The following is a 57,671-nucleotide window of genomic DNA, read 5'->3' on the forward strand; positions in this document are numbered from 1 at the left end:
TGTCGATTTCCTTTCCAATCAATACGGCGACTTCTTCATCTGGCGTTCACCAACGGAAGTGTACAAACCGTCTCCTTTCACCAACATGGGACGTGAAGAGAATAATTTCCATATCGATCCGTTCATCAACTATGTGAATCCGGAAAACGGTACGTCACATAAGATTAAAGGACGTTTCTATTACAGCGCCGACAATATCGTACGCCCTACCCAAGGAACTTCCATCACTGATATTCTGGGAAATATGGGAACTGATGCCAAAACGATACAGAATATAGCCGGTGGCGATTACAGTTCACTCTATCCTGCATTGGTAGGTATCGGTTCCGGACTTGTCAACGGTAATCTGGAAGATGCCATGAACGGAGTGTTCACCTCATTAGGCAATATTTTCCCGAATGCGACGACTGCCGATTATTGCGATCTGATCTCCTGGGTAATGGACAACGGAGTGCCGAGTGACTTGGGAGGACTTGCGAACGGACAGTTACCGAGTGATCTGATTCCGTGGTTATCAAATGTTATCAATCCGTCACGAAACACTCCCAAAACACAGACTGATAAGAACTTCGATTACTATCTCGACTACCAGTTCAATAAGAAATGGGAAGGTGGTGCACAAATCACTACCGGAGTAACCCTGGAACATATCCGCTATGACTCCGCTGTAATGGATGAGGTATACAAAAGTGATAATGTAGCTGCTTTCCTTCAGTACGATCAGCGCTTTTGGGATCGTTTGAGTGTGTCTGCCGGTGTACGTGCCGAATATTATCGGGTGAATAATCATCACCGTGAAGCCGAAACCAAAATTTTCGGAACCAAGGTTCCGTTCCGTCCGGTCTTCCGTGCAGGGTTAAATTATCAGCTGGCTGATTACAGTTTTATCCGTGCCAGCTTCGGACAGGGTTACCGTAATCCGTCTATCAATGAAAAATACCTGCGCAAGGATATTGGTGGGGTTGGCGTCTATCCTAATCTGGACATCAAACCGGAGAAAGGATTTAATGCGGAATTAGGAATTAAGCAAGGATATAAGGTCGGCAATTTCCAGGGTTTTGTGGATGTTGCAGGATTCTATACACAGTATAAAGACATGGTTGAATTCCAGTTCGGACTGTTCAACAATGCCAATTACACAATGCTTAATAGCATAGGCGATGCATTTCAGATGCTGACAGATGGCAAAGGTTTCGGCATCGGAGCCCAGTTCCACAATGTATCGAAAGCCCAGATTTACGGAGTAGAAATTTCAACGAACGGCGTGTATAATTTCAATAAGAATACGAAGTTGTTCTATAACTTGGGATATGTATACACGGAGCCACGCGATGCTGACTATCAGGAACGTAATGCAGTAGAGGGGCTTTATACCGATCCTCTTCAGATGAAAGAGAAATCGAACACAGGTAAGTACCTTAAATATCGCCCGAAGCACAGTTTTAAAGCTACGGTAGATTTCCAGTGGAAACGTATCAATGTCGGTGCCAATGTAGCATGGAAGAGCAAAATTCTGGCAGTTGACTATCTGATGTTGGACGAACGCGAGAAACAGCAGAAAGACCTGATGGATTATGTACGTGGCATCCTTTTCGGTTATTCAAAAGGAGAGACACTGGCTACTTACTGGAAAAAACATAATACGGACTATGCCACTGTTGACGTGCGCTTCGGAGTAAAAGCCACAAAAGAAGTAGCTTTCCAGTTTATGGTGAATAACCTGTTGAATAAAGAATACAGCAACCGCCCAATGGCAGTTGCCGCTCCACGTACTTTCGTACTGAAAATGGACGTCACTTTCTAACTAACTTTCAAGATTCACAATTACTTAAGAAACGGCTGCTCAATGCAGCCGTTTTCTTTTTTCTCCTCATCTGTCATCATTTATCTATATATTGCGTATCTTTACCCCCCGAAAACGAGAAGAAATAACCGATAAAATGAAAAAACAAATCCTACTTATTGCCATCCTGTTTTGTACGGCCTTTGCACAGGCACAAGAAGTTTTTGTAACTGCTGATTTTGTAAGCAGTTATATTTGGCGCGGTATGGATAGCGGCAATGCAAGTGTGCAGCCTTCACTCGGCCTCAACTGGAAAGGACTGACCGTTTACGCATGGGGTTCTACCGAATTTCGCGAAAAGAACAATGAAATAGATTTATCACTAGAGTACGAATACAAAAACCTGACTCTTTACGCCAATAACTATTTTACCCAGACAGAAGAGGAACCTTTTAAATACTTCAATTACAGTTCGCACTCTACCGGGCACACTTTCGAGGTAGGAGCCGGCTATATGCATAGCGAAAAGTTCCCATTGTCAGTAAGTTGGTACACTACCTTTGCCGGAAACGATTACCGGGAAAACGGGAAACGTGCCTGGTCCAGTTACTGCGAGTTGAGTTACCCGTTCAGCGTGAAGGATGTAAATATGAATATCGAAGCAGGTTTCACTCCTTGGGAAAGTATGTACTCCGACAAATTCAATGTAGTCAATATCGGATTATCTGCAACAAAAGATATTAAAATAACGTCCAATTTCTCTTTACCCATCTTCGGAAAGCTAATAGCCAACCCTTATGAAGAGCAACTTTATTTTGTAGTTGGAATTACATTGTAGATGATTCTTACATTCAATTATTAACTAATAAACACCCCCATGAAAAAACACTTTCTTATCTTCGCAACAGGTCTTTTTCTACTAAGTGCCTGTAATTCGGTAAAAGCACCGGAAGCTATCTTACCCATTCCCGAAGCCAAACAGGTGGAATGGCAAAAAATGGAAACGTATGCGTTTGTACACTTCGGACTTAACACATTCAACGACCGTGAATGGGGATATGGAGACTCCGATCCTAAAACATTCAACCCTACCCGTCTGGACTGTGAGCAATGGGTACAGACATTTGTCAAATCCGGCATGAAAGGAGTGATCCTGACAGCGAAACATCACGATGGATTCTGTCTGTGGCCTACGCAACTGACAGAGTACTGTATCCGCAACACTCCGTACAAAGACGGAAAAGGAGACATTGTCCGCGAACTGTCGGATGCCTGCAAAAAGTATGGCATTAAATTCGCAGTCTATCTCTCGCCCTGGGACAGGCATCAGGCCAATTATGGTTCTCCCGAATATGTAGAATACTTCTATAAACAACTCAACGAACTGCTGAGCAACTACGGTGACGTATTTGAAATCTGGTTTGATGGTGCCAACGGTGGAGACGGCTGGTATGGCGGAGCAAAAGACAGCCGTACAATCGACCGCAAGACTTATTATAACTATCCGCGAGCTTACAAGATGATTGATGAGTTACAGCCACAAGCTGTTATCTTCTCGGATGGAGGTCCGGGCTGTCGTTGGGTAGGCAACGAACACGGATTTGCCGGAGCTACTAACTGGTCTTTTCTTCGTGCAGGAGAAGTTTATCCGGGCTATCCCAAGTATCGTGAACTGCAATATGGTCATGCCGATGGTAACCAATGGGTAGCTGCCGAGTGTGATGTTTCCATCCGTCCGGGATGGTTTTATCATCCGGAAGAAGACGACCGTGTGAAAACAGTAGACGAACTGACTGATTTATATTACCGCAGCGTAGGACATAACGCAACGCTATTATTAAACTTCCCGGTAGACCGTGACGGATTGATTCACCCTACTGACTCTGCCAATGCCGTAAACTTCCACCAGAATGTACAAAAACAACTGGCACACAATCTGCTGGCGGGACTCTCTCCCAAAGCATCGGACGAACGTGGAAGAACATTCTCCGCCAAAGCTGTGACCGACGGTGATTATGATACTTATTGGGCTACCAATGATGATGTCACTTCAGCCACTATCGAATTCGATTTACCTCAGGCAGAGAAGATCAACCGTATGATGTTGCAGGAATATATTCCTCTCGGACAACGTGTCAAATCATTCGTTGTAGAATATAACCAGGCAGGCGAATGGCTCCCAGTAAAGCTCAATGAGGAGACTACCACTATCGGATATAAACGGCTCCTTCGTTTCGAAACAATCACTACGGATAAGATTCGTGTCCGCTTCACGGATTCACGGGCTTGTCTCTGTATTAATAACATTGAAGCATATTATGCAGGAGAGACTTCGGATACATACACAGCGAAAGCTGCAGAACTGAAAAGTTACCCGTTCACTCTTGTTGGAGTAGATGTAGAGGAAGCACAGAAAGGCATGGATAAAAACGACCAGACCACCTGTTTCATCAATGGAAATACACTATTGATTGACTTGGGAGAAGAACGAACGATTACCTCATTCCACTATCTCCCCGACCAAAGTGAATATAATAAAGGGGTGATCGCGGCCTACGAAATATCTGTAGGTACGGACAGTAATGCGGTCAACCAGGTAGTAGCCAAAGATGAATTTTCCAATATAAAGAGCAATCCGATTTTGCAATCGGTTTACTTTACTCCGGTCAAGGCTCGCTACATTCAGTTGAAAGCAACACGGATGATACATGACGGTGAACCGATGGGGTTAGCTGAAATTGGGATACAATAATAGATGATATGGTACAAAAAACAGGAATTATTGTGCAGAAGAAAAACTATACTCTCCGTACCTGGCAAACCGAAGATGCAGCATCATTAGCCCAATATCTCAATAACAAGAATATTTGGGATAACTGTCGTGACGGTCTCCCCTATCCTTATAGTCAGGAAGATGCTAACGTTTTTCTCTCTATGGTACAAGCGAAAGAAAACATTCAAGATTTCTGCATTGAGGTAAACGGAGAAGCAGTTGGAAGTATCGGTTTTGTACCCGCTACGGATGTAGAACGTTTTAGTACAGAAGTAGGCTACTGGATTGGAGAACCTTTCTGGAACCAGGGAATCGTTACTGACGCCCTGAAAGAAGCCATCAACTATTATTTCGAACACACTGATAAGGTACGTGTATTCGCAGTCGTATTTGAGCATAACTCCCCATCCATGCGGGTATTAGAGAAAGTGGGATTCACGAAAGTAGGAATTATGCAAAAGGCTATTTTCAAGAATGATAATTTCACGAATGCACATTATTACGAACTTATCAAATAATCCGGAATTCATCAACAGTCTGCTGGACAATCCGGCAGACTGCCCATAAACGCTTTGTCAACCCTGAATTAAATCTATAAAAACCCTCCTCTTTTGCTCAAAAATCTTAAACCTGTGCATTTTTTACTCGGATTTCTTGTCAGAACCAAGCGTTTGAGTAAATTTGCACGCTGATAGTTAACCGGATAGTTTGGATAGCAAGATATTACTACTTGACTACTGGCTGCTAACTTGTAGAAATACTAATACTAAAATTTATAGCATGAGTTTGAAAATTGTTGTATTGGCAAAACAAGTTCCTGACACACGTAATGTTGGGAAAGATGCCATGAAAGCCGACGGGACGATTAACCGCGCGGCACTTCCCGCTATCTTCAACCCCGAAGACCTGAATGCTCTCGAGCAAGCTCTTCGACTGAAAGATGCTCATCCAGGCTCTACCGTAACCATCCTGACCATGGGACCGGGACGGGCAGCCGACATTATTCGTGAAGGACTTTTCCGTGGCGCAGATAACGGTTACTTGCTGACCGACCGTGCTTTCGCTGGTGCAGATACACTGGCTACGTCTTACGCACTGGCTACTGCCATCCGCAAAATCGGTGATTGCGACATTATCATTGGTGGTCGTCAGGCTATCGACGGTGACACGGCGCAAGTAGGTCCGCAGGTAGCAGAGAAGCTAGGATTGACGCAAATCACATACGCAGAAGAAATTCTGGAAGTGGGCGATGGTAAAATCAAGGTGAAACGTCATATCGACGGTGGTGTAGAAACTGTAGAGGGTCCGCTGCCTATCGTGATTACCGTAAACGGTTCTGCCGCTCCTTGCCGTCCGCGCAATGCGAAACTGGTTCAGAAATACAAACACGCCAAAACAGTTACCGAAAAACAACAAGGTAACCTTGATTATACCGATTTGTATGACAAGCGTGATTATTTGAATCTGGTAGAATGGAGTGTAGCCGACGTAAACGGTGACCTTGCACAATGCGGTCTGTCCGGTTCGCCGACAAAAGTGAAAGCCATCCAGAACATCGTGTTCCAGGCTAAAGAGAGCAAAACCATCAGCGGCAGCGACCGTGACGTGGAAGACCTGATTGTTGAACTATTAGCTAACCACACCATCGGATAATCATGAATAACTTATTTGTATATTGCGAAATAGAAGAAGGTAACGTTGCAGACGTTAGCCTCGAACTTCTGACCAAAGGTCGTTCGTTAGCCAACCAGTTGAACTGTCAGCTCGAAGCTGTAGTTGCCGGAAGCGGCCTCAAAGATATTGAAAAACAAATCCTTCCTTACGGAGTAGATAAACTTCACGTTTTCGACGGTGAAGGCCTTTACCCTTATACATCACTTCCTCACACAGCTATCCTGGTGAACCTCTTCAAAGAAGAGCAACCGCAAATCTGTTTGATGGGTGCTACCGTTATCGGTCGTGACCTCGGTCCGCGCGTTTCTTCTGCTCTGACCAGCGGATTGACTGCCGACTGTACTTCACTTGAAATCGGTGACCACGAAGACAAAAAAGAAGGTAAGACTTATAAGAACCTGTTATATCAAATCCGTCCGGCATTCGGTGGTAACATCGTTGCTACGATTGTGAACCCGGAACACCGCCCGCAGATGGCAACCGTTCGCGAAGGTGTGATGAAGAAAGAAATCCTCTCTCCGACTTATCAGGGAGAAGTAATCCGTCACGACGTGAAAAAGTATGTAGCCGACACGGACTATGTAGTGAAAGTCATCGAACGCCATGTAGAAAAGGCAAAGAACAACCTGAAAGGTTCTCCGATCATCATAGCCGGTGGTTACGGTGTAGGTTCGAAAGAAAACTTCAACCTATTGTTCGACCTCGCTAAAGAACTTCACGCAGAAGTAGGTGCCAGCCGTGCTGCTGTTGACGCTGGTTTCGCAGACCATGATCGTCAGATCGGTCAGACTGGTGTCACGGTTCGTCCAAAACTCTACATCGCTTGCGGTATCTCCGGACAGATTCAGCATATCGCCGGTATGCAGGAAAGTGGTATCATCATCTCCATTAACAACGATCCGGATGCTCCGATCAATACGATTGCCGATTACGTAATCAACGGAAGTATCGAAGAAGTTGTGCCGAAGATGATTAAGTATTATAAACAAAATAGCAAGTAAGGAAAGATGGCTAATTATTATACAGACATACCGGAACTCAAGTTTCACTTGAACAATCCGATGATGAAACGTATTTGCGAACTCAAAGAACGCAATTACAGAGATAAAGATGAATTCGACTACGCTCCGCTGGACTTCGAAGATGCTGTAGACTCTTACGACAAAGTATTGGAGATTACAGGAGAAATCACAGGAGAAATCATTGCTGCTAACGCAGAAGGTGTAGACGAAGAAGGTCCTCACTGTGCTAACGGTCGCGTAGAATATGCTTCCGGAACCAAACAGAACCTAGACGCTATGGTGAAAGCCGGCCTGAACGGTATGACCATGCCACGCAGATTCGGCGGTTTGAACTTCCCGATCACTCCGTACACCATGTGTGCAGAAATCGTGGCTGCTGCCGACGCCGGTTTCGGAAATATCTGGTCTTTGCAGGACTGTATTGAAACACTGTATGAATTCGGTAACGCTGACCAACACAGCCGTTTCATTCCTCGCGTATGCCAAGGTGAAACGATGTCTATGGACTTGACCGAACCGGATGCAGGTTCCGACTTACAGGCAGTTATGCTGAAAGCAACTTATAGCGAAAAAGACGGTTGCTGGTTGCTGAACGGTGTAAAACGTTTTATTACAAACGGTGATGCTAATCTTCACTTGGTATTGGCTCGTTCGGAAGAAGGTACAAGAGACGGTCGTGGTCTTTCTATGTTCATCTATGACAAGAATGAGGGTGGTGTGAACGTACGTCGTATCGAAAACAAACTCGGTATCCACGGTTCTCCTACTTGCGAACTGGTGTACAAGAATGCAAAAGCTGAACTTTGCGGTGACCGCAAACTCGGTTTGATTAAATACGTTATGGCTTTAATGAACGGTGCCCGTCTGGGTATTGCTGCGCAGTCTGTAGGATTGAGCCAAGCTGCTTACAATGAGGGATTGGCTTATGCTAAAGACCGTAAGCAATTCGGTAAAGCAATCATCGAATTCCCGGCAGTATACGATATGCTAGCTATCATGAAAGGTAAGTTGGATGCCGGACGTGCTTTGCTGTATCAAACAGCTCGCTACGTAGACATTTACAAAGCATTGGATGATATTTCCCGCGAACGTAAACTGACTCCGGAAGAACGTCAGGAACAGAAAAAATACGCCAAACTAGCAGACAGCTTTACTCCGCTGGCTAAGGGTATGAACTCTGAATATGCTAACCAGAACGCTTATGACTGTATCCAGATTCACGGTGGTTCAGGATTCATGATGGAATATGCTTGCCAACGCATCTATCGCGACGCACGTATCACCAGCATCTACGAAGGAACTACCCAGTTGCAGACTGTAGCCGCTATCCGTTACGTGACTAATGGTTCTTACATCGCTACTATCCGCGAGTTTGAGGCCATTCCTTGTTCACCGGAAATGGAACCGCTGATGTCTCGCCTGAAGAAGATGGCTGACAAATTTGAAGCAAGTACCAACGCTGTGAAAGAAGTACAGGATCAGGAATTGCTTGACTTCACCGCTCGCAAACTGGTGGAAATGGCTGCTGATATTATCATGTGTCACTTACTAATTCAAGATGCCAGCAAGTCTTCTGAACTGTTCTCCAAATCTGCACACGTATATTTGAACTATGCAGAAGCGGAAGTAGAAAAGCATACAAATTTCATCGAAAACTTCGACAAAGAAGATTTGGCGTTCTACAAAAAGTAACAAATAATCGACTAAATCTGATAAAAGCATCCTTTCTTACGAAATGGATGCTTTTTTTATTTGTCATATTCTATTATTTTCCATTATTATTCTATACATTTGTCAGTGAGATAAGTAATTTTTTAATTGATGAATGTAGATAGAGATAGAAATATGGCACTCAAACCTTCATATAATGACAAACTGTATTTGCCAGGTTTATCAAACACGGAAATCCTTATATTGGCTCTCGAAGCCTCTCAAAAACTTGAGTGGAATATCGAGGAAGTAACTCCGGAAGGAATCCGGTTTGAAGTCCCGTTCAGTATACGCTCCCATGGAGAGGCAATAACCTTTACCATAGAAAAGGGAAGTGACGGGGAAGTATCCGTTCGCAGTCAGTCTTCTTCCGTACAATTTGTTGATTATGGAAAGAACAGAAAAAATATCCAGAAGTTACGGGAAACAATGGAAGAAATAAAAGCCTCACTCACTCCGGAAGAACTAGCCCAAAGGGCCAAAGATTTCGAAGAAGAGTTCAACCGCCCGCTCACAGAAGAAGAAAAAGCCTACATAGAGGAAGAAAAGAAGAGGAACTCTTTCCTGTCTTTCTTCATTCCCCGCAAAGGATTTATAGCAACTCCCATCCTGATAGACATCAATATTCTTGTATTCATTGTAATGATTGCTTCCGGAGTGGGTATTATGTCTCCTTCCACTCTGTCACTACTGAAATGGGGAGCTGACTTCGGACCGCTGACTCTGACCGGTGACTGGTGGCGCACAGTGACTTGCAACTTCATACATATCGGAGCTTTCCATCTCCTGATGAACATGTATGCTTTCATGTATGTAGGACTTCTGTTGGAAGAACTGATAGGAGGACGCCGTATGTTCGTTTCATACCTGCTAACCGGATTATGTTCGGCTGCATTCAGCCTGTATATGCACGGTGAGACAATCAGCACCGGAGCTTCCGGATCTATCTTCGGACTTTACGGTATATTCCTTGCATTCCTCCTCTTTCATCGCATCGCCAAAGAACAACGAAAGGCATTGTTAACCAGCATCCTCATTTTTGTGGGGTATAATCTGGTTTACGGGATGAAAGCCGGCATTGATAATGCCGCCCATATTGGCGGGTTGTTAAGCGGGTTTGTTCTGGGAATTATATATGTGGTCGGCTACAAGTTCGAGAAACCCGATGCACAGCGGACTGTCTCCATCATCGGGGAGCTTGGTATATTCTGTATATTCCTGTTCAGCTTCATGATCCTGTGCAAAAACGTTCCTCCTCTTTACCCGGAGATACGCAAAGAATGGGAAAGCGGCATTGTGGAAGCCTATCTGAATGGTGAACTGGAAGAGGAAAACGAGAACAGTAATCATTCCGCTGTGAATGCTACGGACAATCTTTCCAGCAGGAAAGTTCCGGCATATACGCCTGTCGGCAATGACGATACGTGGCTATCTTATTATGATGCAGCCACCAAATTCAGTTGCCAGTATCCTACCAACTGGATAAAAATAGCAGGAGCAAAAGGAATTATTGATGGTGCGGAACCTCCATTACTCATGCTGGTCAACGGAGGGAATCAATTAACGATTACCGCCCTCACCTACGACACGCAGAAGGAGTTTGAACACATGAAAGAGTTATCACTCACTCTCCCAAGAAATGCACAAGGGGAACCGTCAGAAGATTACCAACTAAGCAATGTCAACATCAACGGACTCCCCATGACAAAGATCACGAATCCCCTGCACATCGGGGCTCCTGATGAACCGGGAGAGGATGTAAAACAAATAGCGTTGCATTACTTTCAAGAGAGCAAGAAACGATCTTTTGCTATTGTCATGCTTGTCTATGACGAAGAAGCTGAAACCGATCTGAATGCCATTACATCAAGTATCCAGATCACCCAATAAAGAGAATATGAGAGTATATATCCAAATCAAACAGTTAGGAAAGCGAAAGTGCAGTATCGAAAAGATTCCTATCGATTTTCCTGTTCCGCCTGTCAATGTACAGGGGTTGATCGAAGCCATCGTCAGTTGGCAAGTCTGCGAATACAATGAACGCTTGCAACAGAGCGAAGTGCTGAAATACCTCACACAGGAAGAAGTGGAAAATAAAACAGCTTCCGGCAAAGTAGGGTTTGCAGTAAACTATAATGGCAAACCTGCCGCAGAAGTCGAAGCCATCACCAATGCTTTGCAATCCTATGAGGACGGAATTTTCCGTATCTTCATGGATGATACGGAAACCGGAGACCTATCCTCTCCCATCCAACTCAAAGAAGAATCTACCATCACCTTCATCCGATTGGCTATGCTGTCGGGAAGACTTTGGTAATCATTTTCTTATAAACACACTTAAAACGAAAATAATCATGAGACTCATTTATAATGACGCATTAAACAAACGGATTGCTCCGTACCTGGAAAGGTTAACGAAAAAGAGAACCAGTTTAGACAAAGAGACAATGACACTGTTGGATGTATTTATGCAATACTTCAACATGGATACCCGGTATGGCACATACAGCGATAAACTAGAGCCTTGCATCATACATATTATTCAGGAAGAGAAGATAAAGAGTGTTGCCAATCTTTTCGACGGAAAGTTGAACAAAGTGCTCCGTTATCTATTGGGAGACGAATATGCCAACCTGTTCCACACCTATCTGAAGCTCAAAGCACGGTGTCCGTACACTCATGGATATTCGCGCCGGTCACAGCGGTCGGCGAATCCCCTTCTGCATTTCAGTCACATCATAGATGCGCTGACGGAATTTCTAAAACTACGTGCCACCGGATTCAGCGAACAAGCCATACTGAACGGAGGAAACACTCCGGAAGAAATAGAGACATACAAGGATGCGATGAACTGCCAAAACTGGATGGCCGCCCAAATAGCAGAAGGCAACCAGACTGTCATTGAATACCTCAACAACGTATTGACCAGCGAGAATAATGCCAACCGCCTCAACCAGGGACATCTCCAGGCTATCGCCGTGAGCGGTTACCGCCCGTTGCTGGAACTGGAAGGGAAGTTACTGCTGGCAGCCAAACTGCAGGAAGGTCTCCGTCAAGCTATCGTGGAAACGATGGACGAAGGATGCCCCGAAAGTTATCTCCATCTGTTCTCGGTGATCTGCGACAACGGCCTGCAACGATTTGCCTCCGTGAAACGCGGCATTGCAGTCTGTACGGGTATTGGAGAACAAGACAGCAGCGAGCGTATCACCAACAAATATGTGGAACTGATCCGCCGTTTTCTGAACGACCGGGAAGAAGCACGCAAAGCCCTCCAAAGCAAAGATACGGTCGAACTTTATCTGGCTCTATGGAGTATCGGATTCTACAATACGGAAGAAATCCAGGCACTTGTTCCGGGAATAATTAAAGACGGTGCCAAATATCAGGTGCAGACCTTACTTTACTTTTTACGCTGTACGCAATACTCCGGCATGAACCACCGCATCAGTAAAGATGCTTTTGAAAAATGGTATAACGAACCGTCGGTAGTGGCGGCTATCCTGCCACTGTATCTGTCCGGACTCTATCTTAGCCGGTACGGAGGACATAAGGACGCCCCGTCGCTCCATGATTATTTTGATAGCAAAGAAGAAGCGATCCGTCATTATGACTATCTGAAGAACGTCTATCAGTCCATCTCTGCCAAAGAGATTTATTCTCCATACGTATTCCCATGGGAAAGTACAGAGCTCACCCGTTCGGAAATCGTTCTCAAGATGGCGTATATCACCTGGATGACCAACGATTCTGCATTAAAAGACGATCTTTGCACCTGTCTGCCTTCTTTGGATACCTATATGCGGGCAGGCTATATCGGCGTCGTATTAAATCCCCCGACCAGCCATTTACAGGAAGAATATGTGCTGCAATCACTGGGCGACCGTTCGCAGGACGTTCGTGACGAAGCCTACAAAGTATTGTCCGAGATGACTTTGTCGCCCGAACAGAATCAGAAAGTAGAAGAGTTGCTGCGCTTCAAATATAGTGAGATGCGTATCAACGCCATCAATCTATTGATGAAACAGCCGAAAGAACAATTGTCCGGCAGTATCCGCCGCTTACTAACAGACAAGGTGGCCGAACGCCGCCTAGCCGGATTGGATATGATGAAGACTATCCACAACATAGAATTTCTGCAAGATACCTATCAGGAACTGATCCCCACCGTCAAAGAAATTCAGAAACCGAACGCGAAAGAAAAAGTGTTGATAGAATCTCTGATTGGAGACGGAACGGAAGAAAACACCGCACAGCACTATACCAAAGATAACGGCTTCGGTCTGTACGACCCGGCTCTTGAAGTCAATCTGCCGGAAATTACCCAGGACAAAGGATTCAACGTTAAAAAAGCATTCGAATTCATCTGCTTTGGAAGGGCCAAACTCGTTTTCAAAAAACTAAGCAAATACATCGAAACCTACAAGAATGAAGAATTCAAAAATGGTTACGGAGAAGCACGTCTGGTAGGTAACAGTGTCCTGATAAACTGGAGCAACTACGGAGGATTGAGCGGACTCGGATTCCCGGAATTGTGGAAAGCCTTCTACGAAGAAGAAATAGGAAGCTACGACAAATTGCTGATGATGAGTTTCATGCTTGCATCGACAGGTACCGCTAAAGACGAAGACGACTCCGACGAGGAAGATGAAGAAGACATCAAGGCAGACCAGAAATCAAGTAATACTTTTGAGCCGCTTGTCAACCGGATGTATGCCGGCATCACTTACCGCGGATTGCAAAAAGACCTCCGCAAGATGCCGTACTATGAACAGATGAGTGACATCATCGAAGCACTGGCATACGAATACAAAGATGAAGCCGTCTATCAACGACTGGCCGTCAATATGCTGCTCCAACTATTGCCTTTGCTAAATACCAAAAACATCTTCCGCCAGTACACCAGTAAGCATGCATGGCTTCGGGACAAACTGGAATACGGAGAAAAACAGGTCGTTTATCCGATACATAACAACAAATTCGTGAACTTCTGGCTCGAAATGCCTCAAAAGCCCATGAATGATGATCTATTTATCCGTTACTTCACAGTGCGCTATCAGCTTTATAAGCTCACCAACTACATGGAGCACACCCCCGAACTAGAGGAAACAGACTCTTATCTTCATGCCACAGACTTCGCCCGTGCCTGGATGATGGGAATCATCCCGACAGAGGAAGTATACCGTGAAATGATGGGACGCATCAGCTCTCCCAGCCAGATCAAAGCAATCACTATGGTATTGAACGACAACGTTCGTTTCAACAAGGAAAAAGAAAGATACGCCGATATCAAAAACATCGACTTCTCCCTCTTCCGTTCCCTCGTCCAAAAGGTGGTAGACCGGATTCTTGAAATTGAATTAAAACGTGGAGACTCCGAGACACAAGTCACCTCCCTTGCAGAAGAACTAAGCTACGTCTATGGAGCTGAAACATTTATCCGTATTCTGCAAGCATTCGGCAAAGATACTTTCATACGTGACAGTTACAACTGGGGCAGCACCAAACGGGGTGTATTGAGCAGTCTGCTCCATGCTTGTCATCCCCTGCCTACGGACACCAGCGAGAATCTGAAGAAACTGGCGAAACAAGCCGAAATCAGCGACGAGCGACTGGTAGAAGCCGCCATGTTCGCCCCACAATGGATTGAACTGACTGAAAAGGCAATAGGCTGGAAAGGACTGACAAGTGCAGCCTATTATTTCCACGCCCACACCAATGAAACGTGTGACGACAAGAAGAAAGCGATTATCGCCCGCTACACCCCCATCGACGTAGATGACCTGCGGGAAGGTGCTTTTGACATCGACTGGTTCAAAGATGCATTTAAGACAATTGGCAAGCAACGCTTCGAAGTGGTCTACAATGCCGCCAAATATATTTCATGCAGCAACAGCCATACCCGTGCCCGTAAGTTTGCCGATGCTACCAACGGTGCAGTGAAGGCGGCAGATATAAAGAAAGAAATAATAGCCAAGCGCAACAAAGACTTATTGATGAGCTACGGCCTCATCCCATTGGGACGGAAGCCGGATAAAGAACTGCTGGATCGTTATCAATACCTGCAAAAGTTCCTGAAAGAGAGCAAGGAATTCGGTGCTCAAAGACAGGAAAGCGAAAAGAAAGCGGTAAACATCGCTCTGCAAAACCTGGCACGCAACTCCGGTTACGGAGACGTTACCCGCCTGACCTGGAGCATGGAAACCGAACTGATTAAAGAACTTCTTCCCTACCTGTCCCCCAAAGAGATAGACGGCGTAGAAGTGTATGTACAAATCAACGAGGAAGGTAAATCGGAGATTAAGCAAATCAAAGACGGCAAAGAGCTCAACAGCATGCCTGCCAAGCTGAAAAAGCATCCGTATATAGAAGAACTGAAAGCAGTACACAAAAAGCTGAAAGACCAGTACACCCGTTCGCGCATCATGCTGGAACAGGCGATGGAAGACTGCACTCATTTTGAAGAAAACGAATTGCGCAAGCTGATGCAGAATCCTGTTATCTGGCCATTACTGAAACATCTCGTCTTCATCTGCAACGGACAGACGGGCTTCTACACCGATGGATTGCTGATTACAGTAAATGCCGTTTGCCTCCCGTTAAAACCGAAAGACGAGTTACGCATCGCGCACCCCACAGACCTGTATACAAGCGGAGACTGGCATGCTTATCAAAAATTCCTGTTCGATAAATCAATCCGCCAACCTTTCAAACAGGTATTCCGCGAACTTTACGTTCCGACTCCGGAAGAAATAGAAGCCACTCAATCCCGCCGCTATGCCGGCAACCAGATCCAACCGCAGAAAACGGTTGCCGTACTGAAAGGCCGTCGCTGGGTAGCCGACTATGAAGACGGTCTCCAAAAGATCTATTACAAAGAGAACATCATCGCCACCATCTATGCGATGGCAGACTGGTTCTCTCCTGCCGACATCGAAGCTCCGACATTAGAATATGTCTGCTTCCACAACCGCAAAGACTACAAGTTAATGAAAATCTCGGAGATTCCTCCTGTCATCTTCTCCGAAGTAATGAGAGACGTAGACCTGGCAGTAAGCGTAGCCCATGCCGGAAGCGTTGACCCGGAAACCAGCCACTCTACCATCGAGATGCGCAGCGTACTGGTGGAACTGACGATGCCGTTGTTTCATTTCAAGAACGTGACAATAAAAGGAAGTTTTGCTCACATCGAAGGTAAACTGGGTAAGTACAATATTCATCTGGGCAGCGGTGTGATCCATCAGGAAGGTGGTGCACAGATAGCCGTTCTTCCGGTACATTCGCAAAATCGCGGACGCCTGTTCCTGCCTTTCGTAGATGAAGATCCGAAGACTGCCGAGATACTGACTAAGATTATCTTCTTTGCAGAAGACGATAAGATAAAAGATCCGAGCATTCTGAACCAAATCAAATAGTAAAGAGATGGCAGAAAATTTAATCATCCACACAGGAAGCAAGGAAGAAAAGTATCGGGAGTTACTTCCGCAACTGCATGCTTTGGTAAGTACGGAAGCAGATCTCATTGCCAATCTTGCCAACATGGCAGCAGCCTTAAAGCAGACTTTCGGTTTCTTCTGGGTAGGCTTTTACCTTGTGAAAGAGGAAGAACTCGTACTGGGTCCGTTTCAAGGCCCCATTGCCTGCACTCGCATCCGCTTTGGCAGAGGAGTTTGCGGAACCGCTTGGAAAGAAGCCCGTACACTGATTGTTCCTGATGTAGAGCAGTTTCCCGGACACATAGCCTGTAGTTCGGACTCGAAATCGGAAATAGTAGTACCGATCCTCAAGCAGGGGAAAGTTGCCGGGGTGCTGGATATCGACAGTGATACATTGGATAGCTTCGACACTATCGACGCACGCTATCTGGAAGAGATTTGCACGTATATTGTATTATAAAATAACGGCATAAACATCCTGAAAAAACGGAGGCTCTGATTGAATGAATCAGAGCCTCCGTTTACTATAAATAGAGCCTCTGTTCGAATCAAACAGAGGCTCTATTTTTTTACCAGTCCATATCTTCTATTTCCCGTTCCCGGTACAGCAAAAGTTGTTTGCGAAGCGAACGCATTTCGTGCCTCATATCTTCCATCCTTTCCAGCAAATGATGAATGGCATCGATACCTTCCATGTTGATGGATAAGTCATAGTACATTCTGCTATAACGTTCCACGTTCGGGAGTTCCGACAAAAGCAGATAATGTTCACCGCCTTCGGTATGCACGTTAATCAAACCGCCCTCTTCCAACATTTCGATGAATGAAGGCTCAATATGACATTTGTGACAGTATTCACTGACAATTATTAATTCGGTCTGCATAGTACTCATTCATTTTAGTTCATACTCTGTAATTGACGGAACAACTCTTTCTGTTTGTCGGTCAAGTTCGTAGGAATCTTGACAGAATAGGTCACAATCAAGTCACCGAATTGTCCTTCCTTCTTATAAACCGGGAATCCTTTACCTTTCAGACGGACTTTCGTACCGTTCTGCGTTTCCGGTTTTATCTTCAGTTTCACTTTACCGTCCAGCGTGTCGACTACTTTCTCGCCTCCCAATACGGCAGAGTAAAGATCTACCTCCACATCTATGTACAGATCGTCGCCCAGGCGTTTGAACACCGGGTCTTCGGCTATAACGAACGTAATGTACAAGTCGCCCGCAGGTCCTCCGTTGACACCTTCGGCTCCGTAGCCTTTCAGTTTAATAACCTGTCCGTCGGCTACACCGGCAGGGATAGTGATACGTACCTGTTTACCATTTACAGTCAATATCTGCTTATGCGTTTGAGCAGCATCACGAAGGGAAAGATGAAGTTCGGCATTAAAGTCCTGTCCGCGGAATCCCGCAGAACCTTGTCCTCTTCCTCCCCGATGTCCGAACATTGATTCGAAGAAATCGGAAAATCCACTAGCGTTGCCACCGGAAAATCCTTCTCCATCGGAACTATACCAATAGGTTCCGTTACCGTCGGAGAAACCCTGACCCGCACCGCCGAATCCGCCGAAACCTCCTGCACCGCCAAAGCCTCCGGCTTGTTGCTGTGCACGTTTCTGCGCTTCGAATTCATCGGCATGCTTCCAATGTTCTCCGTACTCATCATACTTTTTACGTTTCTCGGGGTCACTCAGTACTTCATTGGCTTCGTTGATTTCCTGAAATTTATCCTTTGCACTAGGGTCATTAGGATTCAAATCAGGGTGATATTTCCGGGCCAACTTACGAAAAGCCTTTTTGATATCATCCTGAGAAGCACTTTTGTCTACTCCAAGAATCTTGTAATAATCTATATAGGCCATGTTTTATGAATTTAATCGTTCATACATCATACAGCAAATAACACGCCAATCCCATTTTTGGATGCAAAAATTAACAAGGATTAATACCTAATACTTAATACTTGATATTCCTCTTTTCCAGCATCTGGAAGTCTTGCTTCTTCATGCCCAAATCATCCAACGGACGGGGATCATTGTGATCGTTCAGATAAACCCTCGGTTTCAGGACGTAGTACGAAGCCGTCACAGCCTGAGAATCATCCCGGTAAGGAGTTTCTATTCCGCCTAAAGACAGCATGGTCGGGAAGAAAGAGCTGCTGGAAGAAACATTCTTATCCTTATTTTCAATAGCGGTATTCCAACGTTCGGGATACGTTTCGCGGTAGTCATCGGACATCCAAATCAGGAATGGCACATGAAGCTGATAATAAGAAGGTACGGGAGAAGCGTGGAGGAACAGATGACGGGAATCGTCGAAAATGTCCTCTCCATGATCGGAAGTGTAGAGCATGGCGGCATCTACCTGCTGTTTTTCCAACATACGGATAAGTCGTGACAGAAAATCATCCGTGTAACGAATAGAGTTGTCATAGGCATTCACCAGGTTATCCCGGTATTTTCTCTCTGCTTCCATCGGATAATCGGGCGTAAAGAAAGCATCTTCCGACGGGTAACGTTCGCGATAGTTAAAGTGGGAACCGTAGGTGTGAAGTACGATGAATTGTTTCGTTGCACCTTTCGCCAGTTCCTCCTCCACCAATTTCAGAAGTTCGTCGTCAGAAGGATTATAGGTAGAACTGACCGAATCTTCTTTTATAAAATCATACGTATCGGCTTCCATTCCGAAGAAGTCGATAAATGAATGGTTGTAACGTTGGTTGGAGAAAAAAGCCGTCCGGAATCCTGCCTCTTTGAAAGCGGTGATGATTCCTTTTTGATGGTAGATAGAGTCGTAGTTGCAGGCAGTAGCACCCGACATCAGCATGGGGACACTTTTATGTGTCGTATTCGACTCTGTCAACACTTTTGGGAAAGCAATCAGACCCGTTTGCCGGGATAAGAGCGGGTTCGTTTCACGTTCGTAACCATACAATTGCCAGTTTAGGGCACGAGAGGTTTCTCCTATGACCATTACATATACTTCCCGTTTTCCCTCCGGATGAGTAGGCCGGGCATGGAAAGTAAAGTCTTTGGATGTACGGTGGTAATCCTGTGTCAGAGCTGTTCTTTGAAAGGCAAGACCTACGTTGTAGCATACGTTTAGCGGGTATAAATCAGATTTCAACTCATATCCCGAATCCTGCACATAGGCTCCGACAAGACTAAGGAGGGAGATTCCAAAGACCAGGAAGGCTCTCTTCCGTTCCCTGCGAATGAACTCTACCGTAAGTTTCCGTTTACGTATAATTGAAATCGTCCCTAATATCAGGGCAGGTACATAGAGTATGATTACAGCAATAATGGCAGGTGTGAGATTATCGAGCAGTTCCAATGCCTCACTCGAATTGGTGGTGACCAGATTCAGAAACATATCGACAGCGATAATGGACTGGCCGAATAAATAAAGCAACACGATCTGAAAGGCTCCGAAGAACAGGAACAGGAATAAAATCCACAGCATCTTGCCGCAATTCCTCGACAAAGTCATCAACAGGTAATAGCAACCGAAAGGTAACAACACATTGGCGACTTTTGCCATAAATGGTAAAGGTTCTGTAAAACAGAGTACCATATTAGGTACTATCAAGATAAACAGGAACAGATAAAACAGATGTTCCTGATTTTCCAACCAATTCTTTATATTTTTAAAAAGCTTCATTGATGTTAAAAATAAATCCGGTCTGGTGTTTGCCAAACCCTAAATCCAAACGTACATTTACTCTCTTCTTAAATTCCCAACGATACCCGAAGCCATAATTAGGCAGAATGTGTTTCGGGGTGAACTCGGAAAGTCGTGGAAAAATCGTTCCCGCTCCTACCCATACAGCTACTCCATTCCGTTTCCAGACGTGTTGCCGGAGTTCTATTTGCGCGTCCATTGCTCCCTTGTCCCGATAGCGTCCTTCGTAATATCCGCGCATGGAGTAAGAACTTCCCAATGTTGCCATCAATCCCCAAGGGGTATCGCCATAGGTAAGCAATGTGTGGAATTGCCCTGCCAGCACTCCACCTTTCCATACCGGCTGATAATAACTGGTAGTCAGTTCTGTACTGCTAAACGCATATTTATTGCCGAGAAAAGCCGGACTGAACCGCTGGTCTATCCGCAAATAATAGCCATGATATGCATTTGTCAGGAAATCACGTGAATCGTAAAGGAGGGAAAGTCCCAGGCTGGTATTAGTGGTTCGCGCGGCCATTCCTTCCCATAGTTCCGGTTTCTCAAAGTTCCGTCCGTCGATATAATCGAATACGGCCATCGGGCCGATGTAGAAGTTCTTTGCCAGCCGAAACATAAAATCGACTTTCACCTGTGCCTGAAAACGTTTATAATCGCTTTCGTTATCAGAGTTCGCTCCATTGTCATATCCCCGTCCCCAATACAGACTGGGAAAAGAATAGAAATAGAGATTGTAATTCAAGCGGTATTTATCTTTTGGAAACAGATGATTTCCGCGGACTCCCAACAGATAGAAGCCGACAGTCGACACATCTCCGTAAAGAGAGACATTGGAGGGAGGAAGAAGCGTATCAATCCGATCGGTTCGATATAGTCCGGCTGCCACCAGTCCGAGTCCGAACTTGGTGTCACTGGAATAATGTGGGCCGCCTATCACACTGAAATCAAACTTTTTATTCTTTTTTTCCTTATTGGCGTCATTGAAGTAATCAAGAAACTTTTTAAAGAAACTGCGCTTTGCCGGAATGGAATCTTCCATGGTTGCAGATATAGAATCCTCCGGCAGTTCAATTTTAGTAGAATGCAGCTGTGCGCCCAACGGGGTTTGTGTCAACAACAAAAGCGCGAATATGATTAGCCTGTTCTGTCTAGTATTCATAATCATAAGAAGTAGAAAACTTTGCGGACAAAGTTAGTTTCAAACTTCCTATAAAAACAGATATTCAGGCGCTTTTGTTGTTCCGGATTTCCTTTTTAACGTTTTAAAAGTCTTATAAACTCGTCTACATCTTCTTCTGTCGTATCAAAAGAAGTTACCAGACGGATTTCATTCCTCTCTTCGTTCCAGAAATAAAAGAAATAAGACTCCAGCATGCGGTCGATAACCGGGCGGGGCATGGTGAGGAATAACTGGTTACTTTCGGCTTTTTGAGTGAAAGTTACTTCGGGCAGTTTCTTCAATTCAGTGTAAAGTTTGGCAGCCATTGCATTGGCATGGTTGGCATTCTTCAGCCAGAGGTTATCTGTGAGGTATGCCGTAAACTGGCAAGAGAGGTAACGCATCTTCGAAGCGAGCTGGGCGGATTGCTTACGGATGAAGCGGGCTTCCGGTTGCAGGTCTTTATTAAATACAATCACGCACTCTCCCATCATCAGTCCGTTCTTCGTTCCGCCAAAACTAAGAATATCGACTCCGCAGTCTACTGTCAGTTCCTTTAAGGAAAGATTCAAAGCGGCACAGGCATTGGCTATTCTGGCTCCGTCCATGTGTACATACATACCATTCAGATGGGCAAAGTCAGTCAGACGTTTTAACTCTTCGAGAGTATAGATGGTGCCAAGTTCGGTACATTGGGAGATGTAGAGGGCTCTGGGTTGTGAATGGTGCTGATCGCCGAAACCATGCAGATAAGGTTGCATCAATTCCGGGGTAAGTTTACCGTCAGGAGTGGCAATCGGGTGAATCTGACAACCTGTCATTTTCACAGGAGAGCCGCATTCATCTACATAGATATGAGCCGTTTCCGCACAAAAGATGGAATGATACGGACGGGTCATCAGCTGCAATGCTACCACGTTGCTACCTGTTCCGTTAAATACAAACAAGGGGACACAGTTGGGCGTAAAGGTTTCCTTTATTTTCGCTACGGCTTCTTCTGTCCATTTATCATCGCCATATCCTAAAGAATGGTCTATATTAGCCCGGTTCAATGCTTCCATTACCAACGGATGCACACCGGAATTATTGTCGGAGGCAAAACTTCTCATTGTTTCTTACATTTTAATTCGTGATGCAAAGTAACAGAATTATTTCCGGAAATCCATTGAAAGGAAGAAACATAAAGCAGAAAAAGGATAAAAAAACAAGAATCTCCGAAGTGCTGACTATGCTGTCATTCCTCTGGAGATTCTTCTGTTCTCGTTAAAGCGTCAAACTCTTTCAGCCAATATAAACATTCACACAGAGATATACATAAAGCTCTTCATCGCACTGATCGAACTCTATTTTGCTCTCTCTTGACAACCACCCCAAAGCGGCACCCAGCTCTTTATCTTTCAGCCCGGATTTTCTCTTCAAAAGTCCATAGCTCCACTTCTCATTATTACTAAGCAGTTGCCAAACCTTACCGGCATTCACACCGATTTCATTTCTGTTCATTTTTCTAGAGTAATTAAGAGGTTTAATACATTAGGTTAAGATTTCGCCTATAAAGATAACAAAAGGATATTGCAATTGTTTATACATCTTTACTAAAAAGTTGTTACAGAATTAATTTTAACATAAAAGTGGTGATGTGTCCCGACACAAAGGCGTTATTAGCATATGTTAAATCAGAACTTTTCTTTGCAGCCATCTGTTATTACATAAAAATCAATCCTAAACCAATTACAGCTATGGCAAAAAAAATAGCAGAACAGTTGATAGATACTCTGGTAAAATCCGGAGTTGAACGCATCTACGCCGTAACAGGCGACAGTCTGAATGAAGTAAACGAAGCAGTCAGAAAAAACGATCAAATAAAATGGATACATGTGCGCCACGAAGAAACAGGGGCGTATGCCGCTGCGGCAGAAGCACAACTGACCGGTCGCCCGGGATGCTGCGCGGGAAGTAGCGGGCCGGGACATGTTCATCTGATTAACGGCTTGTATGACGCACACCGGTCCGGCGCACCGGTAATCGCCATCGCTTCTACGATTCCTACCGGAGAGTTCGGTACGGAATATTTTCAGGAGACGAATACCATCAAACTTTTTAACGATTGCAGTTATTATAATGAAGTAGCCACTACTCCCACACAATTTCCACGTATGCTCCAGTCGGCCATACAAACGGCTGTCACCCGCAAAGGGGTGTCCGTTATCGGGCTTCCGGGTGACTTGGCAAAGGCTTCTGCCGTTGCTGTCGACTCGTCGGTTATCAACTATCCTGCCCCACCGGAAGTTTGTCCGTCGGAAGAAGATCTGGCTCAATTAGCTGACATGTTAAACAAACATACGCGTATCACTCTTTTCTGCGGCATCGGTTGCCGGGGAGCTCACGAGGAAGTGATTGCTCTTTCCGAGAAGCTGAATGCTCCGGTGGTATATACTTTCAAAGGAAAGATGGAGGTGCAATATGAAAATCCGTATGAAGTGGGTATGACCGGATTGTTGGGAATGCCGTCGGGCTATTACAGTATGCATGAAGCCGAAGTGCTTCTCATGCTCGGCACCGACTTTCCTTATTCCGCTTTCCTGCCGGATGACATCAAGATAGCACAGATTGATATAAAGCCCGAACGTCTGGGACGTCGTGCAAAGGTGGATATCGGACTTTGCGGTGATGTTAAACTGAGCATCCAAAGTCTATTGCGTATGCTGAATCCGAAGACAGATGATTCGTTCCTGTTGAAACAACTCAAAAGATATGAAGGCGTAAAGAAGGATCTGGCTGCTTACACGGAAGATAAAGGCGACGTAAATAAGATTCATCCCGAATATGTGATGTCCGAAATAGACAAACTAAGTTCGGACGATGCTGTGTTCACAGTAGATACGGGAATGACTTGTGTGTGGGGAGCACGTTATCTGCAAGCGACAGGCAAACGCCACATGCTGGGTTCTTTCAATCATGGTTCTATGGCAAATGCTTTGCCGCAAGCCATCGGTGCCGCACTAGCTTATCCGGATCGCCAGGTAGTGGCGCTTTGCGGAGATGGTGGCTTGTCTATGACTTTAGGAGACTTGGAAACCGTTGTACAATATAAGTTACCAATTAAAATTATCGTATTCAACAACCGTTCATTGGGAATGGTGAAGTTGGAAATGGAAGTGGACGGATTGCCGGACTGGCAGACAAATATGTTGAATCCAGACTTTGCTCAAGTGGCCGAAGCAATGGGAATGACCGGATTTAATGTCAGTGATCCGGAAGAAGTGTTGACTACCTTACTGAATGCATTTGAGTTGGACGGTCCGGTACTTGTTAATATCATGACTGATCCGAACGCACTGGCCATGCCTCCCAAAATTGAATTCGGTCAAATGGTGGGCTTTGCACAATCAATGTATAAGTTGTTAATCAACGGTCGTTCACAAGAAGTAATTGATACGATCAATTCTAACTTTAAGCATATACGGGAGGTATTTTAAGTTATTCTATTTTGAATATTTTCATAACCTCTCTCAAGGTATGACCTACTATTATTGTCAATTTTAATAAGGTAAGTCATACCTTTTTATAGTCTATCTTGAGGTGATAATCATTTTATTTTCTTATGTTTGTAATCATCAAAAAGCAAAAACACATGGAAAAGACCGACTCTTCGCCTTTATCCCGACAAGCGCTGTACGCAGATAAAAAACAATGGAATCAATTCCTTTCTATTTTTTTATTGGCAGTGGGCGTTGGTTTTACAGTGGCAGGAATTATCTTCTTCTTTGCCTACAACTGGGAGGAATTACCCAAATTTGCAAAGTTAGGAATAGTAGAAGTGTTATTAGTAGCTTCTGTCCTGCTCGCTACATTCACGCATTGGAATAAGCTCGTCAAACAAATTCTCCTGACCGAAGCTACATTCCTGATAGGCACGCTTTTCGCTGTCTTCGGACAAATCTACCAAACGGGAGCCGATGCTTACGATCTTTTCCTGGGATGGACTCTCTTCACTATTCTCTGGGCGGTTGCTATCCGTTTCGCTCCGTTATGGCTGACGTTCATCGGATTACTTTGTACTACGATATGGTTGTACAATATACAGATTGCCAGTGCCAACTCCTGGGAAATGACTTTGCTGGCCAATGCAGTAACCTGGATATGTGCCTTAACAACGATCATCACGGAATGGATGAGTGTAAAAGGTCATTTGGACAGAAACAATCGCTGGTTTGTCAGTCTTCTTTCACTGGCTACTATTATACATACCAGTTTTCTGTTAATGATGGCAATCTGCGAAGAGAATGCCATATTGTCTGTTCCTCTCATAAGCACCCTCCTTTTATTCTCTGCGGGACTTTGGTATGGATGGAAAGTAAAAAGCCTGTTCTATCTGGCTATCATTCCGTTTGCTGCGTTAATGATTCTATTGACTACATTCATATCACAAAGCGGTCTTAGGGATGTTCAGATATTCTTCTACGGAGGGGTTATTGTCATCACCGGAACAACTTTACTCATTTACATCATTCTTCATCTAAAAAAGCAATGGTATGGCACAGAAGCATAACCTCACCATTCAAGCCGTATCTATTATCGGAGGAATCCTGACGGCTATTTTCTTTCTGGGATTTCTGGCACTTGCCAGAATCCTCCGCTCCGATATTTCTTGCCTGATTGTAGGAAGTATATTAATTCTCACTACCCTAACAATCAGCCGCATGGTGATTCGGTCTTTTCTGGATGCAATGAACATCACTTTATACATAGCCGGGTGTGTATTGATTGGTTTTGGTATAAATGCCAGCATTAATATCCTCTTCACTACACTTATGGGAATCAGTATTCTCACATTCTTGTTATCAAGAGGGTTTATCCTCCCCTTTCTTTCAGTCATTCTGTTTAATATATCTTTCTTCGGAGAAGCCGCCCATGTCTTTTCTTCGTTTTATCCCTTGCAAATAGCTGTAGTTCCTATCCTTGCACTATTTTTATTTGCCAACATCTTTGAAACTAAGTTGTTTGAATGTATAGGAACAGAGAATTACTTTTCCAAATACAAACCATTTCATTTCGGATTATTCATATCCGGTATCGTCTCACTGGGAGGATTATCAATCAATTATCTGATATCAGAAACAAATAGCTGGCTTGTATCCTGCATACTGTCTGTTTGTATATGGATCGGTATTCTTATAATGGTTCAACGAATCATGCAGGTCATGAAAGTGGATCATCCGGTGAACCAGATTGGTATCTATATTCTTTGTATTGTTATCTGTCTGCCTACCGTGTTTGCTCCTTATTTATCCGGCAGTTTGTTGCTGATTCTAATATGTTTCCATTATGGCTACAAAGCGGAGTGTGCTGCCTCGCTTCTTCTTTTTATCTATGCCGTTTCCAAATACTATTATGATCTGAATTTAAGCCTGCTCACCAAATCCATGACACTTTTCTTCATCGGAATTGCATGTATTACAGCCTGGTATTTCTTCACTCAAAAAAGAACAAGACATGAAAAAGTATAGCCGAATATTGATTATTGCAAACCTGATACTGCTACTGGGATATTTCAACTGGTCGGTTTATAAAAAAGAGCAAACTTTGAAAGACGGACAGTTGATTTTGTTACAGCTAGCTCCCGTCGATCCCCGCTCTCTTATGCAAGGAGACTATATGAGGCTTAGCTACAAAGAAGCTTCATCAGATCTGCTAGACCAACAAACTGCCATACGCGGTTATGCCATACTTCAAATTGACAGTAATCAAGTAGGAAAAATAGTGCGGCTGCAAAACGCTTTAGAGCCTGTAAACGACAATGAGCTAGTCATCAAATATAAAATAGTACGTCACCGGATCTTCCTCGGTGCCGAGTCTTTCTTCTTTGAAGAGGGACAAGATACTCTTTATCAAAAAGCCGTATATGGCGGGCTGAAAGTGGATGGTAAAGGCCAAAGCCTGCTCGTAGGACTGTATGACGAGAACTTCCATTATATTCAATCCGATAAATAAATAATAATGAAAAAGCCCGTACTTTCGCAAGCCCGGGCTTTCTATATTCTCAAAACATCTCCTTAATCTATAGGGAAATAAGGGACTAGCAAATTGGTTTCTAGTGCAAATAAGGAGATGTTATGAAATAAAAAAAAGGGATACCTGTGGGAAATAAGGGAGGTATCCCTTTCTATAAGAAGAACAGAATTGGAAGGATTGACTTTCACAAGCCAAATCCTTCACTCTGTTTCTTCTCGGCGTATTCTTCACACAAGGTGAAGAAGGGTTTTATTATTCTGAATTTGGAGTAGTTTCAACTGTAATACAATCCTTTGCTTATATAAAGCATTAAGAGGTTTGAAGCAACTCTCCAATTTTTCTTCTTATTCTGCCGGAATAGTTACTGTAATTGTATTCTTTCCTTCATAATTCTTAATTGTACCCCACTTAGATGTAGCTTTTACTTCTACAGTATAAGTTACAGCTTCGTAGAAATGGTGAGATTTACCTTCTGCTGTAAAGGTCACCTTTCCTGTAGCATCATCAAGAGACAGATAAGTTGACGCAGCTGCTTCTTTGAATTCAAAAACAGGAGCTGCCAGACCATAGATATCAAGAGGATTAGTAACTGAATTTGCAAATCCATTGCTTCCTGTTCCTGCTACCACAGCACCATCCTTCCACATAGTCTTACCTGCCAAATCATTCCAAGCAAAACCTGTTGAAACATTATATTCTACAGACTTATCAGATAAAGAAAGAGTCGTTGCAGTCGGAGCAACCCAAGTTCCACTAATATCTTTCACTTCAACAATACCTTCAATCGTATCCTCAACTTTACCATTATAGCTAGCTTTAATAGTAAACTTAACTACAGCAGGTACAGTCTTACCACCAACAGTCATCTTACCAGTATAGAGATCTTTATCAAACGTAAACTTAGCCTCGTTTTCATCATAGCTAACGCCAGCAATGCTATTTTCCGTAATGTTAGTAGTAATTACGAAAGTACCACCTTTAGCCAAAACAGCAGCTTTAACAGCATCAAAGTTGGAGAATATAGTAGCAAGCTTAAATTCGGAAGTAATAGCAGTAGCCGCTGTCTCAGAATCTTTTGTCGGAGTAAAGCCTGTACGAGTTTGATCTGAAGACCACATTTCCGACACTCTAGCCAATTTAGCCAAAGTGATAGGCTTAATCTTAACTGGAACATTTACAACAAGCGTATAGCCATCTCCTTCGAACTTAGCTGTTGCGGTATAATCACCAGCAGCTGTATTTTTAGGAATGATTAAAGTCAAGGCATTATTTGCACCATTTTCTAAGCGTATACCTATTGTAGGAAGAAGTTCAACCAAACTCAAACTTTCATAAGCTGATGGGCGGATATTCACAGCCGGATCGTTATAAATGTCAGCAACATTTAGAACTACTCTCTCCTCTGCAGCAACTACTGTTTCATTAGTCCAGTCACGTTCTACCAAAGCATACGCATGTATAAGTTCATCAATAGTACGTGTTACTTTTACAGTTCCTAACTTTTTAGGATTATCAGAACTAGTTTCCAAATAGAAACCTGGAGCCGTTACTTTAGCCATAACATTAGCAGTTTTATCCAAAGAAGCAATCAGACCGGATGTTTTTAGACTAACGCTACCTGCAGTAGAAACTTCAAATAGATTTGCATCTGTTCCAGTCAAGCTATAAGTCGTCGCAAAGATATTCTCTACATTCAGTTCTTCTAATGTTTTTGTAAATGCTGTGCTTCCACTTGCAGTTGTTGTATATGAAACCGTCAAAGTTCCAACTCCTGAATAATCAACCGGTTGGGGAGCATCATAGATAATCTCGCCTGCTTTCTCTGTTACTACCTCATAATAAGCAGTCTTCAGATAATAACTAGACTGTATCACTGCGATATAATCAGAATTAACATTTGTCGGAGTCAATCCTTCTTTACCTTCCGCATCTTTTGTGCTTACAATATTCAAAGATATCGCATGGCTCTTTTCGCTTGAAGTTGTTAATGATACTGTAAGAACACCAGCTTCACAGTTCTTCACTTCTACGGCAAACGGTTCAGCAGCACGAGTCCAGTTACGTTCTTCAGCATTTAACTTGATTTCGTAGTTTTTATTGAAATCCTCCAATGTCATAGCAGCAGAAGCCGGAGAAATACGGAATTGCAATTCTTTTGCATCTGCACTCTTCGCTGCAACAACATAAGAAGATGAGGTTGAAGTTTTCTTAGCATACAAAGTATAGAAATCTACGCTACGATCTATGCTTGTAGGAATATATACTACACTCTGAATCATACCTTTAATAGCAACACCCAGTTTTGCAAGGTCATCTTCTAACGTATCTATACGGCTATTTACAGTCGTCAGTTCTGCTGAAACAATCGCCTTGACTTTTTCACTGAATTCTGCGCTTGCATAAAGACCGGAAAGAGTCGTTTTAAGAGATTTCACCTCTGCAATAACGGCTTCTACACTCTCGAAACCATTTTCTACCGCTTTATCTTCCAATGCTGTTTGATAGTCTTCCAGCGCAGTCAGTTTAGCAAGGATACCAGTTTTATCAGCATTAATAGCAGCATACAATTCTTTAATAACATCTGCTACAGTTGCATCCTCTCCGGCAAGAGCAGCAACTTCCTTCATACTGCCAAAGTCTGCAAGAACCTTTGTTTGAATAGCATCATTTATTGCAGCGGCAATCTCCCCATCTTCTCCCAAAGCTGTGGCAATTTCATCACTGATAAGTCCTGACAGTTTTGCAGATTCAACGTAGTTCTTCAGCTCTTCTTTTGTAGCGAAATTGACTTTTAAACCATCCAATTCCTCTTTAAGGGCTTCCAGCTTTACAATTCTTGCTGTCAAACCATCAATATCAGACTTTTGAAGTTTCTTCAGTGCTTCTAAATCATTCTTAGCTGTTGCCAAGTCTTTTGTCAGCTGGTCGACCGTTGCCTTATCAGCAGTCTTTGACAATTTGTCCTCCAAATCAGTAATTTTCAGACCCAAATCTTTAATTTGAGAATCCTTATTCTCCAATTTTGTCTTTAAATCAGCCAACTGACTTTCCAAGGCACTTTTAGCCGCATTAATGGCAGTTTGCATGTCTCCCACGCTTACAGGATTGTTTGACTTGATCTGGTCAATTTGTTCCTGTACACTTTTTATGTCATCATCATAGTCCTTACAACCTACATAGGTGACAGTAGAAAGCGCCAACGCCCCGAAGAACATCACTTTTACAAATTTTCTTTTCATAACTACTTAAAAATTACATTAATAATATATTATTAAACACTAAGTTTCAATAATAGCACAACCCGTTACTCTGTAGGTAACAGAGAAACCTTTGTGCCTGCTCTTCTGGAGTAGTCGATACTGAAAAATGATACCAAATGTGATGAAATTTTTTTACCCCTGCTTCTGAAAGGCAGTAGAGGGGAAGGAAATCTTTTGCAAAATTTAGAAGTTAACAAAGCCCTAATACAAAGAATCCGCGTGTTTTATTTGTCCTAGTTCTACTTTTGAATGCTTTATTAGAAAAAATGTGTGATTTCGTTTGGTTGTTTTAAGAAATATGCTCATATTTGCACCGATATTCATTCCCGTTACCTACAGAGTAACAGAATAATTTTCAAGCACTTACACCTGTCACTGAACGCTTTACAAAATCGAGAACTTGCTTATTTGCTTCATCAATTTTCTTATTCCTGAAAGGCTTCAGATAAGTTTCAGTGACGGTGATAGACGAATGTCCCATCGCTTCGGAAATAATACCCGGATGGATTTCACAATAATAAGCCGTCGTAGCCCAGGTATGACGGGCAGTGTATGAACTAAGTTTATCTCCCAATCCGAGCAATTCACCCAATAACATCAGCTGTTGGTTAAAACTACGTAATGCAAGCTGATATTCGCGATAGGCTTCTTTAGTTCCTTCCCGACTTCTCAACAATGGAAATAAATAAGGAGAAGAAGAATCACGATTCATGTATTTCTTTACCAAAGCCATTGCTTCCGGAGTCAATGTCACCGACAATGGTCGCCCGGTTTTACGTCTGCGATACGTTATTACATTACCGCGCAAATCACTCTTACGCAAATAAGCAAGATCGACAAACGGCATACCACGAAGCGAAAACATCAGGATGAATAGCTCCTGCGCCTGATATACCGCTAATGGTACACCCGATGCACGAGATAATTTAGTAAACACCTTCTTCATATCGTCATCACCCAACGCACGTTTATGGTCAGCCCGCGTTCCGGTATAAACAGAACGAAATAAATGAGGAACATAAGGAGCCTTCTGAAGATCGACCGCACGATTGTAAACCGCACGAAAGGTCCGTAAATAGGTGGAAACGGTGTTCCAACTACATCCACGACTGCGAAGATATACTTCGAACCCTTTCAACCACTCCGAAGTCACCTCACTAAAAACAAAATCATTTTTCCCACGATAAGCAATGATGGCATTCAGACTACTACGATAGACATGTGCAGTCCCAAAGTTTCCCTCCATCTGTAACCCAGTGGCTACCTGCTTCATAAATGCTAGTACTTTCAACATCTCATAATTTATTAATAATTTAGACGATAAATATACGAGTATTATCCCATCAATGGAAATACCCCGCATGAACAAACAAAGGAAATAGCTAAGATGTTCCAAAGACAAAAGAGCACGAAAAGCCCGGACTTTCACAAGCCCGGGCTTTCTATACTCTCAAAACATCTCCTTAATCTATAGGGAAATAAGGGACTAGCAAATTGGTTCTAGTGCAAATAAGAAGATGTAATGAGACAAAAAAAGGGATACCTGTGGGAAATAAGGGAGGTATCCCTTCCAAGAGACAAACATTTGAGAAAACATACTTTCACAAGCATAATTTTCAGTCTATCTCTTAGCATATTTCTTTTTAAAGGATTTATTATCCTATATTACAACTTGTAAAGAGAAGGCATCTTAAGTCTAAGAAGAATTAGGATGCCCTCAATTACAAATCCTTTAATCCTGATTACTTATTTACTTTTACGTAGATTGATACAGATTTAGTTCTGCCCCACTTATCAAGAATATTAACATTTACTTTACAAGTAGGAGGAGTTAGGATTACGGCACCCTCCTTCTTAGATATAACAACTTTCTTTGGATCATCAGTAAGATTACCATCGTTCTTCGCCAAATAAGTTGTAGCGTCATCATCTGCTAATACAACTGAAACAGACTCTATTCTGTTATCGCTGAATTCATAGGAATTACCACGAGCATCTATTCTCTTGAAATCTTTAGCTGATATTTCTACAGTATTTCCTTCGATTATGAACGGATTTGCTTCTGTTCCTATAATTTTCTTATCTACTTCTTTGGTATATTCGAAAGTACCTTCAAAGATTTCTGATAGTATTGTCAAATTGAATCTATCAGTAATAGCTTTCAAACGAGAATTTCCGAATGGTGCATAAGACACAGTAATATAACGACCAGTATAAGCACCACCCCAATTTTCATCAGTTGCTGGCTTAGAAACATAAGGGAAAACTTTAATTTTTGAATTCTTTGTTGGTTGTGGGAGAGTCTCATCCAACCATGCAGGAGCAAACTGCTTTTTACCACTTACCACTCTAGAAGGTTTCTCTTCAGTGAATGTAATAGTATTCTGTTTATCCGCTGATATAGAACCTTCTTTATATAGGGTGTAAAGATCGAAGCCAATCTTTGTATCAGCAGTAGCAGCAAGAACTGCAGTAGTCGGTACTGTACCATAAGCCTTGGCATTATCACCATCAAAGTAAGCAGTTGCACGTTTAAATGTGAACAATTTATCATTCTGCTGATCTACAGTAATCTTGAATGTAGTTTCATACAAAAAGTCATTACCCAAACCTGCTTGGGAATCCTTATTTTTGAATTTAACTGTAGCAGTATGAGATACGGCAGCCACATTTTCTTCGTCAAATGTAGCTTGGATTACAAATTTAGTAATTTTAGCTATATCAGCTTCACTTGTTCCTGATACAGGCTTTCCGTCTTTATCCAGACCTACCAATTTTAACTGAATACTACCATCCATATAAGACTGAACCACCTTTCCATTGATCATTGCCTTATCATCAGTATAAGCAATAGTCGCAACTATTGGGTCTGACAGTTTAATTTGTCCTTTAATCTCATCTACTGAAGGACCTACTATTTCAGAAGTAGCTGTCTTATTGCTAGCATCTACGACCCAAGTCATATCTTTGATTTCAGCTTTCTTAGACACATAAGTAAACGTCAATTCAACTTCAGGATCTTGAGTACTTCCATCAACAAGAAGACAGTGAATCTTAACTTTCACCTGACCCTCCTTATTTGCTAGAATTGTATTCTTCTCTTTATCAAATTTTGCATCAGCTTTTTTAGCTTCTTCATCAGTTACCTCATAATAATAAGCTACCACCTTATCCAATTCACTACCAAACAATTCATCCAAATTATAGGTAGTTTGGTAAGGCATAGGTTCAGGAGCAGTAAAATTAACATCCGGTATATTTTGGCTGCTAGCCTTAATTTTCACACCATACTGGGAAATGATTTCATTACCCCATGCATCTTTTGTTGTAAGCGCATAAGCAGTTTCAGCACTTTCCAAAGCTGTCAATTCGTCCTTAGTCAATCCGTCTACAAACTTCAGAGTCAAATCGTATACACCTTTATTTGCTGTAGGCTCTTTTTCCGGATCCGCTGCACGAGTCAAAGCATCTATACTAAAATTATCTGCTATATTTGCAACAGCAAAATTAGTATTACCCTTAGAGTCCGTCAAGCCTATTTCATAAGCTTGAATATCTGCTGCTTTCAAGTTTACAGGATTAATCAATGCATGAATCTTGCTGCCACCTCTAGCAACAAGCAAATCCCCTTTCTTCTTGAAAGTTTTGTTTCCATTAAACACAATATCTTTGCCAGCTATGCTATAATATAAAGTAGTTTCAGCCTCTGTAGAACCAACATCAACAGAACCATCGCCTTTTATACCAAGCACACTCATACTAGTGATACGAGCCGATTTCGGCATAGAAACCGTTTCCCATTCTTTAGTCTCCTTATTGAAAATATTCAATATCCAAACCAATGGATTACTAGCATCAGCAGCTACATAAATATCAGTAGCAGCTTTAATTTTTGTCTCTACAGTTTTTTTAGTTTCAGCATCCCAAACCATCCAGAATCCATTTTCTGAAATTTGAGGTGCATATCCGTCTTCTCCTTTACCACCCGGAGATCCTGCAGCGCCCGGTTTGCCATCAGCACCTTTCTTTCCTTCTGCACAAATACCAAGATCATTATCATTGACAATCCAGTTCTTTGTTACCGGATCAATCTTAATAGTCGTTGGTGTAGCATCCTTACCGCTTGTAATAGAATAACTTTTATTATCATTAAAAGTTATCTTAAATCCATCGGTAATTTGTTCAACATTGGTAACCCATTTACCTTCTTTCACAAAATTCTGCAACTCGGCTATACTAGCTTTGTTTGCGTCAATCTGTGTTTGCAGATTGTCGATGTCATCATCGTAGTCTTTACAGCCTACATAGGTGACAGTAGAAAGTGCCAGCGCCCCGAAGAACATCACTTTTACAAATTTTCTTTTCATAACTACTTAAAAATTACATTAATAATATATTATTAAACACTAAGTTTCAATAATAGACTGCCCGTTACTTTGTAGGTAACGGAGAAACCTTTGCGCCTGCTCTTCGGGAGTAGTCAATACTGAAAAATAATACGATATGCAATGAAACTTTTTTACCCCTGCTTCTGAAAGGCAGTAGAGGGAAGGAGATCTTTTGCAAAAATTTAGAAGTTAACAAAGCCCTAATACAAAGAATCCGCGTGTTTTATTTGGTTAATTCCTGTTTTGAGTAGTTTATTAGAAAAAATGTATGATTTCGTTTGGTTGTTTTAAGAAATATGCTCATATTTGCACCGATATTCATTCCCGTTACCTACAAAGTAACAGAATAATTTTCAAGCGCTTACACCTACAACAGAGCGTTTCACGAAGTCAAGAACTTGTTTATTTGCTTCATCAATTTTCTTACTTCGGAAAGGTTTCAGATAGGTTTCAGTGACGGTGATAGACGAATGTCCCATCGCTTCGGAGATAATGCCCGGATGGATTTCACAATAATAAGCTGTCGTAGCCCAGGTATGGCGGGCGGTGTACGAGCTCAACTTATCGGATAATCCCAATAATTCACCTAGCAACATCAACTGTTGGTTAAAGCTGCGCAATGCCAACTGATATTCGCGATACGCCTCTTTGGTTCCTTCACGGCTTTTCAACAATGGAAACAAATAAGGAGAAGAAGGATCACGATTCATATACTTCTTCACCAGGATCATCGCTTCGGGAGTCAATGTCACTGACAATGGCCGTCCTGTCTTACGTCTGCGATACGTTATTACGTTATCACGCAAATCACTCTTACGCAAATAAGCGAGATCCACAAATGGCATACCACGAAGCGAAAACATCAGAATAAATAACTCTTGCGCCTGATATACCGCTAATGGCACACCGGACGTACGAGACAATTTTGCAAATACCTTTTTCATATCTTCATCGCCCAATGCACGTTTATGGTCGGCACGAGTACCGGTATAAACAGAACGGAACAGATGAGGTACATAAGAAGCTTTCCGAAGATCAACGGCACGATTGTAAACCGCACGAAACGTGCGCAAATAAGTGGAAACGGTGTTCCAACTGCAACCACGACTGCGAAGATATACTTCAAATCCCTTTAACCACTCCGGACTCACTTCATCAAAGGTGAAGTCCACTTTCCCACTATAAGCAATGATGGCATTCAGACTGCTACGATAGACGTGCGCAGTACCGAAGTTTCCCTCCACCTGTAGCCCGTTAGCTACCTGCTTCATAAATGTTAATACTTTCAACATCTCACTTTTATTAATAAATTTGATTCTAAATATACGAAGTATTCTCATTACTAAGAATACGTTGACCAAACAAAATATAAAGCAAGGATGTTTTGAAAAGATCAATTTGCAGAATAGATTGATAATAAAAAGAACGAGGGTACCCTTTTCGGACACCCTCGTTTTCATATTCATTCAGCGAAAGCCGGAATTACATCATTCCGCCCATGCCTCCCATTCCGGGAGCGCCCATCGGCATTTCTGGCTTATCTTCCTTCTTTTCTACAATTACACATTCAGTAGTCAGGAACATACCAGCGATAGAAGCTGCATTTTCCAAAGCTACACGAGCAACCTTAGCAGGATCTACTACACCGGCAGCGTGCAAGTTTTCGTAAACATCCGTGCGGGCATTGTAACCGAAATCACCTTTACCTTCACGTACTTTCTGAACAACTACTGCACCTTCTTTACCAGCGTTAGCAACAATCTCGCGAAGCGGTTCTTCGATGGCGCGTTTGATGATACCAATACCAGTTGTTTCATCGGCATTATCCCCCTTCATTCCTTCCAAAGAATCAATAGCACGGATATAAGCTACACCACCACCCGGGATGATACCTTCTTCGATAGCAGCACGAGTTGCACGCAAAGCATCGTCCACACGGTCTTTCTTTTCTTTCATTTCTACTTCAGAAGCAGCACCTACATAGAGAACAGCTACACCACCTGACAATTTAGCCAGACGTTCCTGCAATTTCTCACGGTCATAGTCAGACTTAGTTGCTACAATTTGTGCTTTGATCTGTTCGCAACGTTCCTTGATGCTGTCTTTGTTACCTGCACCGTTTACAACAGTTGTATAGTCTTTAGTAACTGTAACTTTGTCAGCAGTACCCAACATTTCGATGGTAGCCTGTTCCAGTTTCAAACCTTTTTCTTCGCTGATAACAACACCACCTGTCAGGATAGCGATATCTTCCAGCATTTCTTTACGACGGTCACCGAAGCCCGGAGCTTTCACAGCACAGATCTTCAATTGAGAACGCAGACGGTTTACTACCAATGTAGTCAACGCTTCGCTATCTACATCTTCTGCAATTACCAACAGAGGACGACCAGTCTGTACAGCAGGTTCGAGGATAGGCAAGAAATCTTTCAGGTTAGAAATCTTCTTGTCATAGATCAGGATGTAAGGTTTCTCCATCTCACATTCCATCTTTTCCGTATTTGTCACGAAGTAAGCAGACAAATAACCACGGTCGAACTGCATACCTTCTACTACACCGATAGTAGTGTCTGTTCCTTTTGCTTCTTCGATAGTAATCACACCGTCTTTAGAAACTTTACGCATAGCGTCAGCAATCAATTTACCGATTACCGGATCATTGTTTGCAGATACAGTGGCAACCTGTTCAATCTTGTCATAGTTGTCACCTACAGTTTCAGCCTGATCCCTGATTGATTCTACCACTTTGGCAACGGCCTTGTCGATACCACGTTTGATATCCATCGGGCTAGCACCGGCAGTTACGTTCTTCAAACCTTCAGCTACGATAGCTTGTGCAAGAACGGTTGCAGTAGTTGTACCGTCACCGGCATCGTCACCTGTCTTAGAAGCAACTTCTTTTACCAACTGTGCACCAGTGTTCTGGTAAGCATCTGCCAATTCGATTTCTTTTGCTACTGTCACACCGTCTTTTGTGATGTGCGGAGCACCGAATTTCTTCTCAATGATAACGTTACGTCCTTTCGGGCCCAGAGTTACTTTTACTGCATTTGCCAAAGCATCGACACCTTTTTTCAATTGGTCACGGGCATCGATATTGAATAATATTTCTTTTGCCATCTCTTTATTTACTATTTAAAGATTTACTATTTACTATTATTAATTAACCCAAAACAGCGAGAACATCGCTCTGACGCATAATCAGATATTTAGTACCTTCAACGTCAAGTTCTGTTCCGGCATATTTACCATAAAGAACTGTATCGCCTACTTTCAATACCATTTCTTCGTCTTTCGTACCGTGACCTATTGCCACAACTTCACCCTTCAAAGGTTTTTCTTTTGCTGTATCAGGGATAATGATACCACCAATTGTTTTTTCTTCTGCAGGTGCAGGGAGGATAAGCACTCTGTCTGCTAATGGTTTAATGTTCATAGTTACTTGTTATATTTTAGTTATACATTTAATAGTAGATGTTACCCGCCATTTTTCAGGCGGAACGCTAAAGTTATTGCGAAAAGCGTGCCAAAGTAAATAAATGATTCTTTGTCAGAAATAGACTGACAAAATGACTGACAACTTGCATTGTATGGCAAAAAAGTATATTTGTCACCTACTTTTTAAACAAAACAAAAGGATTATTCCTTATAATGACGTATATTCGTAAACGAACCATCAAATGCACTGTATAAATAATATGAATGGAATAGCATCCGGCCTCATCATCGCCTCTTGCGTCTTCTACTCCTGCACTTCGCGTACAGGAGAGATTTCTCCTGTACACGAACAACAAACAGACTCGCTGTCACAGGATACAATAGTTCAACCCGAGGTTAAACCTGTTAATAAAAAACTCACGGCAGAGCAGATAGAAATCTCCAAAGATTTATTGTATGACCAATACACATTGGAAGATACCTATCCTTATAAAGACACTACCCGGCAGTTTCAGTGGGATAAAATCAAAGAACGGCTGGCATTACTCGAAAATATACAGTTGCAGCCTTCCACCTGGGCCATTCTCCAGAATTACAAAAACAGAAATGGAGAAGCACCACTTGTGAGAAGTTTCAAAAGAAACGCTTACGGACGAGTGGCAGATACTCTTGGCATAGAACGTTACCAATCCGTTCCGCTTTATCTATTGACTGACACATTAGTACCCGAACGTTACGGACAGGATGGGGAATTAACCCGTTTTATCGAAGATGGAGAGAAATTCATAAAAGCAGAGCCAATGTTTACCGGAGATGAATGGATGATTCCTAAAAAATATGTCAAAGTAATCGGAGATACGATTGTTTTTAACAAAGCTGTTTTCGTAGACCGCCACAATCAGAATATCGCTTCTCTTGAACGTAGCGGAAAAGGGCAATGGGTGGTTCGCAGTATGAATCCTTCCACTACGGGACGTCATCTGCCCCCGTATGCACAGGAAACTCCTTCAGGAATGTTTGTTTTACAAGAAAAGAAAGTGAAAATGGTATTTCTAAAAGACGGCTCGAAAGAAACGGGAGGTTATGCTCCTTATGCGAGTCGTTTCACGGACGGGGCCTATATTCACGGAGTACCGGTCAATGCTCCCCGCAAGACGCAGATAGAATATAGTCCGTCGTTGGGAACTACTCCACGCTCACACATGTGCGTGCGGAATGCAACTTCCCATGCCAAGTTTATCTATGACTGGGCCCCCGTAAATGAAACTATTATTTTTGTATTGGAATAACCGTTGAACAAATCAGCATCGCCATTCCCTGATTCTTATTATCTATCTTATGAAATATGGTTAGAAAACATATTCTCTATAAGGAGGAAACTTACTTTCTTCCTTGGGAAAAGTTGCTTTTCCCTTATCCCAAACTATAACTGCAAGTTCCGGTTATAAAACTGCAACTTTCAGTTATGTAATCAAAAGTTTCAGTTATATAATCAGAACTTGTGGTTATAGTTTATCTTATACTCTAAACAAGTTTTCTCCCTATGCAAAAGAAGTTGGCATAGGATGAAAAGAAACTTACCTATACGTACTTGAGAGAGAAAACAAAGAGGTCCGAACTCTTCAGTCCAGACCTCCAATTATAAAAAGGGATTTCTTTATCCCAGATGATCTCTTATCAATCAAATATCTTCTTTCTTTTATTTTCTCCGGTTTCACTCAACCCATACTTTGCCCTCGTTATATTCTGAATTATCTCTCTCTGTACACTTTCCAATGCACTTATTTCTTTTTGTAATAACTCCAAGGCAGAACCTTTCTGCAATAAATAAGACCGTTCAGTATATTTTATATAAGAAGTCGGAATCTCCTGCTTCTTTTCTTTATAATAGGCAATCGCATATCGCAAAGCTTCCGATCTATATTTGCAGACAGCCTTTCGTTCGGCATAGTACAAATCTTTATAAGCATTCTCTTCACTTCTCAACTTTTTCCAGAATGCAGAAAAGGCTGTTGATACAGCATCTTTCTCTTCCTTGGTTACCGCTTCTTTTTGCTTCTTCACCAGATCTTTATATTCTTTGTATGTATTTAAAAACTTATCCAGTTCCTCTTTATTGGCTTTATGTTCCAGACGATAAGTCTCCAAAGAAGCAGGACGCTCATATTCGACAACCTGTTGCAGATAAGGCAAATCATTCCAACTTATATATTTATTGTTTGCTTCACAATAATCTGCGTAAGCAGCTGCAAGCTGCCAACTATATTCTTTTGTCTTTTGACTCAATTCCTCGTTGATGGCGGACAAGTTCTTTTCCATCTCTTTCAAGTCCTGTGCTAATACCGCTTGCATACTTCCCCATCCGGAGAGAAACAAACAAAGCATACTCCATAAAACTGTTTTCATAATAAGATGATTTAAATTTTCTCCAAAGTTATTGTTTCTCTACAGAATTCCAAACACAATTACAGATTTGCGATATATTTCCATAATGGAGCAGCATTCAGCGCTTGCATAATTTCGTTCTTATCGAGCAGACTTCTCACCTCTTCCAATGTGAGCAGATGGACGGTGATATCTTCAGTAGCTTCCAGATGCTGATGGTCTATCAGTTCCACGTCTGTGGCAAGAAAACAGTAAGTCAGATTGGTATGAGTGCTCGGATTAGCGGAAATCACCATATACTCTTGCCAGTTTCCTTTTCCGTAGCCTGTTTCCTCCCACAATTCACGCTGGGCGGACACTAACGGTGAAGCGTCTTCCTTCTCACAGACACCGGCACAAAGTTCATAACAAGTTCGTTCAATTCCCGGACGGTACTGACGGACAAAAACAAATTTACCATCTTTTGTAATGGCAATCGTATTTACCCAGTCGGGATACTCAAGAATATAATATTCGGGGATATGGTTACCGTTGGGAAGCAACATATCTTCGCAACGCACAGTCAGCCATGGACGGCGAAATAGATATTTGCTACTTACCGTTTTCCAGGCTTTATTCTTCTCTTCCATAAGATTTGTTTTTCTCCCGGCAAAAATACGAATTCCTCCGGATTATCCTACCTTTCGGTTGCTTGTTTTTATTCGTCTGTGTCGATACAAGTGATCTCTATCCCTTGTATCTGCTCCAGATATTTTTTGGTAGAGCTTACCAAAGAACTTCCCATGTAGAATAAAAACAGCAGACTGATAATAACCATCAATGCGCCAATCATGGCAAAACGACTACGTTGTTCGAAAATACTGCTATTCATAACTCTGCCTCCTCTTAGTTTTTTTGTCCACTACAAAGATAACACGCGAGGGCTACAAAAAAGTTACAAGAATGTTTCAAAAAACTTAAATATTGAAATTCTGTTCGTATCTTTGCACCAACTAACTAACAACCTCTTTATTACAATATGGCATTTACGAATAATATTATGATTGTCCGGCATAAATTGCTGGCAGACCTCGTTAAACTCTGGAAAAACGACGAATTAGTGGAAAAGATAGACCGGCTCCCGATTGAGTTGAGTCCACGCAAATCAAAACCCCTAGGACGGTGTTGCGTACATAAAGAACGCGCAGTGTGGAGGTACAAGACTTTTCCTCTGATGGGACTGGATATGACAGACGAACACGACGAAGTTACCCCGCTTTCCGAATATGCACGATTGGCATTGAGCCGCCCCGAACCGGACAAGGAAAATATCATGTGCGTCATCGACGAGGCCTGTTCTTCCTGTGTACAGATCAATTATGAAATAACCAACCTTTGTCGCGGATGCGTGGCTCGTAGCTGTTACATGAATTGCCCCAAAGATGCGATACGTTTCAAGAAAAACGGTCAGGCAATGATTGACCATGACACATGTGTCAGTTGTGGTATTTGTCACAAGAGTTGTCCTTATCACGCTATCGTATATATTCCCGTGCCTTGTGAAGAGGCTTGCCCGGTAAAAGCTATCAGCAAAGATGAACACGGCATAGAACACATTGATGAGAGCAAGTGTATCTACTGCGGAAAATGCATGAATGCATGTCCGTTCGGTGCTATCTTCGAAATCTCGCAAACATTCGATGTATTGCAACGCATCCGTAAAGGAGAAAAGATGGTTGCCATCGTTGCTCCGTCTATTCTGGGACAGTTTAAGACTTCTATCGGACAGGTGTACGGTGCTTTCAAAGAAATAGGATTTACGGATGTGATCGAAGTGGCCGAAGGTGCTATGGCAACCACCAGCAATGAAGCACACGAGTTACTGGAGAAATTGGAAGAGGGACAGAAGTTTATGACTACTTCCTGTTGCCCTTCTTATATCGAACTGGTTGAGAAACATATTCCGGATATGAAACCATACGTTTCTACCACCGGATCACCGATGTACTACGCCGCACGGATTGCCAAAGAGAAGCATCCGGATGCTAAGGTTGTGTTTGTCGGCCCTTGTGTGGCTAAACGCAAAGAAGTACGTCGCGACGAAGCAGTGGATTATATTCTGACGTTTGAAGAAATCGGTTCGATTCTCGACGGACTGGGTATTGAACTGGAACAGGTACAGGAGTTCTCTGTATTACATACGTCTGTTCGCGAAGCACATGGATTTGCACAGGCAGGTGGTGTGATGGGAGCTGTCAAAGCTTATCTGAAAGAGGAAGCGGATAAAATCAATGCAATACAAGTGTCGGACATCAATAAAAAGAATATCGCTCTGTTGCGTGCCTGCGCCAAGACAGGAAAGGCTGCGGGGCAGTTTATTGAAGTAATGGCATGCGAAGGTGGATGTATCACCGGACCAAGTACGCATAATGATATTGTTTCGGGACGTCGCCAATTGGCACAAGAGCTGCTCAAACGAAAAGAGAGCTATGAAACAATGGATCGATAAACTACGGCAGGAAAGAACACTTAGCCCGGAAGAGCTCCGGCAACTGTTGACCGGATGTGACGCAGAAACCCTGCGTTACATCAATAAACAGGCGCAGGAAGTTGCTCTCCGCCACTTCGGAAATAAGATTTATATCCGTGGACTGATTGAAGTCAGCAATTGCTGCCGGAACAACTGTTATTACTGTGGTATCCGAAAAGGAAATCCCAATATCGAACGTTACCGATTGAACCTGGAAAGTATACTGGATTGTTGCCGGCAAGGATATAAATTAGGTTTCCGCACTTTCGTGCTGCAAGGAGGAGAAGATCCCGCACTAACAGACGATCGGATAGAAATGACTGTTGCCCGTATCAGGCAGAATTATCCGGATTGTGCCATTACACTGTCGCTCGGAGAAAAGTCGCGTGATGCATACGAACGTTTCTTCCGTGCCGGAGCCAACCGTTATCTGTTACGTCACGAAACATATAATGAGTCGCATTACCGGCAACTGCATCCGGCAGAAATGTCCGGCAAACAGCGCCTGCAATGTTTAGCGGATTTAAAAGACATCGGCTATCAGACAGGAACCGGAATTATGGTCGGCAGCCCAGGGCAAACAGTAGAACATATCATCGAGGATATCTTGTTCATTGAAAAGCTACAGCCGGAAATGATTGGCATCGGTCCTTTCCTACCCCATCATGATACGCCTTTTGCCCAATATCCCAGCGGAACGGTGGAACGGACGATTCTTCTATTATCGATCTTCCGTTTGATGCATCCATCCGCATTGATTCCGGCAACAACGGCTCTCGCCACTCTTATTCCTGATGGTAGGGAGCGGGGTATATTGGCAGGTGCAAATGTGGTTATGCCCAACCTGTCTCCCCGGGAGGAACGGAGAAAATATGAATTATACAATGACAAAGCTTCACTCGGAGCAGAATCCGCCGAAGGACTGGCTACCTTACAAAAGCAGTTGAATACCATCGGTTATGAGATATCTACCGAAAGAGGCGACTTTAAGTGCACCACAGATTACACGGATTCACACAGATTTATTTCAAATTAAATTTTAATCTGTGTGAATCCGTGTAATCTGTGGTGAAAAAACAAAGAATATTATGATATACCAAAAAGATTCATCCAAAGCAGAAGAGTTTATCCATCACGAAGAAATTTTGGATACGCTGGAATATGCACAGAACAATAAGGATAATCGTGTCCTGATTGAACAACTGATTGAAAAGGCAGCGTTGTGCAAGGGACTGACACACCGGGAAGCGGCTATTCTGCTGGAGTGTAACCAACCTGACCTGATAGAACGTATCTTTCATCTCGCTAAAGAAATCAAACAGAAGTTTTACGGCAACCGTATCGTCATGTTCGCACCGCTTTATTTATCTAATCATTGCGTAAACGGTTGCGTATATTGTCCGTATCATGCCAAAAACAAAACTATTGCACGCAAGAAACTGACACAGGAAGAAATCCGCCGGGAAGTAATTGCTTTGCAGGATATGGGACATAAGCGACTGGCTCTTGAAGCCGGTGAGCATCCGTCACTGAACCCGATAGAATATATTCTGGAATCTATTCAGACGATTTATAGTATCAAGCATAAAAACGGAGCTATCCGCCGGGTAAACGTAAATATCGCAGCCACTACAGTAGAAAATTATCGCCGATTGAAAGAAGCGGGTATCGGCACGTATATCTTATTCCAAGAGACTTATCACAAAGATAACTACGAAGTTCTCCATCCCACCGGACCTAAAAGCAATTACGCTTATCACACCGAAGCGATGGACCGCGCGATGGAAGGAGGAATCGATGATGTAGGCATTGGCGTCCTTTTCGGTTTGAATACTTATCGGTATGATTTTATCGGATTATTAATGCATGCCGAACATTTGGAAGCCAAATTCGGTGTAGGGCCGCATACAATCAGTGTGCCGCGCATCTGTTCGGCAGATGACATCGATGCGGAAGATTTCCCGAACGCTATTTCGGATGAGATATTCAGCAAGATTGTAGCTGTTATCCGAATTGCCGTTCCTTATACAGGAATGATTATTTCTACACGTGAATCGCAAGAATCACGCAAGAAAGTGCTCGAATTGGGTATTTCACAAATCAGTGGCGGTTCGCGTACCAGTGTAGGCGGATATGCTGAAACGGAATTACCCGATCATAATTCTGCCCAATTTGATGTGAGCGACACCCGGACATTAGACGAAGTGGTCAACTGGTTGCTCGAACTCGGATATATCCCCAGCTTCTGTACAGCCTGTTACCGGGAAGGACGAACGGGAGACCGTTTCATGTCATTAGTGAAATCCGGTCAGATAGCAAACTGTTGCGGACCGAATGCCCTGATGACTCTGAAAGAGTATCTGGAAGATTATGCTTCAGAAGATACGCGACAGAAAGGATTGGAACTGATTCTAAAAGAAACGGAACGAATCCCCAATCCCAAAATCAGGGAAATAGCTATCCGGAATCTCAAAGCAATAGCTGCAGGACAAAGAGACTTTAGATTTTAAATAATACGTTTATGAGCTTAACAGATACTCCAAATGCCAACAGACTTCATATCACCCTTTTCGGTAGACGGAATAGCGGTAAATCTTCCCTTATCAATGCATTGACAGGACAGGACACCGCGCTCGTTTCAAATACTCCCGGAACGACTACCGACCTTGTGTCTAAGGCAATGGAGATTCAAGGTATTGGTCCTTGTCTTTTTATAGATACTCCGGGATTCGATGACGAAGGAGAGCTTGGAGAACTGCGTATCAGCCGGACTTTAAAGGCTATTGAGAAAACGGATATTGCATTGTTATTATGTGAAGACACTACCTTTTCTCATGAAAAAGAAATACTGACACTGTTGAAAGAGAAGAATATCCCTGTCATTCCGGTATTGAATAAAATAGATATACGAGAGAATAGCGATCATTTAGCTACATATATCGAGGAACAATGTAAAATACACCCCTTGCTTATCAGTGCCAAAGAAAAGATAGGAATCGAACTGATCCGGCAAGCCATCCTCGAAAAATTACCTTCGGACTTCGGTCAACAAAGTATCACTGGGGAACTTGTTGCAGAGAATGACCTTGTACTTTTAGTAATGCCGCAGGATATCCAAGCTCCCAAAGGCAGACTGATCTTACCGCAAGTGCAGACTATCCGTGAATTGCTGGATAAAAAATGCCTCGTAATGACTTGCACCACTGATAAGTTTTCTGCAACCCTGCAAGCCCTTGCCCGTCCTCCGAAGTTAATCATCACCGATTCACAAGTTTTCAAAGCGATTTATGAACAGAAACCGGCGGAAAGTGAGCTGACTTCTTTCTCGGTGCTTTTCGCAGGTTATAAGGGTGATATTCACTATTATGTAGAAAGTGCAGCTGTCATCGAAAGACTGACGGAATCGTCACGTGTACTGATAGCGGAAGCTTGTACGCACGCTCCCCTTTCAGAAGATATAGGAAGAGTGAAACTTCCTCGTTTGTTACGGAAACGGATTGGAGAGAATCTGCAAATTGATATGGTAGCAGGAACCGACTTTCCACAAGATCTGACTCCTTACTCTTTAGTTATCCATTGCGGAGCATGTATGTTTAACCGTAAATACGTACTTAGTCGCATCGAACGTGCGCGGGAGCAGCACATTCCTATGACGAACTATGGAGTAGCCATCGCTTATCTCAATGGAATACTTAATCAAATAGAATACTAAAAAGGAAGCTATTTAGTTGTATGCTAAAATCAGAGTCATTACATTTATCCGAATCTATTATGCCCCTCTTCATTAATTTACAACACATGAAAAAGAAAGGAATGCTCTTTACCATTTTATTGATAACTTGGGTTGCTTTCCAAGCATGGACACAAGAGAAACTTACGTACTACAAAGCAAAAAATGCTATCGAAGTACGCAAGCCTTTATCATGGACTTGGCTACACGCAAAATCCGATCGATAACCAAAGATTTCAATCCTACCGTCAGCCCTTTGCAATGAAACCGCGAAGACAGTTGTATTTACTTCAACACTGACGACAGCGACAACAAGAAAATCTACTGTCATTCTCCCCAAAACGGTAATTTCGAAAAGTTGAACCTCGAAACAGATGTTGTCGGCAATTTCACATTGCCTGAATAAAATCCGGCTATTGCCGCCTATATTGGTCAATCGGATAGCACTTCGGGAATTGCCTACCTCTACAATATGAAAAAAAACTTCCCGCCTGCTTGCCGACGCGATGAAACCGATTCTTGACAAAATAGAATTAGGTAAAACAGCCCCTTGGAACTTTACGGCTTCGGACGGAACAGTTATCACCGGAAAGATGTGTCTCTCACCCGACTTCGACCCCAACAAGAAGTATCCGCTAATCGTTTACTACTACGGCGGTACGACTCCTACAACACGCGGTATCGGCATCCCATACTGCGCCCAACTGTTCGCATCACGTGATTACGTAGTATATGTCATCCAGCCCAGCGGCACTATCGCCTTCGGTCAGGAGTTTTCCGCACACCACGTCAATGCTTGGAGAAAACGGACTACGAATGATATTATAGAAGGAACGAAACTGTTCTGCAAAGCACACTCGTTTGTGAATACGAAACAAATTGGATGTATCGGTGCTTCTTACGGTGGATTCATGACTCAATACTTGCAGACTCAAAACGATATTTTCGCTGCCGCCGTATCTCATGCGAGTATCAGTGATGTAACCAGTTATTGTGAAGAAGGTTACTGGGGATATTCATACAACGCGATTGCGGCTGCTGACAGCTATTTCTGGAAGAATCCGAAACTGTTCACCAAACAAGGTTCCCTGTTCAATATTGACAAAATTAACACTCCGTTACTATTGCTACATGGCACAGTGGATACGTATGTCCCTATCGGAGAAAGTATCCAACTTTTCAATGCGCTGAAGATATAAGGCAAGACCGTAGAGTTTATTACCGTGAATGGCGAAAACCATTTCATTTCAAATTACGATAAGCGTATCAAATGGCACAACTCTATCATGGCTTGGTTTGCACGTTGGTTGCAAGACCGTCCGAAATGTTAGAATGAGTTATATCCGGAACGTCATTTGTAATGCACTAGTGAACTAACAAGAATGTCCGGTGGTATACTTTTAATGTATTGACCAGACATTCTTATTTTTTCATCGTTATATAGGATTTTATTACATCAATGCTCCAAGCATAATTCAAATTTGCCTGTGAACCATCGTAAAACGAGCCGGATGTAATGCCTATCACTTCTCCATATTCATTTATCAACGCCCCGCCACTGCTGCCATGATCAATCAGCGCACTGATTTGCATCAGATTTTTATCTCTCCATTGCGACACTTCTCCCGATGAAAAAGTATTTTCCAGCCCGCGAGGACTACCTATAGCATATACCTTATCGCCTACAGAGGGTGATGCAGAGGCAATGGGTATATAATTGAACCGTTGATTCCCTTTTACCTCAACTTTGAAAATGATAAAATCACTCTCTTCACTTTTGGCTATAACATCCTCTATGCTCAACTGTTCTCCGGATGATAGTTTTATGGTTTCAAGCCCGATAGATGTTCCTTTGAACACATGATAATTGCTCACGGCAATCCCATCGGAAGAGATGAAGAATCCCGAACCTTGAAAAGCATTATAGCCATCTGAAGTATAGACCATGAACACAGCACTATTATATCGCTTAAATATTTCCGTTCCTGACATCATTTTGGTATTAGACGACAACTTCAAGTCAATATCTACCTTTCTATTTTTAGCTCCAACGCTTGTCCTTACTGCCGTTCTTTCATTCTTGTGTTTCCTGCCGGAATTGCCACAAGAAGAAAAGAATATAACAAAAAACACTGTTAAGATACAAAGCACGCTACTTTTCATCACTCTTTAGTTTTATTTGTTCAATAATGCCAGGCTTGGGTATGATATGAATAAGAAAACGTTGATTGGCACTGTTACCTCTTGTATCCGGTTCCACACGCAGACTGCCAGACTGACCGCTGCCTGAAATGATAAGTTCACATTCGTCCTTATTAAAATCCAAGTGATATTGCATCCAATATTTGACTAATGCCAACGCACGCTCATAGCTCAATTCATAATTCCTTTGATAATCATCTTTGGACGCTTGTCCCTCTATCACCAATAAATACTTTACACCATATTTATGCGATGCCTCCGTGATGAATCTTTTGATTGTCTTACCGGCTTCAAGCAGTTTTAATCTGGTTTGGGGAGGTATATTATCAATATCCGAACTATTTACAGCAAACGAAACATCTATTTTCAGAATATGCTTTTTATGTTCGTTATTGTAGGCAAAATAGGTCGTATCAATTTCATTGACAGCATTTTCTATCTCCTTGATTTTCTCCATCTGTTCTTCAGTAGCTTCTTTGATTTTCTCTATTTCACCCACCTGTCTTTTCAGCATCACAGTAGTCAAGATGAACAGAACAAGCATAATGAAAAACAAGCTAGTCATCAAGTCAGCATAACTTGCCCAAAAGAAAGATTTGTGTTTCATCGTTTATGTATATTATTAAGCCTTAAGACCGTATGTAATAAACAGAATGCTTCCTATGATAAACAAAACGGATGCCAGAAACAGCATGATCCCCAATATACCCCAAGCCACAGTCTTCAGTTTATTCTTTTTAACCAGTTTCAAAGGCTCTTCATACGTAAAGGGGCTACCAACAGAAGCCATATTTTCTATGGCGCGGCACAATTGGTCGATTCTATCATTTTGTTTTTGCATCATAGTATATTGCTGCTTCATCAAATCATCATCGGTTCTGTCATCACGCCGCATTTCCAGTAAATGTTCGATATTAACTATACTCGCTTTGATGGCGGCAAACTCTTTGATCTCATCAATGACAACACCTAATTGAATCGCCTTTTCTTTAAATGCCTCTTCCTGGCTTTCAATGCGCTGCGCCATTATCTGACGTTGTTCAGTCAGCCATTGTTGATTTTGCTCATCTACATTCTGAAGCTGTGCTTTAAACTTGTCCTGCTGTTCTGTAAGGAATTGAGTCAAGCTATTGATTTCCTGTTCCGCATTGTCTTGTAATGCCCGGAAAGATTTCTTCAATATATCGTCCACCTTCACAACAGCTTGATTGACTTCCGAGCGTCTCGACTGAAAATAGTCATTTTCTTCCTGAAAATAGTTGGAAAGATTGGTCAGTGCAGATGTCTGACTCACATATTCACCAACTTTATCATTCAGCTGCTTCACTGCTTGAAGATAGGTAGATGTCTGTGAAATATAGGAGACAAATTGCTGGAAATTGGCAGTACTCTTCTCAAATTGCTGAAGGACTGTGACATTGGCGGTAGCCATTCTTTTTATATCCAAATTCTTAAGAAGTTCCAATATTTTCAATTGGTCGTCAAATGAACCGCTCATATCTTTCAGTGCATTCTCCATCCTGCCAATATTAGAAGAAAACGAATCATTGAAAGAGGAGAGATTCTGCTGCAACAACTGCAACGTATTGACCATATTACCCGACAAAACCGGAAGGAGCTGCGCTTGTATCCAAGAATAAAATTCATTTTTACCTGCTTCCAACTTACTTTTTGATGTTTTAGACATCAAAGAAGAAACAGTGGTAAGAATAATACCGACCAAACTAGCAATCATAGCTATGGCCACTCCTCCCATCAATTCACCGATGGCTTGCTCCGGATTATTTATAAATGTAGAAAATCCACCGCCCAATACGGCCGTGCGACCAATACCAATAATAATTCCGGTCATGGTACCCATTAAGCCTATATACAACGGTATAGGAGTTTGTGTATTAATCTCCTCCTCTTTAGAGTCACAGTTTCTTTCCACAATGTCCCTTATCAGCATAAAGTCGCTGGCAGCCCCCTTATTCTTATACAAGTAGTTGTTTATTGAACACAGAATATTTTGAAACGTCTCACGGTCCTTACAGTTATCAACAGATACGATTTGAGAAATCTTTATACCATCTTTATCACTCTCTACTTCCGAATTACCGTCCTTCATTGCCATTGAGGTTTGTGAGACAAACAACTGTCTTGAAACCGGAAACAGATTCTGTACCTCTTTTATCAATTTCCAATTGGCAAAAAAATATTTCAGCTGAAAACATATCAATACTATTACTACCGCGCCAACAATAACATAGCCTATTAAGTCGTTCGATTCCATTATTTTATTTCAATTATTGCTTTGTTTATAATCCGCCATTTACCATTCTCATCTTGTTGCACTTTGCCCGGAGTGATAGAAACGGTTTTCCCCGTTTCGTAGCTGCCTCTAACTTCACAAGCGTTTGTTACTCCCGAGCTGCTGGCTCTAGATAGTTTGGCTTCATAAGAATCATTTATAAGAGTAAAACTTTGCTTACGCACATTTATCTCATATACCGATTTTCTCGTGCTCTTGTCATTGACACGCACAAAGCAATCATCACTTACATCCACATCGGCATAATAAGTAGTAGTACCTACTTCCACCGCAGTCTGTTCGGGAATGACTTCATCGGCAGTGTTCTTTTGAATATCATTTGTTATTTCAAAGAATACCTCATTTGTCTCATTAGTATCTTCAGCTTCTTTATTCTTATCAGCTTCACTTTGCTTCCTTTGAACTTCATCCCGTTTTCTATTTGCGAGTCTAAGCTGTTCATCTTTATTTCTTATTTCTTCATCATAACTATCTATTTCCCAAGCTAATCTTCGATTTTTTCTCATCATCCGAACTATTACCACCAAGCATACAATAGAAAATCCAATCGATAGCCATAAGTACCAAATAGAGAATCCCATTTCATTCTGTGGCACAGGTAAAGGATTCACGTCGTCATTTCTAGTAGTTCTATTTTCACGAGGAGATTCCACTTTACTATGTCGCGATATATACCATTGTAGAATCTTATCTGCAAGTTTTGATTTATCTTCTTCAGTAAATTTAAAATTCGAAAAATCATCTGTATCTGTTATCTTATTAATATAATCAACAATATAGAAAGAATCAGTAACGCTACTGTTTCTATCATTCAATTTCTTCGTCAATCTATCGGCTGTATAATCTAGAACTCCGCTTTCTTTTAGATATCCATATAAAGTGTCATACTCGTATGCATCTTCAACAGAATCTACATTTATCTTATACTTTTCTATAGCTTTATTTTCTTGTTTATAATCAGGGTTGTTCAAAATATACCTTGCCGTATAATAACAATTGACATAGTTGACAATCTTCTGTCTTTCTTCGGCTTTAAATCCTTGCGCTTTGGCAATATATTCAATACTACTGACTGTCGTCAGTAGTATTATAAGTAGTATTTTTTTCATTCTGTTTCTATTCATCTTCCGGTTCCAACATCTTGTTATTTCCACCTATGGCACACAGAATTTCACGAATGGGATAGAAGAATAATGTTTCTTCCACTTTGTCTTTCAGATTCTTATCGCTCATGCCGTCCCTTACCGACTTGGCAATGTCGCGAGTAAATAATGGTCTCAAATCTTCCAAGTCTTCCGTATTCATCGCACCAAATTTCTTATAAAAAGAAAATTCCTCGTCAAGTTTGTAGAACAAATCGGTAAACACATTCATTTCCTTTACCACTCCATCTATCATTTTCGAGTCAATATCCGAATATTTAAAAGACGAAGAAGCAAAAACGTCATCGGATGTACCTAACAGACAGATTTTCATATCTTCAATATCGGCAACGCTCATCGTTTTCATTTCCAGCAGTCCTCCCTTACAAGTCACCTCCTTAGGATTACTAGTGTTAATCAGAATATCCAGCCCGTCCTTATCATACTCAGTGCCATACACCTTTTCAAAGATAAGCTTTGTATATTTCTCCAAAACCTCTTTTTCACTGACATCAATTAATATTTGAAGCAGTTTAGACCCCGTTCCGCTAAATGTAAGATGCCTTGGAAAATCCAGCGACTTGCATTTCATGGTTCGGGCGATATGGTATATCAATGCCGTGTAGAAAAGGATGAACAATGTCTTTAGTTTGGAATCGGAAAACAACATAGAACTATAGTTCACTTTGCTTGTTATTTTCTTTCCAACCACATCCCTATTTCCCACCAAAGAGAATAGGAGCATGACAATGTCCGAAGCCGGCTTTCCATCCTCCATCCAGCCGTCTGCCAATTCTATGATTTCGCTCAATCCTTGTGCATTGAGTACACTACGGAAATAATCGAGATACTTGATTATAAAGGGACTACTATGGCATGGCTGACAGTCGAAAATAGCATTAGCTGCAAAACGGCAAGACGACAAATAGAGAGGATTGCCATCTTTCACTATCAGAATGTCCGAAGTTCCCCCCCCTATATCAACGGATACCACATTGGTTGTCGCTTTACTATTTTTCTTATAATAATAGTAAGGCACGACAGATTCAGACATCGTGATGATTTGCGTGTCACTGTCACCTCCAAAATAGATACCATAAAGCATCTTCCATGTATCTCGGATTTTCGTCACACGTTTGGAAGACATACTTGCCGGATAGAACCAAGCTATTTTAGTGGCAGACAAATCCCCCCCATTCATCAACACCTTGTTCCGCATCAACATCATCAGATTTTCAAAATAAGAACAAATACGATTCTGACTTTCCACCTCTGCGGCCCACTTTAAATCAACGTGCGACTTATTGTAAGGCGGTAAATCCATTGTTTCAAAAACAAAAGGCAAGTTGGTTTCTGCCATTGGAACGACTTCTGTGCCAATCCAGTCAAGTCCGGCTTTCTCCGAAAGGACCGTACGGGTGGGAAACTTAAAGTATTCGCCAATCACGCTTGGCATAAAGTCTGCCATTATCACATCGTCTGGATCTTTACCGTAGCCTATATTCATAGGCTGGATCAGACTTTCATTTTTCTTAATGGTGAACGGCTCTATCTTTCCACCATCCATCCGGTATTCGATATGCGTGTTTGAAGTACCAAAATCAATAGCAAATTCAAATGAACGGGCACCCACCTTTCCCTGAAATTCGGGAATAATGATATTATCCACTCCTTCTACATTGAAAACGAGATAGGAAAAAACGGATTTGAATACAAATGTCTGTGGAGAAAGCACTGTACGTCCGGCTACTATTACATCGCCATCACTCGTATTGTTTCTTCTTAAACAACATTCTTTTTCAAATACGCCTTGGTCATTACCAAACGACAGATTGTATTTATCATCCCCCTCAAAGTCCATCACATTGACACGATAATCTGCCATCACGTTTTGTTTCACTTTCAAGAATGGGAAGATGTGCAAGGCAAAGTCTTTCACGATGATACGTCCACTGCTCTCGTCGGAATTTCCGGCTAAGTTCTCATAATAGAAACGTTCGTAAGTAATGAAATTTACTTGTCCGTTTTCTGCCTTGACCGGAATATCGAGCGTCACTTTCACTACCTTATCAGACACCACTTCAAGCCTTTCCATACGGAAGTGCTTTTTGAGATCTTCTATCGTAAAATACAGGAAATAGGCTTTCTTGATGGGAAGCAAATAGCTGAATCCACCATCTTCGCCGCATTGCTTGTCGCCGCCATTGTAGAAACAGTCCACATTCAACGGATAGCTGTTGCAAATGAGGGTATCTTCCAAAAAGTCACCCATGGTTAAATAAGGATATGTGCGACCGTCAACAGGCAGTTTCCGCTTATCGAGCGGAGCATCGTCGTGAATCGGTACGACTGTTTTTTCATCCCACACGTCTTGAGTATATATCAGTGACTTTCGGAAAGTATCTACAGGAAGAACCAAAGGCTTTTTGCCTCCAACCGTAAAATCACTGTCTATGACAAAATCTGTATGAAACGAACTGTCTACATTGAGACATTTCAACTCACAACCCAAAACTTCCACAAGATCGGTATTGGTGGTAATGGAAATAGAGACATATTTATCAATATCCGCTTTTGTCATCTTATTTATCAGATCTTTCTGTTCTTGCGTCAAATATTTGAAAGTCAGCTCCAAATATTCATCAACTTCCTTAAACAGATTAGAGAAAGAACGTGCAGTCTTGTCCTGCAACTGATTCCAAAAGTTCTTTAGTCCAAACCAATACAAGATAAATTGCGTGTCACGCCTGTATAACGGTTGAAAATTGGAATCGAAAGGTTTGTCGTTGCCAAAACAGACATTGGCAGACACATAATTCAAGTTGTTGGCAGATGTAAAGAATAAAGTTGCCGGAGAAGTGGCACCCACGATATTCATCTGCGAAGGAGCATCCGGGCCTTTATAATTCAGCAAGTAAATATTCTGGAGCAAATCAAAATTGTACGTACTCGCATCTTGATTCAGATACATATTCAAGGTCTCTCCCAATTGTTTGTGTGCGAAACTACTTTTTTTATCAAGAAGCAGACCAAGAGCTTCTTTCTTATTCCATCGAATGATGTCGAACTTGTCTCGCAACTTCTCTATATTGAAAAATATTTCCGCCACATCCAAACAGTCTGAAACCAGTTTATGATAAACTGTCAACTGATTATCCAAATCCTTGCTCTCTACCACTTGTCTAAAAGCATTCTTCATCAAGTCCATACGGGCAAAAGGACTGGGAATAGAGGTTATTTCCCTTTTACAAGTTGCCCCCTCCGGATCACTGATACTACCGATAGCTTTTGTTCCGTACTCAATGGAATCAGCCCAGCCGTCGATGTTGTCACTACCACCGGCTGTATATAAACGAAAAATATGTGCCATACTACAATCTGATTTTATCATTAATAAGTTCGTCGGTCACTACAGCAAACAACTCCATAAAACGCTGTTCCAACGACAATCCTTCTTTGAATTTCTTTTCTCTCTTGTTCAAATAGCCATCAAACAGAGCATAGTTTGAATCTACATGAAACAGCACTTTTTTCGTTTCGCATCCTTTGACAAGATTGAACACAGCATTCTTATTCTCTTCCAACTCAAAAGGTACAAATCCACGTCTGTTTTTTCCCATTTCATTGAGCCATATCATATATTCGGCTACGAACTTATTGATATAGCTCTTCACATAACGGTCGGCAAACCATTTCTTTTCATTGAAACGAACCGTCCAAGGCAATTTTTGTCGGATAGAATCGCTCAATTGCTCGTTGAAGAATTTACATAACAATGTAAATCGAGTCATTGGCCTCACAATGATATCATACGTTGCGTCACACAAATCGGGAAATATCAGGTTCTCTCCGCTTTGCTTTACACCAAATTCACGATAAATAGTTTTGAGGCTTCTTTCATCAAAATCTTCATCAAAATTGACAATAGCCAACGCTGCAATCAATTCCAGCAAATGTGCATCGTTCTTCTGAAATTCTCCTCCTTCATTATTTTCATACTTACTCAAGATGTTGTCTCCCAAATAATACAAGGCATCAATAGCACTCATATTTTGATTATAATAAGACAAAGCCGCTTTCGTTTTCGAAATAAAAGTAGCTTCGTCAATGGCACTTTCCCCATTTGGTTCTATACCGAAATAGGGCAATATAGTAATGGCACCTATCACGCTATCTTGGATATCTTTGGCATTGGGGAATACCCCACCTTGTGTTTGCAGCGTACTTTGCGTTTGCAATGTGCGCAAATTCTTAAGTAATACCGGAAAACCGCTAGCTCCTGTTCCACCAAAGATGGAACTGATGATGAATATCTTGTCGTTCTTCTGAAAGTCGGATGCAAATTTAAGAAACTGCGGAGATTGGGCGAAACGGTTGAGTACTACACTACCGATATTAGGATTCCCCTTAAACCCTACTTCCATGTCCGCATTCAAGTTGTCGTCCGAAAACAGCATTTTTGCGAGTGCATAGTTGGCTCTATCCATGGTATTCAGTTGGATGTAGTCCTTAAAAAGTTGGTTTTGGGTATTTTCCAAGTCCATTCTAAATCCTGGCAGCAATTCCTGCACTTCGGTGCGAAAGAACCCACATTGAGCATCCGTGGTGAAAGTCAACTTCTCACGTATATTATTGTAGGTATGCATCAAGTCAACAGTACGTGTCAAGTCGGCAGCCGCCACATCGGGATCTATAATAATAGGAACAATAGCATCCGATTTCATTCGCACTCCAGATGCCAGCAGCATGGTTAATGATTTAATCACTCGTGAACCGGTACCTCCGATTCCGAAAACATACAATTTACTCATCTTGATAATATTGTTTTAGAATGGTGATTTCCTACAATTAACACTCCCCCACTTCAATAGCATGGAAAGCAGAAAAAACACTGCAATCGACAAAATGGCATTGGTAAGACTGAATCCCCAAAAACTGCTATCTGTAATATAATAATCCGCAATGTCACCGGAGTCATTTCGCAAATAAAGCAGGCAGTCTCCTATCAAATTGTCTTTAAAGTCTTCCTTTATCCACCAATAGGCAAAGAA

General features: G+C 42.2%; 42 protein-coding genes and 1 pseudogene (2 of these 43 cut by a window edge). 21 read left to right on the forward strand and 22 right to left on the reverse strand.

Going from position 1 to position 57,671, the window contains the following annotated elements; translation table 11 throughout:
- The 11 genes from N5O98_RS11730 to N5O98_RS11780 form a co-directional block, all read left to right on the forward strand.
- Positions 1-1,804, forward strand: the 3' portion of a protein-coding gene (locus tag N5O98_RS11730; protein ID WP_118161362.1) for a TonB-dependent receptor. 1,043 nt of this gene lie to the left of the window's left edge; only the last 1,804 of its 2,847 coding nucleotides appear in the window; its start codon lies off the left edge, out of view; it ends in the stop codon at positions 1,802-1,804.
- Positions 1,805-1,940: 136 nt separating this feature from the next.
- Complete coding sequence (locus N5O98_RS11735; RefSeq protein ID WP_004311759.1) at positions 1,941-2,621, forward strand: hypothetical protein; 681 nt, start codon at positions 1,941-1,943, stop codon at positions 2,619-2,621.
- A gap of 39 nt (positions 2,622-2,660) precedes the next feature.
- Entirely contained in the window at positions 2,661-4,535 is a 1,875-nt protein-coding gene (locus N5O98_RS11740; RefSeq protein ID WP_004311760.1) for an alpha-L-fucosidase, read from the forward strand.
- A gap of 8 nt (positions 4,536-4,543) precedes the next feature.
- Complete coding sequence (locus N5O98_RS11745) at positions 4,544-5,074, forward strand: GNAT family N-acetyltransferase (RefSeq protein ID WP_004311761.1); 531 nt, start codon at positions 4,544-4,546, stop codon at positions 5,072-5,074.
- A gap of 262 nt (positions 5,075-5,336) precedes the next feature.
- Complete coding sequence (locus N5O98_RS11750; protein WP_004301028.1) at positions 5,337-6,209, forward strand: electron transfer flavoprotein subunit beta/FixA family protein; 873 nt, start codon at positions 5,337-5,339, stop codon at positions 6,207-6,209.
- Between the two features lie 2 nt (positions 6,210-6,211).
- Positions 6,212-7,231 (forward strand): electron transfer flavoprotein subunit alpha/FixB family protein, encoded by a 1,020-nt coding sequence (locus N5O98_RS11755; protein ID WP_004301029.1) that lies wholly within the window; start codon positions 6,212-6,214, stop codon positions 7,229-7,231.
- A gap of 6 nt (positions 7,232-7,237) precedes the next feature.
- On the forward strand, positions 7,238-8,944 hold the full coding sequence (locus tag N5O98_RS11760; RefSeq protein WP_004301030.1) for an acyl-CoA dehydrogenase family protein: 1,707 nt from the start codon (positions 7,238-7,240) through the stop codon (positions 8,942-8,944).
- 153 nt (positions 8,945-9,097) lie between these two features.
- Positions 9,098-10,852: a rhomboid family intramembrane serine protease gene (locus tag N5O98_RS11765; protein WP_004311762.1), complete on the forward strand. Its 1,755-nt coding sequence runs from the start codon at positions 9,098-9,100 to the stop codon at positions 10,850-10,852.
- 7 nt (positions 10,853-10,859) lie between these two features.
- On the forward strand, positions 10,860-11,279 hold the full coding sequence (locus tag N5O98_RS11770; RefSeq protein WP_022199812.1) for a hypothetical protein: 420 nt from the start codon (positions 10,860-10,862) through the stop codon (positions 11,277-11,279).
- A 37-nt stretch (positions 11,280-11,316) separates the two neighbouring features.
- Positions 11,317-16,377, forward strand: a complete 5,061-nt coding sequence (locus tag N5O98_RS11775; protein ID WP_008644786.1) for a DUF4132 domain-containing protein — start codon at positions 11,317-11,319, stop codon at positions 16,375-16,377.
- Positions 16,378-16,384: 7 nt separating this feature from the next.
- Positions 16,385-16,858 carry a GAF domain-containing protein gene (locus N5O98_RS11780; RefSeq protein WP_004307141.1) on the forward strand — a complete coding sequence of 158 codons (474 nt, stop codon included), beginning with the start codon at positions 16,385-16,387 and terminating at the stop codon, positions 16,856-16,858.
- A 109-nt stretch (positions 16,859-16,967) separates the two neighbouring features.
- Here the strand turns inward: N5O98_RS11780 and N5O98_RS11785 are convergent, their stop codons facing one another.
- The 6 genes from N5O98_RS11785 to N5O98_RS11810 all read right to left on the reverse strand — a co-directional run bounded on the left by N5O98_RS11785 (position 16,968) and on the right by N5O98_RS11810 (position 22,740).
- Positions 16,968-17,282: a chaperone modulator CbpM gene (locus N5O98_RS11785; protein WP_004307142.1), complete on the reverse strand. Its 315-nt coding sequence runs from the start codon at positions 17,280-17,282 to the stop codon at positions 16,968-16,970.
- A gap of 14 nt (positions 17,283-17,296) precedes the next feature.
- The gene (locus tag N5O98_RS11790; protein WP_004301036.1) at positions 17,297-18,262 is read right to left on the reverse strand and encodes a DnaJ C-terminal domain-containing protein; all 966 of its coding nucleotides are present in this window, start codon (positions 18,260-18,262) and stop codon (positions 17,297-17,299) included.
- Between the two features lie 94 nt (positions 18,263-18,356).
- Positions 18,357-20,060, reverse strand: a complete 1,704-nt coding sequence (locus tag N5O98_RS11795; protein WP_008644785.1) for a phosphoethanolamine transferase — start codon at positions 20,058-20,060, stop codon at positions 18,357-18,359.
- A complete protein-coding gene (locus tag N5O98_RS11800; RefSeq protein ID WP_004301038.1) occupies positions 20,047-21,246 on the reverse strand; it encodes a BamA/TamA family outer membrane protein in 1,200 nt (399 codons plus the stop codon). The genes N5O98_RS11795 and N5O98_RS11800 overlap by 14 nt, the downstream gene beginning before the upstream one ends.
- An 89-nt stretch (positions 21,247-21,335) precedes the next feature.
- Positions 21,336-22,349, reverse strand: coding sequence for a threonine aldolase family protein (locus N5O98_RS11805; protein ID WP_004311766.1), 1,014 nt, complete (start codon positions 22,347-22,349; stop codon positions 21,336-21,338).
- A gap of 172 nt (positions 22,350-22,521) precedes the next feature.
- Positions 22,522-22,740: a winged helix-turn-helix domain-containing protein gene (locus N5O98_RS11810; protein WP_004301053.1), complete on the reverse strand. Its 219-nt coding sequence runs from the start codon at positions 22,738-22,740 to the stop codon at positions 22,522-22,524.
- Positions 22,741-22,976: 236 nt separating this feature from the next.
- On the opposite strand from N5O98_RS11810, the gene N5O98_RS11815 reads away from it, so the two are divergent.
- From N5O98_RS11815 to N5O98_RS11830, 4 genes are all read left to right on the forward strand, one after another.
- Positions 22,977-24,716: a thiamine pyrophosphate-dependent enzyme gene (locus N5O98_RS11815; protein WP_032843878.1), complete on the forward strand. Its 1,740-nt coding sequence runs from the start codon at positions 22,977-22,979 to the stop codon at positions 24,714-24,716.
- Between the two features lie 155 nt (positions 24,717-24,871).
- A complete protein-coding gene (locus N5O98_RS11820; RefSeq protein ID WP_032852997.1) occupies positions 24,872-25,789 on the forward strand; it encodes a DUF2157 domain-containing protein in 918 nt (305 codons plus the stop codon).
- Positions 25,773-26,747, forward strand: a complete 975-nt coding sequence (locus N5O98_RS11825) for a DUF4401 domain-containing protein (RefSeq protein WP_004301056.1) — start codon at positions 25,773-25,775, stop codon at positions 26,745-26,747. Before N5O98_RS11820 ends, N5O98_RS11825 begins: the two co-directional genes overlap by 17 nt.
- A complete protein-coding gene (locus tag N5O98_RS11830) occupies positions 26,734-27,231 on the forward strand; it encodes a GDYXXLXY domain-containing protein (protein WP_004307158.1) in 498 nt (165 codons plus the stop codon). The genes N5O98_RS11825 and N5O98_RS11830 overlap by 14 nt, the downstream gene beginning before the upstream one ends.
- A 365-nt stretch (positions 27,232-27,596) precedes the next feature.
- Here the strand turns inward: N5O98_RS11830 and N5O98_RS11835 are convergent, their stop codons facing one another.
- From N5O98_RS11835 to N5O98_RS11860, 6 genes are all read right to left on the reverse strand, one after another.
- A complete protein-coding gene (locus N5O98_RS11835) occupies positions 27,597-30,491 on the reverse strand; it encodes a mepB protein (protein ID WP_022199815.1) in 2,895 nt (964 codons plus the stop codon).
- Positions 30,492-30,867: 376 nt separating this feature from the next.
- Entirely contained in the window at positions 30,868-31,806 is a 939-nt protein-coding gene (locus N5O98_RS11840) for a tyrosine-type recombinase/integrase (protein WP_004311770.1), read from the reverse strand.
- 448 nt (positions 31,807-32,254) lie between these two features.
- Positions 32,255-34,879, reverse strand: coding sequence for a PL29 family lyase N-terminal domain-containing protein (locus tag N5O98_RS11845; protein WP_004311771.1), 2,625 nt, complete (start codon positions 34,877-34,879; stop codon positions 32,255-32,257).
- Positions 34,880-35,253: 374 nt separating this feature from the next.
- Positions 35,254-36,192: a tyrosine-type recombinase/integrase gene (locus tag N5O98_RS11850; RefSeq protein WP_004307167.1), complete on the reverse strand. Its 939-nt coding sequence runs from the start codon at positions 36,190-36,192 to the stop codon at positions 35,254-35,256.
- A gap of 190 nt (positions 36,193-36,382) precedes the next feature.
- A complete protein-coding gene (gene groL, locus N5O98_RS11855; RefSeq protein WP_004311772.1) occupies positions 36,383-38,020 on the reverse strand; it encodes a chaperonin GroEL in 1,638 nt (545 codons plus the stop codon).
- Positions 38,021-38,063: 43 nt separating this feature from the next.
- Positions 38,064-38,336: a co-chaperone GroES gene (locus N5O98_RS11860; protein WP_004301062.1), complete on the reverse strand. Its 273-nt coding sequence runs from the start codon at positions 38,334-38,336 to the stop codon at positions 38,064-38,066.
- Positions 38,337-38,580: 244 nt separating this feature from the next.
- Between N5O98_RS11860 and N5O98_RS11865 the strand changes: the two genes are divergently transcribed.
- Positions 38,581-39,627: a L,D-transpeptidase gene (locus N5O98_RS11865; RefSeq protein ID WP_004311773.1), complete on the forward strand. Its 1,047-nt coding sequence runs from the start codon at positions 38,581-38,583 to the stop codon at positions 39,625-39,627.
- Between the two features lie 388 nt (positions 39,628-40,015).
- On the opposite strand, the gene N5O98_RS11870 is transcribed toward N5O98_RS11865, so the two are convergent.
- From N5O98_RS11870 to N5O98_RS11880, 3 genes are all read right to left on the reverse strand, one after another.
- A complete protein-coding gene (locus tag N5O98_RS11870) occupies positions 40,016-40,744 on the reverse strand; it encodes a DUF5039 family protein (protein ID WP_022199824.1) in 729 nt (242 codons plus the stop codon).
- A 59-nt stretch (positions 40,745-40,803) separates the two neighbouring features.
- Complete coding sequence (locus N5O98_RS11875) at positions 40,804-41,352, reverse strand: NUDIX hydrolase (protein WP_022199825.1); 549 nt, start codon at positions 41,350-41,352, stop codon at positions 40,804-40,806.
- A gap of 68 nt (positions 41,353-41,420) precedes the next feature.
- Positions 41,421-41,594, reverse strand: a complete 174-nt coding sequence (locus N5O98_RS11880; protein ID WP_008015767.1) for a hypothetical protein — start codon at positions 41,592-41,594, stop codon at positions 41,421-41,423.
- A gap of 147 nt (positions 41,595-41,741) precedes the next feature.
- Between N5O98_RS11880 and N5O98_RS11885 the strand changes: the two genes are divergently transcribed.
- The 5 genes and pseudogenes from N5O98_RS11885 to N5O98_RS11905 all read left to right on the forward strand — a co-directional run.
- Positions 41,742-43,211 (forward strand): 4Fe-4S dicluster domain-containing protein, encoded by a 1,470-nt coding sequence (locus N5O98_RS11885; protein WP_004314012.1) that lies wholly within the window; start codon positions 41,742-41,744, stop codon positions 43,209-43,211.
- Positions 43,192-44,268: a [FeFe] hydrogenase H-cluster radical SAM maturase HydE gene (gene hydE / locus N5O98_RS11890; protein ID WP_022199827.1), complete on the forward strand. Its 1,077-nt coding sequence runs from the start codon at positions 43,192-43,194 to the stop codon at positions 44,266-44,268. The genes N5O98_RS11885 and hydE overlap by 20 nt, the downstream gene beginning before the upstream one ends.
- Before the next feature lie 52 nt (positions 44,269-44,320).
- Complete coding sequence (gene hydG, locus N5O98_RS11895) at positions 44,321-45,742, forward strand: [FeFe] hydrogenase H-cluster radical SAM maturase HydG (RefSeq protein WP_022199828.1); 1,422 nt, start codon at positions 44,321-44,323, stop codon at positions 45,740-45,742.
- An 11-nt stretch (positions 45,743-45,753) separates the two neighbouring features.
- Complete coding sequence (gene hydF / locus N5O98_RS11900; RefSeq protein WP_022199829.1) at positions 45,754-46,944, forward strand: [FeFe] hydrogenase H-cluster maturation GTPase HydF; 1,191 nt, start codon at positions 45,754-45,756, stop codon at positions 46,942-46,944.
- Positions 46,945-47,140: 196 nt separating this feature from the next.
- Positions 47,141-48,293: pseudogene (locus N5O98_RS11905) on the forward strand (prolyl oligopeptidase family serine peptidase); the annotation flags it as partial.
- Positions 48,294-48,384: 91 nt separating this feature from the next.
- On the opposite strand, the gene N5O98_RS11910 reads toward N5O98_RS11905, so the two are convergent.
- The 7 genes in view from N5O98_RS11910 to N5O98_RS11940 are tightly spaced (at most 15 nt apart) and all read right to left on the reverse strand, a layout consistent with a single transcriptional unit that may run on beyond the window.
- Positions 48,385-49,125 carry a S1C family serine protease gene (locus N5O98_RS11910; RefSeq protein ID WP_022199831.1) on the reverse strand — a complete coding sequence of 247 codons (741 nt, stop codon included), beginning with the start codon at positions 49,123-49,125 and terminating at the stop codon, positions 48,385-48,387.
- Entirely contained in the window at positions 49,115-49,771 is a 657-nt protein-coding gene (locus N5O98_RS11915; RefSeq protein ID WP_022199832.1) for an OmpA family protein, read from the reverse strand. Before N5O98_RS11915 ends, N5O98_RS11910 begins: the two co-directional genes overlap by 11 nt.
- Positions 49,772-49,786: 15 nt before the next feature.
- Entirely contained in the window at positions 49,787-51,439 is a 1,653-nt protein-coding gene (locus tag N5O98_RS11920; protein ID WP_022199833.1) for a hypothetical protein, read from the reverse strand.
- A complete protein-coding gene (locus N5O98_RS11925) occupies positions 51,439-52,587 on the reverse strand; it encodes a hypothetical protein (protein WP_022199834.1) in 1,149 nt (382 codons plus the stop codon). The genes N5O98_RS11920 and N5O98_RS11925 overlap by 1 nt, the downstream gene beginning before the upstream one ends.
- 7 nt (positions 52,588-52,594) lie before the next feature.
- A complete protein-coding gene (locus N5O98_RS11930; protein ID WP_022199835.1) occupies positions 52,595-55,990 on the reverse strand; it encodes a cell division protein FtsA in 3,396 nt (1,131 codons plus the stop codon).
- A 1-nt stretch (position 55,991) separates the two neighbouring features.
- The gene (locus tag N5O98_RS11935; protein ID WP_022199836.1) at positions 55,992-57,431 is read right to left on the reverse strand and encodes a hypothetical protein; all 1,440 of its coding nucleotides are present in this window, start codon (positions 57,429-57,431) and stop codon (positions 55,992-55,994) included.
- Positions 57,432-57,446: 15 nt separating this feature from the next.
- A protein-coding gene (locus tag N5O98_RS11940; RefSeq protein WP_022199837.1) for a hypothetical protein crosses the window boundary here: on the reverse strand, positions 57,447-57,671 show its 3' portion. It continues 252 nt past the right edge of the window; 225 of the gene's 477 nt are visible here — the last part of the coding sequence; its start codon lies off the right edge, out of view; it ends in the stop codon at positions 57,447-57,449.

This window comes from Bacteroides sp. LFL-34 (genome assembly GCF_027257075.1).
Taxonomy (GTDB): domain Bacteria; phylum Bacteroidota; class Bacteroidia; order Bacteroidales; family Bacteroidaceae; genus Bacteroides; species Bacteroides ovatus.

What these genes read in the sequence shown, in the direction of transcription:
- N5O98_RS11935 (WP_022199836.1), bottom strand. Translation starts at nt 57,431, where the DNA reads ATGAGTAAATTGTATGTTTTCGGAATCGGAGGTACCGGTTCACGAGTG.
- hydF (WP_022199829.1), top strand. Translation starts at nt 45,754, where the DNA reads ATGAGCTTAACAGATACTCCAAATGCCAACAGACTTCATATCACCCTT.
- N5O98_RS11765 (WP_004311762.1), top strand. Translation starts at nt 9,098, where the DNA reads ATGGCACTCAAACCTTCATATAATGACAAACTGTATTTGCCAGGTTTA.
- N5O98_RS11845 (WP_004311771.1), bottom strand. Translation starts at nt 34,879, where the DNA reads ATGAAAAGAAAATTTGTAAAAGTGATGTTCTTCGGGGCGCTGGCACTT.
- N5O98_RS11865 (WP_004311773.1), top strand. Translation starts at nt 38,581, where the DNA reads ATGCACTGTATAAATAATATGAATGGAATAGCATCCGGCCTCATCATC.
- N5O98_RS11840 (WP_004311770.1), bottom strand. Translation starts at nt 31,806, where the DNA reads ATGTTGAAAGTACTAGCATTTATGAAGCAGGTAGCCACTGGGTTACAG.
- N5O98_RS11790 (WP_004301036.1), bottom strand. Translation starts at nt 18,262, where the DNA reads ATGGCCTATATAGATTATTACAAGATTCTTGGAGTAGACAAAAGTGCT.
- N5O98_RS11885 (WP_004314012.1), top strand. Translation starts at nt 41,742, where the DNA reads ATGGCATTTACGAATAATATTATGATTGTCCGGCATAAATTGCTGGCA.
- N5O98_RS11820 (WP_032852997.1), top strand. Translation starts at nt 24,872, where the DNA reads ATGGAAAAGACCGACTCTTCGCCTTTATCCCGACAAGCGCTGTACGCA.
- N5O98_RS11795 (WP_008644785.1), bottom strand. Translation starts at nt 20,060, where the DNA reads ATGAAGCTTTTTAAAAATATAAAGAATTGGTTGGAAAATCAGGAACAT.
- N5O98_RS11835 (WP_022199815.1), bottom strand. Translation starts at nt 30,491, where the DNA reads ATGAAAAGAAAATTTGTAAAAGTGATGTTCTTCGGGGCGTTGGCGCTT.
- hydG (WP_022199828.1), top strand. Translation starts at nt 44,321, where the DNA reads ATGATATACCAAAAAGATTCATCCAAAGCAGAAGAGTTTATCCATCAC.
- N5O98_RS11770 (WP_022199812.1), top strand. Translation starts at nt 10,860, where the DNA reads ATGAGAGTATATATCCAAATCAAACAGTTAGGAAAGCGAAAGTGCAGT.
- N5O98_RS11850 (WP_004307167.1), bottom strand. Translation starts at nt 36,192, where the DNA reads ATGTTGAAAGTATTAACATTTATGAAGCAGGTAGCTAACGGGCTACAG.
- N5O98_RS11930 (WP_022199835.1), bottom strand. Translation starts at nt 55,990, where the DNA reads ATGGCACATATTTTTCGTTTATATACAGCCGGTGGTAGTGACAACATC.
- N5O98_RS11830 (WP_004307158.1), top strand. Translation starts at nt 26,734, where the DNA reads ATGAAAAAGTATAGCCGAATATTGATTATTGCAAACCTGATACTGCTA.
- N5O98_RS11785 (WP_004307142.1), bottom strand. Translation starts at nt 17,282, where the DNA reads ATGCAGACCGAATTAATAATTGTCAGTGAATACTGTCACAAATGTCAT.
- N5O98_RS11875 (WP_022199825.1), bottom strand. Translation starts at nt 41,352, where the DNA reads ATGGAAGAGAAGAATAAAGCCTGGAAAACGGTAAGTAGCAAATATCTA.
- N5O98_RS11780 (WP_004307141.1), top strand. Translation starts at nt 16,385, where the DNA reads ATGGCAGAAAATTTAATCATCCACACAGGAAGCAAGGAAGAAAAGTAT.
- N5O98_RS11870 (WP_022199824.1), bottom strand. Translation starts at nt 40,744, where the DNA reads ATGAAAACAGTTTTATGGAGTATGCTTTGTTTGTTTCTCTCCGGATGG.
- N5O98_RS11750 (WP_004301028.1), top strand. Translation starts at nt 5,337, where the DNA reads ATGAGTTTGAAAATTGTTGTATTGGCAAAACAAGTTCCTGACACACGT.
- N5O98_RS11805 (WP_004311766.1), bottom strand. Translation starts at nt 22,349, where the DNA reads ATGAGAAGTTTTGCCTCCGACAATAATTCCGGTGTGCATCCGTTGGTA.
- N5O98_RS11760 (WP_004301030.1), top strand. Translation starts at nt 7,238, where the DNA reads ATGGCTAATTATTATACAGACATACCGGAACTCAAGTTTCACTTGAAC.
- N5O98_RS11815 (WP_032843878.1), top strand. Translation starts at nt 22,977, where the DNA reads ATGGCAAAAAAAATAGCAGAACAGTTGATAGATACTCTGGTAAAATCC.
- N5O98_RS11810 (WP_004301053.1), bottom strand. Translation starts at nt 22,740, where the DNA reads ATGAACAGAAATGAAATCGGTGTGAATGCCGGTAAGGTTTGGCAACTG.
- N5O98_RS11860 (WP_004301062.1), bottom strand. Translation starts at nt 38,336, where the DNA reads ATGAACATTAAACCATTAGCAGACAGAGTGCTTATCCTCCCTGCACCT.
- hydE (WP_022199827.1), top strand. Translation starts at nt 43,192, where the DNA reads ATGAAACAATGGATCGATAAACTACGGCAGGAAAGAACACTTAGCCCG.
- N5O98_RS11920 (WP_022199833.1), bottom strand. Translation starts at nt 51,439, where the DNA reads ATGGAATCGAACGACTTAATAGGCTATGTTATTGTTGGCGCGGTAGTA.
- N5O98_RS11735 (WP_004311759.1), top strand. Translation starts at nt 1,941, where the DNA reads ATGAAAAAACAAATCCTACTTATTGCCATCCTGTTTTGTACGGCCTTT.
- N5O98_RS11915 (WP_022199832.1), bottom strand. Translation starts at nt 49,771, where the DNA reads ATGAAACACAAATCTTTCTTTTGGGCAAGTTATGCTGACTTGATGACT.
- N5O98_RS11880 (WP_008015767.1), bottom strand. Translation starts at nt 41,594, where the DNA reads ATGAATAGCAGTATTTTCGAACAACGTAGTCGTTTTGCCATGATTGGC.
- N5O98_RS11825 (WP_004301056.1), top strand. Translation starts at nt 25,773, where the DNA reads ATGGCACAGAAGCATAACCTCACCATTCAAGCCGTATCTATTATCGGA.
- N5O98_RS11910 (WP_022199831.1), bottom strand. Translation starts at nt 49,125, where the DNA reads ATGAAAAGTAGCGTGCTTTGTATCTTAACAGTGTTTTTTGTTATATTC.
- N5O98_RS11755 (WP_004301029.1), top strand. Translation starts at nt 6,212, where the DNA reads ATGAATAACTTATTTGTATATTGCGAAATAGAAGAAGGTAACGTTGCA.
- N5O98_RS11775 (WP_008644786.1), top strand. Translation starts at nt 11,317, where the DNA reads ATGAGACTCATTTATAATGACGCATTAAACAAACGGATTGCTCCGTAC.
- groL (WP_004311772.1), bottom strand. Translation starts at nt 38,020, where the DNA reads ATGGCAAAAGAAATATTATTCAATATCGATGCCCGTGACCAATTGAAA.
- N5O98_RS11800 (WP_004301038.1), bottom strand. Translation starts at nt 21,246, where the DNA reads ATGATTATGAATACTAGACAGAACAGGCTAATCATATTCGCGCTTTTG.
- N5O98_RS11925 (WP_022199834.1), bottom strand. Translation starts at nt 52,587, where the DNA reads ATGAAAAAAATACTACTTATAATACTACTGACGACAGTCAGTAGTATT.
- N5O98_RS11740 (WP_004311760.1), top strand. Translation starts at nt 2,661, where the DNA reads ATGAAAAAACACTTTCTTATCTTCGCAACAGGTCTTTTTCTACTAAGT.
- N5O98_RS11745 (WP_004311761.1), top strand. Translation starts at nt 4,544, where the DNA reads ATGGTACAAAAAACAGGAATTATTGTGCAGAAGAAAAACTATACTCTC.